The organism is Flavobacterium sp. (genome assembly GCF_027531705.1).
In the GTDB taxonomy this organism is placed as follows: domain Bacteria; phylum Bacteroidota; class Bacteroidia; order Flavobacteriales; family Flavobacteriaceae; genus Flavobacterium.
Genome location: NZ_JAPZSP010000021.1, coordinates 115,343 through 173,013 on the forward strand (window position 1 = coordinate 115,343; position 57,671 = coordinate 173,013).

Here is a 57,671-nt window from a genome sequence, read left to right on the forward strand (position 1 = left end):
TGATCCAAAATGGGTTGACGTTTCAAATAATATTGTAATTCATAAAGAAAATGGAATTACACAAAATTACAAAGGATATAAAGGTCAAATGATTAAACAAGGTGATGTTAATTTGTTAGCTTATCCATTGCACATTATTACTGATAAAACCCAAATAGAAAAAGACTTGGCCTACTATTCTGAAAAGATTGACAAAAAAGATGGCCCAGCTATGGCGCATGGAATCTTATCTGTTTTGTATGCGCGACTTGGAGACAAAGAAAAAGCGTATGATCATTTTGTAAAAGCGTATTTGCCTAATAGCCGTCCGCCATTTGGTGTTTTTTCAGAGTCGGCTAATAGCAATAATCCTTATTTTGCAACAGGTGCGGGTGCTATGTTGCAAGCTATCATTTATGGTTTCGGCGGAGTAGAGCAAACGGACAATGGATTAAAATACAACAAAGGTATTTTGCCAAAACAATGGAAGTCTTTAAAAATCATCGGATTAGGAACTGATAATAAAACGATTGAGGTGAAGTGAAAATAAATAAAATCTACATCGTTTTCGTAGTAATTTCAGCTCTAAACCCTTGTATTTACTGTTAATTTATCTTAAAATTATATAATTTCACAAAAAAAGTGATTTAAAAAAACAAGATGTGTTTTTTTAAATCACTTTTTTTATAGTATTCACAAGAATTGACCTAAAACTTTACCATATCGAAAACGTTTTCGATGTTACGAAAACGATATAGTGAGTTGATTTCTTAAAGTTTTCATAATATTAGAGTATGTTTGTTATTGCATATAAAACTTAAACAATTAACTAATTATTAACCAATTTATTTATTACGTATGAAAAATAGTCTACTTAAAAGCCTATTCATGTTTCTAACGGTACTATTCACTGGTTTTGCGTATTCGCAAGATGTATCAGGAACGGTTTCAGATAGCAGTGGTCCATTACCAGGAGCCTCTGTTGTTGTAAAAGGAACAAACAACACCGCATCGACAGATCTTAATGGTAAGTATGCCATTAAAAATGCAGGTGCAAACGCCGTATTAGTTTTTAGCTATATCGGTTTGACTACACAAGAAGTTGCCGTAGGTAGCAAAAGTGTAGTAAACGTGGTCTTAAAAGACGACCAAAAAGAATTAAAAGAAGTAGTAGTAATCGGTTACGGTTCTGTAAAAAAGAAAGACGCAACAGGTGCTGTTGATCAATTAAGTTCTAAAAAGTTTGATAATGTAGCTTCTGTTTCTCCAGCTCAAATTTTACAAGGAAAAGTAGCAGGTGTACAAGTTACCCAAGCTTCTGGCGAGCCAGGTTCATCAGTAACTCTTAGAGTTAGAGGTAGTGCTTCATTTAGGTCTGGAAGTAATCCTTTATATGTAGTAGATGGTGTGCCATTAGAGGGTGGTGACTTGTCATCCGGAGGTGCTGAAATCCAAGGTCTTGGTTCTTCTTCTGCAAGAAATCCATTAAACTTCATCAATCAAAATGATATTGAAAGTATAACAGTGCTTAAAGATGCTTCATCAACTGCTATTTATGGAGCAAGAGGTGCTAACGGTGTTATTATTATCACTACAAAAAAAGGTACGAAAGGTAGTAAACCAGAGGCAAATTATACTTCATCAGTTCAATTCAGTTCGTTATCTACAAAATTTAAAATGCTTTCAGCTGATGAGTATGTAGCTGGAGGAAAAACAGGTTTAGGTGGTAATTATAACTGGGAAGATGCTATATTAAGAAATGCAGTTTCTACAAATCATGATTTATCTGTGTCAACTTCTGGAGAAAATTCTTCTACCCGCTTTTCAGTTGGTTATTCTGATACTGAGGGTATTGTTAAAAATACAGGACTGGCTAAGTATACAGCTTCAATTGCTCATATAACTTCTTACTTTAACGATGCTTTAAAATTGGAAGGTAGAGTTAATTATACAAACTTAAACGACCAAACTACTCTGATAACAAATAATGCGGGTTTTATTGGAAGTATAATTGGAAATGCATTGTACTGGAATCCAACATATCCAATATATGATAATTCTCCAGATGGATATTTTAATCCAGGATATTCGGCTAATCCTACAAATCCATCTCAAGGTAGCGATACATATTTAAACCCAGTACAAATTTTAAATGGTTATTCTGATAGAACAAAAACCAATAAAATTTTAGGAAGTTTGACAACAAGTCTAAGATTAACTAAAAACTTAAAATATCAATTATTGTTGGGTGTTGAAAACTCAAGTTCAGAAAGAAAAAATCAATTATTACCTACTGTAAGAATTCAAGATATTTCTGTTGATGGTAATAGAGGTTTTGCTAGAATTGTTGACAGAAATGCTTTTAACAAGTCCTTAGAACATACCTTAACTTATGTTAAGAGTATAAATGATAACTTTAGTTTTGATTTGTTAGGTGGTTATTCATTTTACGAATACAATAACGACGGTAATAATATAAATGCAAGAGGTTTTAACGAAGGTCAAACTAATTTAATTGATAATATTAATGGAGCGACTGTAACAAACAATAATGCTGGTTCTTTCAGAAACAGAGTTGATTTTCAATCTTACTATGGTCGTTTTAATGCTACTATCTATAAAAATTTATTAGTAACAGCAACTATGAGGAGAGACGGTTCATCTAAATTTGGAGAAAACAAAAAATATGGTAATTTTCCGTCAGCAGCAATTGCATATAAATTGGTAAATGATAATGAAGGATTACTTAACAACATAAAACTTAGAACAAGTTATGGAGTTACTGGTAATTCAGATATACCTGTAAACGCTGCGGTTCAAAAGCTTAATTACAATAATGGTGCTCAAACTGTTGTAAATAATGGTAATCCAAATCTTCAATGGGAACAAACTTCAACAATTGGTGCCGGTATTGATTTTGAATTGTTAAAAAATAAACTAACAGGTTCTGTTGATTATTTTGTTAGAAGAACTGAAAATTTAATTTATGCTGTTCCTACTGCAGCTAGTCAACCTAGCGGTAATTTTTCATTATTTAGAAACTTTGACGAAGGTGTGTTAGAAGGAAAAGGTGTTGAATTAACACTTAATTACAATATTTTAAATAATGATGATTTTAGATGGGATGTTTCAGGAAATGTATCATTCTTAAAATCTGAAATAAAGGAGTTTCCTGATGTTTTCCAACAATTTACAGGTGAAATAAGTGGTCCAGGTCTTACTGGAGCTTTTGCTCAAGCCCTTGAAAATGGTCAACCTATTTATTCATATTATTTACAAGAATTTGCTGGTTACGATGCTAGTGGGAACTCTTTATATGTTAACGCAAATGGACAACCACAAACAGGTTCTGGTGAGCAAAAATTTGTTGGTAAACAAGCATTACCTAAGACTAACGTTGGTTTTAATACTAACTTTGGGTATAAAAACTGGGATTTAGGAGCCTCTTTTTATGGAGCTTTCGGTCACTACATATATAACAATACTGCAAATGCGTTGTTATTCAAAGGATCATATGTTGGTGCGGACAAAAATATTACACCAGAAGTTTTAGCATCTGCCCAATCTGGAGGAGACACTAATCCTGTGTCAACTAAATATCTAGAAAAAGGAGATTTTTTAAGATTAGGAAACTTAACTTTAGGTTATACCTTTGAAAATCAATTTCTTGAAAGATTAAACATTAAAGCAGCTAAATTTTTTGTAAATGGTTCTAATCTTTTTGTAATTACAAATTATTCTGGATTTGACCCAGAAGTAGATATCAGTAAACCAATTAATGGTGTTCCGTCATCAGGTATTGATTATTTATCATATCCAAGAGCTAAAACATATTCTTTTGGAATTAATGTAACTTTTTAAATCATAAAAAAATGAAAAAAATTAATTTATTTAAACCATTACTTTTTCTTTTTTCTTTTTCATTTCTAGTCGGTTGTACAGATTTAGAGGAAGAAGTATTAGATGGAGTAAATGCTGAATTAGATGTTGACCCTTCTTCACTTTTAGTATCAACATACAGAAACTTAAGAGGGTTTCAAGCACAAGGACAAATGTTTGCACTTGATGAAATGTCATCAGATGCATTAGTTGGACCAACAAGAGGAGGTGACTGGGATGATAATGGTGTTTGGCGTCAAATTCATACACATGAATGGACACCAACACACCCAGAGGTAACAAATGCATACAACACGTTACTTTCAACTGTTTATAATTGTAATATCATAATAGACCGTGGTACTACTTCTGATGCAACTGAAGCAAGATTTATAAAGGCTTTTTGTTATTATCACTTAGTTGATTTGTTTGGTAAGGTACCTTACAGAGAAATTGGTTCTTCTCAAAGTGATAATCCTAAGGTTTATACACGAGCAGAAGCAACTAATTACATCATAAGTGAGCTTGAAGCAATATTGCCTAATTTACCAGTAAGATCTGTTGGAAATGCTGGTGATGCAAATCAAGATGCTGCTCGTATGTTATTAGCTAAAACATATCTTAACAAAGGTGTTTTTGCTGCTGCTAATACTGCTGGACCATATACTTTTGCAGCTGCAGATATGACAAAAGTTGTTCAGTATGTTGATGCAATGACTAACACATTAGCTCCAGATTATTGGGATAATTTTTCAAAGTCAAACGATAATTCAAATGAGTTGGTATTTGTATCAGCTAATGAATTGGGTGACGGTGGTGATGTTAGATCAAGATGGCATATGGGAACTCATTACAATCAAACACCGTCTGGTTGGAATGGATTCTCTACTCTTGCGGAATATTATGACAGATACAATCCAGCGGATTTAAGAATCAATAACCCAAAACCTAGTGTAATTGCTGCTAATGGATATAATTTAGGTTACTTGGTTGGTCAGCAATATGCTCCAGGAGGGACAACTCCATTAAATGACAGAAATGGGAATCCATTAGTTTTTACTAAGGAGTTAACAATTATAACAGGAGGTGCAACCTTAGAAACTGCTGGTATTCGTGGTATAAAATATGAACCAACTATCGATTTAGTAAACAATTCACCTGACACTGATTATGTGTTGTTACGTTATTCTGATGCACTTTTAATGAAGGCAGAAGCTATAGCAAGAGGCGGTTCAGGTTCGTTAGGAACAATAGCTGCTGATTTAGCAGCTAGAACCGGTCAACCTGCAGTTGATTTAACGAGCCTTGATAATATCTATGCTGAAAGAGGTCGTGAATTATGGTGGGAAGGATGGAGAAGAAATGATATGATTCGCTTTGGAAAATTCCTAGACGCAAGAGCTTTAAAACCTAGTGCATCTAATCCTAAATATTTATTATTTCCAATTCCAATAGCGGCTTTGTATAATCCAAATATGACTCAAAACCCTGGATATTAATATCAATTATATTTTGTTTAGTTTTTTTATAAAGAGGGTAATTTATTGCCCTCTTTATTTTTTATAAAAGTTTTAAGAACCTCTTTTTTAACTGATTTTTTTACTTAAATTAGCTTCTTAAAATTCACTAATTTTCAATTAATTTATACCTCTAAATGCGACACTTTTATTTCTCTTTTCTTTGCATTTTTACCCTATTTATAACCAGTTGCTCTGATGAAAAAACAACCAATTCTAACGGTCTTTTTTCTCAACTAGATGCTTCCGAAACAGGTATAAATTTCACCAACGAAGTAAAAAACGGTGAGGACATGAATATTTTTAAATACCGAAATTTTTACAATGGCGGTGGTGTGGCAATTGGGGACATAAATAACGATGGATTATCAGATGTTTTTTTTACTTCTAACCAAGGGGAAAATAAATTATATCTCAATAAAGGCAATTTTAAATTTGAGGATATTTCAAAAAAAGCTGGAATAGTTTTACCTAAATCATGGTCAACGGGTGTGGTAATGGTCGATATCAATGCTGATGGCTTATTGGATATTTATGTTTGTAACGCAGGTAGTAACATCAATTCTATTAGAAAAAGTCAACTTTTTATCAATAACGGCAATCTAACTTTTACCGAAAAAGCCGAAGAATATAACCTAGCAGATACAGGAATTACAACCCATGCCGCTTTTTTTGACTATGATAAAGATGGCGATTTAGATTGTTATATTCTAAACAACAGTTTTATTCCAGTAAGTAGTTTGAATTATTCTAACAAACGCGAATTGCGAGATAAAGATTGGGATGTAAACCCAGTTTTGAAAGGTGGTGGCGATAAATTAATGCGAAATGATAATGGAAAATTTACCGATGTAAGTGAAAAAGCGGGCATTTTTGGTAGTTTAATTGGTTTTGGACTGGGTGTAACTATTGGTGATGTAAACAACGATTTGTATCCAGATATTTATATTTCAAATGATTTTTACGAAAGAGATTATCTCTACATTAATAACAAAAACGGTACTTTTTCTGAGCAAGTTCAATCTTGGACTTCGCACATAAGTCAATCGTCAATGGGTGCCGATTTGGCGGATATTAATAACGATGGAAAAGCCGATATTTTCACAACAGACATGTTACCAGAATCTGACGAAAGAACTAAAAACACTACTTCTTTTGATAACTACGATTTGTTGACACGCAAATTGAATCTCGATTTTTACAATCAATACATGCAAAATACTTTGCAGGTTAACAATGGAAATAACCAGTTTATGGAAATTGCTAATTATGCCAATGTAGCTAAAACTGATTGGAGCTGGGGCGCTTTGATGTTTGACATGGACAATGATGGTTATAAAGATATTTATGTTTGTAACGGAATTTACCATGACTTGACCAATCAAGATTTTATGGACTTTTTTGCCAATGAACTAATGCAAAAAATGGCAATTACTGGCAAAAAGGAAGAGATGGAAAACATTATCAACAAAATGCCAAGTACACCAATCTCTAATTACGCTTTTAGAAACAACAGAAATCTTTCGTTTACAAATGAAGCTCAAAATTGGGGGTTGGCAACGCCAAGTTTTTCAAATGGAGCTGCTTATGGCGATTTAGATAATGATGGCGATTTAGATTTGATTGTAAATAATGTAAATATGCCTTCATTTGTTTACAAAAATAATTCTGAAAAAAACAAAGAAAACCATTTTGTAAAAGTAAAATTGAAAGGTGATAACCAAAACAAATTTGCAGTTGGAAGTGCTGTTGAATTGTTTTCGGGTAACGAAATTCTGCGTCAAGAATTAATTCCATCTCGCGGATTTCAATCTTCAACCGATTATACATTGACTTTTGGAATCGGAACCAAAAAAATAGATTCACTTAGAGTGATTTGGCCCAATGATAAATTTCAAACCATTACCAATGTTGCTTCTAACAAAACGATTACTTTATCAATTACTGATGCTAAAGCAACTTTTTCTATTAAAAATAAAACAGAAAAAGCTTTGTTCTCGGAACAATCTTCAACACTTTTAACTCATAAGGAAAACGATTATATCGATTTTGATTACGAAGGATTAATTTCAAAAATGCTCTCACAAGAAGGGCCAACTATTTCAGTAGCCGATATCAATAACGATGGAAATGACGATTTGTATATTGGTGGTGCAAAAGGTGCTGACGGGAAAATATATCTAAACAACGGCAGTAATTCTTACAAAGCGACCACTCAATCTGCATTAGAAGCGGATGCTACTTATGAAGACACCGCTTCTGCCTTTTTTGATGCAGATGGTGATGGCGACCAAGATTTGTTAGTAGGAACTGGCGGAAATGAAAAAGCAGATCAAACCAATTATAAAAATCGATTGTATCTAAATAACGGAAAAGGAGTTTTTACCAAAAGCACTTTACTAATTCCGTCAACCAATAACAATGTTTCAGTAATTGCACCATATGATTTTGATAATGATGGTGATGTAGATGTTTTCATTGGTAGTCGAAGTGTTCCGGGCGTTTATGGAATTGACCCGAAACATCTTTTATTAGAAAACGATGGCAAAGGAAATTTTACCAATGTAACAGACAAAAAAGCTTTCAAACTTAACGAAATAGGAATGATTACAGATGCTGTTTGGGAAGATATTGACAATGACAACAAGAAAGATTTAATTATTGTTGGCGAATGGATGGCTCCAAAAATCTTCAAAAATACGGGAAGACGATTGGCAGAATTCAAAAATAATTTGACCGATAAATATGGTTTTTGGAATGCGGTTGCTTGCGTTGATTTAAATAACGATGGAAAAAAAGATTTTGTTTTTGGTAACAAAGGAACAAACACAACTTACAAATGCAATGCTGATAAACCAATGAAATTATTTGTTAACGACTTTGATACCAACGGAACAATTGAGCAAATAACCACACAAACTATCAATGGAAAAGATATGCCGTTAAACATGAAAGGCGAATTGGCAAAACAAATTCCTTCGATAAAAAAGAAAAATTTGAGCTATTTAGATTACTCCAAAAAGTCAGTTCAAGAAATTTTTGATGCCGAAGTAGTAACCAATTCTATTGTAAAAAAAGCAACTATTCAGGAAAGTGTTATTGCTATCAACAAAGGAAATGGTCAATTTGAAATCAAAGTTTTACCTAAAGAAGTGCAGTTTTCTGCCGTAAATGCTATTTGCGTTACCGATGTAAACAATGATGGAATACTAGACATTGTTTTGGGTGGAAATCAATACGAATTTAAGCCACAATTTTCAAGATTAGATGCCAATTTTGGAAGTGTGCTGATTGGAAATAAAAAAGGCGAATTCTCTTGGTTACCTTACAATCAATCTAGATTTATAGTAAAAGGTGAAATCAAAAACCTAAAAATGATTAAAAACAAAAGTAAATCAATGACGATAATAGCGGTATTGAATAATGATAAACCGAAAATTTTCAAACGCAATGACTAATTTTTTCAAAATCTTAGGCGTTACTCTTTTAGTAGCTAGCTGTTCGCAAAAAGAAGATAGATTGTTTGAAAAATTGGCTTCAAGCGATAGTAATATTACTTTTAAAAACGAATTAGATCCTACCAAAAACATATCAATTCTTGATTATTTATACTACTATAATGGTGGCGGTGTTGCGATTGGTGACATCAATAACGATGGTTTAGTTGATGTTTATTTCACTTCTAATCAAGGCAAAAACAAATTGTATCTTAACAAAGGCAACAATAAGTTTGAAGACATTTCGGTAAAAGCAGGTGTTGAAGGCGAAAGCGATTGGAACACCGGAACCGTAATGGCAGATGTTAATGGCGATGGATTTTTAGATATTTATGTTTGTGCAGTTGTCGGAATCAACGGTTTTGAAGGGCATAACGAGTTGTTCATTAATAACAAAAACAACACTTTTACTGAAAGTTCAGCCGAATATGGTTTGGATTTAGATAATTACAGTTCATCGGCAGCCTTTTTAGATTATGATTTAGATGGTGATTTGGATATGTATCTTCTCAATCACGCAGTTCACAACGAAGCTTCTTTTGGAAATGCGGACATTCGTAACAAAAGAAGTTATGAAACAGGTGACAAATTGTTCAAAAATGACAACAATAAATTTACAGATGTAAGCGAACAAGCTGGCATTTTTGGCGGTGCAAATGGTTACGGACTAGGAATAGCCGTTTCAGATTTTAACCTAGACGGTTATCCAGATATTTTTATAACTAATGATTTTCACGAAGATGATTATTATTATCTAAACAATGGCGATGGAACTTTTACAGAAAGTTTAAAAACCTATTTCGGTCATACAAGCCGTTTTTCAATGGGATTGGATGTAGCCGATATAAATCATGATGGTTTTCCTGATATTATGACGCTTGATATGTTGCCTGAAGATGAGAAAGTTTTAAAATCTTCACTTGGTGATGACAATGTTCAAATGTTAAAAATGCGAACAGAAAAACTAGGTTATCATTATCAATATACACGTAATATGTTGCAAATAAACCAAGCTGGTAAGCATTTTACAGAAACTGCTCTATTAAGTGGTGTAGCTGCAACCGACTGGAGTTGGAGTGCACTTTTTGCCGATTATGACCAAGATGGTGAGCAAGATATTTTTGTGTGTAACGGAATCCCAAAACGACCTAACGATTTGGATTATGTCAAATATTATTCTAATGATGAGGTAAAAACCAAACTCAATTCGACTAAATTATTAGATAAAGAAGCTTTGAAAAGAATGCCAAGTGGCAATGTAACCAACTATGTTTTTCAGGGAAATGCTGATTTGAATTTTAAAAATAAATCCTCTAATTGGATTGAAAATGATTCAATAACCTCCAACGGAAGCGGTTATGCCGATATTGATAACGATGGCGATTTAGATGTAATCACAAACAACTTGAATAGCGAAGCATCAGTTTACATTAATCAAACAAATTCTAAATCAAATTATCTCAAAGTAAAATTGCAATTTGTTGGCAAAAATACCTTTGGAATTGGCACAAAAGTGATTTCATATACTAAAGGTAAAAAACAGTTTAAAGAATTACATACAACGCGCGGATTCCAATCTTCATCTGAACCAATAGTGCATTTTGGTTACAAAGAAAAAACCAATTTGGATTCGTTAGTGGTAATCTGGCCAGATAAAACTTTTCAAACAATCAAGAATGTAAAGGTTAATCAAACGCTGGTTGTAAAAGCTAATTCAAGTAGAAAACCGTTTAATTACAATTCATTGCAACCAGTAATTCAACCAATTTTCAAAAAAGTTGAAGATAATCTAGGGATTAATTTTACCCATCAAGAAGACGATTTTATCGATTTTATGTATCAAAAATTGATGCCCTACAAACATTCCGATAGAGATCCTGCAACGGCAATTGGCGATTTGAATAACGACGGGAAAGAAGATGTTTACTTTGGTGGCTCAAAAGGATTTGCCTCACAAGTTTACCTTCAAACAGCTACTGGTTTTGCCAAAAAATCTTTTCCTGAATTAGAGAAAAATACTTTATTTAATGATGCATCGGCGGTTATTGGTGATTTTAATAATGATAAAATAAACGATCTTTTTGTAGCTTCTGGCGGTGGCGAATTTGCCGCCAATTTGCAAGACAGATTATATTTTGGAAGTAACGGCAATTTTACACAAACAACTTTGCCACAACTAATGCAAAATGCTTCTGTTGCAAAATCTTTTGATTATGATAACGATGGTGATTTGGATATTTTCATCGGAAATAATTCTAAAAACAATCGTTTCGGAAGCATGCCAAATTGTTATCTTTTAAATAATAACAAAGGCATTTTTACGATTACTCAAAACAAAACTTTTGAAGAAATCGGAATGGTAACCGATGCCGTTTTTTCTGATTTTAATAAAGATGGAAAAACCGATATAATTGTTGTTGGCGAATGGATGAAACCAACTTTTTTTGCTAATAAAAATGGACAATTTTCTAACGTAACCGAAACCGTTTTACCTGAAAAAAGCAATGGTTTATGGCAATCGATAATTCCATTTGACATTGATAATGATGGCGATTTAGATTATCTGGTTGGAAATTGGGGAATGAACTCAAAATTCAAAGCTACACAAGAGTTTCCAATGAAAATGTATTATGATGATTTTGACAAAAATGATACTTTTGAAACCATTGTTGCTATCGAAAAAGGCGGAAAATATTACACAACAATGGGATTAGACGAATTAGCAGAACAATTCAGCGGAACAATCAAAAAGAAATTCAATGCTTACAAAGATTTTGCAGGAAAAACAGTTGAAGAAATTTTTGATGCAAATTGGCTTTCAAATGCAAAATTGTTTAAAGTTCACAATCTAAAATCAGGTTATTTGAAAAATGAAAAAGGTAAATTTGTTTTTGTTCCGTTTTCTAACAATATGCAAGTTGCACCAATTACATCATTCGTAAAAAGTAAATTTGATGATAAAAACGAAAGTGTATTTGCTGCCGGAAATTATTTTGGTGTGACACCTTATCATAGTAGATTTGATGGTTTTTCGGGTGCATTAATAACAAATGAAAAATCTATTTTGCTAGGTCATCAAATAGGAATTGACTTAACGCAAAAAGCCGTTAGAAATCTAAATATCATAAATGTTAACGGAAAAAGTTATTTGTTGGTAACCATCAATAACAAGAAAGCCGAAGTTTACCAAATAAACTAGTTAAAATATAATGACTAAAATGAAACTAAAAATTTTATCTATTTCAGCACTGTTTCTTTTTATTTCTTGTAAAAAAGAAGAAGCAATTGTTGTAACACCAAACGATTACGAAGCATCAATTGAAAATGTAACTCAAATTTTGATTCACGATATTTTTTCGCCACCAGTTGCTTCTCGAATATACGCATATCCAAATATTGCTGCTTATGAAGTGATAGCGCAAAATAGTAAAACCTATAATAGTCTTCAAGGACAACTAAAAGGGTTAGATTCTATTCCGGTTTTAGATGTAAAAAGTAGTGTGAACAAAAATGTAGCTGCTTTGGTTGCGCATATGGAAGTAAGTAAATCATTAGTTTTCTCTGAAGAATTGGTCGAAAAATTCCGTGATAGTCTTTATGCAAAATGGACTAATGAAAATGAAAAAGAATTTGAAGTTTCAAAAGAATATGGGTTAAAAGTAGCCGAAAGAATCAAAAAATGGTATGGAAAAGACAACTATAAACAAACACGTACTTTTCCGAAATATACTGTAAATGCTAATGATAAATCGCGATGGCAACCAACACCGCCAGCCTACATGGATGGTGTAGAGCCACATTGGAGTAAAATTAGAACTATGGTTATCGATTCGTCTTCTCAGTTCAAACCTGCGCCAGCTATTCCTTTTTCAACCGATAAAAACTCAGCTTTTTTCAAACAAGTTCAGGAGGTTTACGATATAAGCCAAGAGATGATAAAAAAAGGTGACAGTTCAGAAGAAATGAAGATTGCTAAATTTTGGGATTGTAATCCGTATGTAACAGTAAATCAAGGTCACATGATGTTTGCTAAAAAGAAAATAACACCTGGCGGACATTGGATGGGTATTACCAAAATAGCTTGTGAAACTTCCAAAGCCGATTTTGAAAAAACAGTTTATGCCAATACAGCAACTTCTATCGGACTTTTTGAAGCATTCATAAGTTGTTGGGATGAAAAATATAGAAGCAATGTTATAAGACCAGAAACGGTTATTAATCAAAATATTGATGAAGATTGGAAACCATTGTTGCAAACACCACCATTTCCTGAATATACTAGCGGACATTCAGTTGCGTCCACTTGTTCATCGGTAGTTTTGACTTCTGTCTTTGGTGAAAATTTCGCTTATTTAGACACCACCGAATTGCCTTATGGATTGCCAAGTAGAAAATTTACATCGTTTAAGCAAGCCGCAAGTGAAGCTTCAATGAGTCGTTTTTATGGCGGAATTCACTACAAAGCCGCCATCGAAAACGGAATTGTACAAGGAAAAAATGTGGGTGATTATATTGTAAAGAAAATTAAATTTTTGAAGTAAAATGACAAGCAAGAAAAAGTATTTAGTTGGTTTTATAGTAGTTTTTAGTTTGTTCTCAATCTGGTATTTGTTTGTAAAAGAAAGTGATTATATCATCAATTTCAAAGCCCAAACTTCAACAGGAACTATTTTTCAAGGTATTCAAGAATGGTCTAAACAAAGAGCTGTCAAGGAAAATGAAGTTTACACAACTTTAGAAAAAAGAAACTTTGATTTTATTTTTCAAGAAGTAAAAAAAGGAAATGAAAGTTATCAATATTCATGGGAAATGACTTCTGTAAACGATTCAACAACGGCTGTTAGTGTTGCTATTAAAGATTTGAATAATAGTATTTATAACAAATTGACAGCACCATTTTTCCCAACAAAATTTAAGGAAGAACAAATAAAAAAAATTACTGAATTCAGAGATGGTTTGAAAGAACATCTAAGTGCTTTGAAAGTAAAAATTGAAGGCGAAGGAAGTTCAGAGGAAACATTTATTGCTTATATAAACTTGAAAAGTGTTTTACAAGAAAAAGCACAAACGATGATTACAAATGATGCAAAAATAACGGGTTATCTTCAAGAAAATAAAATAAAAATTATCGGTAAACCTTATTTAGAAGTCATAAACTGGGATTTAGATGCTGAAAAATTAGATTTCAACTACTGTTTTCCTATTGATAAAAACACCCAATATATTCCAGATGCAAATGTAAAATTCAAAATGTTACCAGCTGTAAAAGGTTTAAAAGCTACTTATTATGGTAATATGAGAACTTCTGATAGAGCATGGTTTGCTTTGCTAGATTATGCGAAAAAGAACAATCTGAAATTAAACAATAAACCTTTGGAACATTTTTTCGCAAATCCTTTTAATGGCGGAAATGAATTAGAATGGGAAACTCAAATTGTAATTCCGTTTGACAAAAAATAGCTCTATTTTAAACATAATTCATAAAATTTAACAACAACGATAACGTTTTCGGAACTTTTCAAGCTGGTTTTTTGCTAATTATTTAATTTTGAATAGTAATAAAACTATTTTTGAGTTGAGTTGGTAAGATGAATGGCTTCCTCTCAATAAAACTATTAAAAGTTTTCATGTTTGTTTAGAATAGTTTTCATTTCAATTGATTTGAAAACTATTTTTTTTGATTATAAATTTTTCATTTTTACTTAAAAAAATCAAATGAGTTCTAAAATAAAACTAAGTTTCTGGCAAATCATCAATATGAATGTTGGTTTCTTCGGAATTCAATATAGTTTCGGTTTGCAACAAAGTGCTGTAAATCCTATTTATGATTTTCTCGGAGCAAGTCCAGATGAACTTCCACTATTAAATCTTGCCGGACCATTAACAGGTTTGTTGGTACAACCCATAATTGGAGCATTAAGCGATAAAACATGGTCGCCAACTTTTCGAGGAAGAAGAAAACCGTATTTCTTTATAGGAGCATTAGTTTGTAGTATTGCTTTATTTCTTTTCCCATTTAGCAGTTCGTTATGGATGGCGGCTGGTTTACTATGGATCTTAGATGCTGGAAACAATACCGCAATGGAACCCTACCGTGCTTTTATTGCAGATAAATTAGATGACCAACAACAACCAACAGGTTTCTTAGCACAAAGTTTTTTTACTGGTTTCGGGCAAACCTTAGCCAATGTTTCGTTATTCATTTTTCCACTAATTTTTATTGGTACAACGGGTAAATTGCCAACATGGGTTTTTGCGTCGTTTTTTCTTGGAGCTGTTTGTTCTATAGCATCTGTTTGGTGGAGCGCAAGAACAACTGAAGAAATTCCACCAACTGAAGAGGAATTGCAAAAAATAAAATCTGAAAAACTAAACATTTTTACACCTTTCATTGATATTTTTGATGCTGTAAAAGAAATGCCAAAAGTAATGTGGCAACTTGCTTTAGTCTATCTTTTTCAATGGTATGCATTGTTTTGTTATTGGCAAAACTCATCCAAAAGTATCGCGCTTTCAGTTTGGAATACTTCGCCAGAAAAAGATATGAAGTTGTACGGTGAAGCTGTAAGTTGGACAGGTTTGGTAAACGGTTGGTATAACATTGTAACTTTTTTAGTAGCCTTTTTATTAGTTGGTTTTGCCAAAAAATATTCGCCTAAAATGGTGCATTTTGCGTGTTTACTTTTGGCAGCAATCGGATTTTTAGCTTTTCCACATATTGAAAATAAATATTTACTTTTCCCAGCTATAACTGGTTTCGGAATTGGTTGGGCAAGTATGATGGGAATTCCTTATTTAATGGTGGTTTCCAATATTCCTAAAGAACGTTATGGCGTTTATATGGGAATTATCAATATGATGATTGTGATTCCAATGTTTATTCAAACAATAACATTTGGTTATATAATGAAACATTTTCTTAACAACGATGCACGTTCAGCAATTACATTTGCTGGTGTTTTATTGATTGTAAGCGCTATTTGTACGTTGTTTATTACTACTAAAAAACAATCCGATTTACCACTTTCTTAAATATAAATAACTGATAAATTATAAAATTCAAACTTTAAACTTTTTACTTTAATTTGAAAAATATAGATATTATTTGCATCGGAGAAGTTCTTATAGATTTTATTGGTCATGAGATCAACACTTCTATTAATAGAACAAAAGACTATCATAGATTTTTGGGTGGTTCACCAACAAATGTCGCAGTTAACGCCTCTCGATTGGGTTTAAAATCTCTACTTGTAGCTTCCTGCGGACAAGACGGTTTGGGCGAGTATATAGTCAGAAAATTAAAAGATAATCATGTAAATACATCTCAAATTGCTAAATTAGAATCTGCACCAACTTCTGTTATTTTTGTATCAAAATCTACTGAAACACCCGATTTTATTGCTTACAGAGAAGCAGATTGTCAAATTTCTGAAGATCAATTACCTGATGAAATTATTGCTGATGCAGCTATTTTTCACACTACTTGTTTTGCGTTAAGTAAAAATCCAGCAAGACAAACTATTTTGAACCGTGCCAAAAAAGCAGCAGAATTAGGATTACAACTAAGTATCGATATTAATTTCTCAGAAAGAATTTGGCCCAATCGCGAAGAAGCCAAACAAGTTTTAGCAGAATATTTATCATTAAATCCATTAGTAAAACTAAGCGAAGATGATTGTTACCGACTTTTTGCAGAAGTAAAAACTGAGGATTTTATTTTTGACTATTTTCATAAATTAGGTGCATCCAGAATTTGTTTGACCAAAGGAAAAAATGGCGTTGTACTTTCAGATTCAGAGCAAGGATTGTTTTTTCAAGAAGCATTGCCAATTGAAGAAATTAAAGACACAACGGGTGCAGGTGATGCTTTTTGGACAGGATTTTTGTACGCTCAATTACACAAAAAAGAGCTAGAAGAAAGCATTTCAATTGCCCAAAGATTAGCTTCAATAAAATTGCAAAATGTTGGGCGATTACCAGATAATATTAATATTTTATCTAAACTTTTATAAAATAGTATGCATCAAAATAATTCAAAAATCGTAAATGGTGTAATGCTTAACGCGTATCCAGATAGTATTGGAACAAAGTTAAGCGATACAGTAAGCATGCTCAAAATGCCCGAATTTAAAGATGCTTTTTCATTATTTTATGTGTTACCAACTTTTTTTAATAGCGATTTAGATAGAGGATTTTCTGTAATTGATTACGATATAAATACCGATTTAGTTGCGTTAAAAGATTTACATGACATTGAAGAACTGAATATTAAATTAAAGTTTGACATAGTTTTAAATCACCTTTCAGTCGCATCGCCACAATTTAAAGATATTCTCAAAAACGGAAATCAATCTAAATTTAAAGATTTTTTTATCAATTGGAACGAGTTTTGGGAAGGAAATGGCATTAAAAACGAAGACGATATTATTGTTCCAAAAGCTGCATTTTTGGATAAATTATTCATGCGAAAATCTGGTTTGCCAATTTTAAAAGTGCGTTTTCCAGACGGAACAGAACATCCTTATTGGAATACTTTTTATCAGCAAATAACCTACAGTAAAATCGCTGTTTCCGATTTACAAAATATAAAAGATATTTCAGAAAATCAATGCCAGTTTATTTGTAAAAAAATAAATGATGCTATTGAAAATAATCATGATTTTAGTACAATTGATTTTGAAGATTGTGTTTCTTTCAAATCAGAAATTTTACAAATTGTAGAAAAAAATCGTTCCTATCTTGGACAAATGGATGTAAATGCAAATTCTCCATTAGTATGGGAGTTTTACGAAGAAACTTTAAAAAAAGTAAGCGATTATGGCGGAAACATTCTTCGTTTAGATGCATTTGCATATTTACACAAACAAGTTGGCGAGTCAAACTTTTTTAACAAACCCGGAACTTGGGATTATTTGGAACGAATTAAACAAATTGCACAAAAAAACAATCTACTGCTTTTGCCAGAAATTCACGCAGAATACGGATTGCATTTGCACGATGAAGTAGCTAATGAAGGTTATTATATTTATGATTTCTTTTTGCCAGGATTAACCATTCATACTATCGAAAATAAAACTTGTAAAGCATTGCTAACTTGGGCAAAAGAAATTATTGCTAAAGGTTACAAAACAGTAAACATGTTGGGTTGTCACGATGGAATTCCAGTTTTAGATTTGAAAGGAAAAGAAGTTAATGGTCAATATAACAAAGGTTTACTAGAAGATGAAGAAATAGATGCCATAATGACCAAAATTATGGATCGTGGCGGTCGTGTAAAAAACTTGTATGACGCAGCAGGAAAAAAAGTTTCGTATTATCAAGTAAATGCTACTTTTTTTAGTGCCTTGGGTGAAGACGAACAAAAGTTACTTTTGGCAAGAGCAATACAATTATTTATGCCAGGAATACCTCAAGTTTGGTATTTGGATATTTTTGCAGGAAAAAATAATTATGAAGCTGCCGATAATGGCGGTAGTGCCGGACATAAAGAAATTAACAGAACTACATTGTCATTGGAAGACATTGCCAATGGTCTAAAAACAGATGTTGTCAAAAAACAATTGGAGTTAATTCGTTTGCGAAATACTTCAAAAGCATTTTCAGGAATTGTAGAAATTAATGATAATCAGGCTGATATAATTGATATTAAATGGACAAATGACGATGAAGTAGCACATTTAATTGCAAACCTAACAACTCGTAGTTTTTCAATTCATCATACAGAAAATGGTAGTATTACTGAAATGAATTTTTAACTTGTGTTAAACAAAAAATCTCAAAGGGTTTAATCTTAAAATATATGAAAAACGCATCTATAAAAATAGCTTTATTTCTGAATTATTTTGTTTTTGCCATTTTACTAAATAGCGTTGGAACAGTAATTCTTCAAGTGCAAAGAAATTTCGATATTTCAAAAGCTGACGCTTCTATTTTAGAGGGTTTTAAAGATTTACCCATTGCCATAACTTCTTTTTTAATAGCTTCTTTTTTGCCTAAAATAGGATTAAAAAAATCAATGTTAATCAGTTTGGCTTTTGTTGCCATTATTTGTGCCGTCATGCCATTTTCTGATGCTTTTTGGTATTTCAAAATGTTGTTTTTAGTAATTGGAGTTTCTTTTGCAATGATAAAAGTTTCGGTTTTTGCTACTATTGGAATAATTACCAATAACCAAAAAGAACATGGAAGTTTTATGAATATTCTCGAAGCAATATTTATGGCTGGTGTTTTAATTGGAAATATTTTTATTAGTCAGTTTATAAATGACGGCAACCCAAAATCTAAGGAATGGCTAGTTGTATATTGGATATTATCAGCTATGTCAGTCGTGGCATTTATTCTTTTATTTTTTACAAAATTAGACGAATCGCGAGCCAAAGTCGAATCGAGATCATTAGCAAATGATTTTGCAGAAATGTTTGTTCTTGTTGTAAAACCGTTAAGTATTGTTTTTATCATTTCTATCTTTTTTTATGTAATGCTTGAACAAAGTTTTTCAACTTGGTTTCCTACTTTTTATAAAGAAATTTTGCATACACCATCTAGCATGGCTATTCAAGCTGGAGCCATTTTGGCTGGAGCCACTTTTATAGGGCGTTTGTTATCAGGATTTGTATTATTACGTGTAAAATGGATTTATTTTCTATCAATATGTTTAGCAATAATTGGTATAATTGTTTTACTTGTTTTGCCAATGGCTAAAGAAACAAAAATCGATTTGACTCAAACAACCACATGGTTTAATGCTCCACTAGTTGTGTATCTTTTACCTATTATGGGATTGTTTTTAGCGCCGATTTATCCAACCGTAAATTCCACAATTTTATCTTCTTTGCCTAAACATATGCATAGTTCAATGTCGGGCTTAATTGTTGTTTTCTCTGCTCTTGGTGGCACAACAGGTTCAATAATTACGGGTCATATTTTTGAAGCGTTTGATGGAACAACCGCATTTTATTTCTCATTAGTTCCAGTAGTTGTGATTTTTATTTCATTGTGGATTCTTTATAAAATTACTGATAAAAATGCATCAAATTAAGCTAGCTATTTCCGAAACAATTGCTCGTTTGTTAGATCAAGAAGACACAGACAACGACAAAAGAATTACCATCGAAGACAAAGGAATAAAGAAATTTAATCTTCAATCTGATAGAATGGAACTTGCTGTTGAAGGCACTTATTTTTTATCCAATTTATTGCAAGAGTTAATTTTGGCAAAAGAGAATAATTTAGATTTTATTGCTGCTGATAAGATTTTTGAACTTCCTGCCAATAGAATTAATCGAATGATTGCAGACTATTTTTGGGATGGTTTAACTCGAACTATGGACGAAAAAGGTTTAGAAAAAATCTTAACGGATTCAAAATCTAAAACTGAAAAATCGATTATTTATGTTCCTTTTACAGATAATTTTTCTTTAGAATATTATCAAAATATTGCTTCAAAATTTAATTTAAAAGTTGTGCAACTTCCGCAAAATGTAACGCCTGAGTATGTAAGTAGTATCAATGACGAAGGTGGCATTTTAGCATTAGCTTTGAAAGAAGAAAACGGCCAAATTGTTGGATTGCCTTTCGCTGTTCCAGGCGCACGTTTTAATGAAATGTATGGTTGGGATTCCTATTTTGAAAACATAGGTTTGCTTCTTGATGGAAAATTGGATTTGGCAAAAAGTATGGTCGAAAATTTTAGTTATCAAATAACGCATTACGGCAAAATTTTAAATGCCAATCGTTCCTATTATCTAACTCGAACACAACCACCATTTTTTTCAAGCATGATTAGAGAAGTTTATGAAGCAATGGCAACTAAAGATTTGGGTTGGTTAAAAACTAATCTCGAAATCGCCATAAAAGAGTACGAAACCGTTTGGATGGAAAACGGAAAACGACTTACAGAAAATGGATTGAATCGCTATTTTGCTCAAGGAATTGGCTTGCCACCTGAAACGGAACCTGGACATTATGACGAAATTTTAAAACCGTTTGCCGAAAAAGCTAATTTGACTATTCCTGAATATGAAAAACTATACTACCAACGAAAAATAGAAAATCTTGATTTAGATTCTTATTTTGTTCACGACAGAAGTGTACGCGAAAGTGGTCATGATACTAGTTACAGATTAGAAGGAATTTGTGCGTCACTAAATGCTGTTGAACTCAACGCTATGTTGTATAAATACGAAACCGATTTTGCAGAAATAATTAGAGATTATTTTGATTCTAATTTGTTTAATCATACTTCTGATAGTTGGTTTCTAAAAGCTGAGCAAAGAAAGCAACTTATAAATCAGTTTTTGTGGAACGACGAAGAAGGTTGTTTTTATGATTATAATATTGAAACCAAAAACCAAAACAAGTTTTTATCGGCAACTTCATTTTTTCCACTTTGGGCAAAAATTGCAACTCAAGAGCAAGCGGATAGAATGGTAAAAGAACATCTCCCAAAATTGGTTTGTTTAGGCGGAATTGCAGGCTGTTCAGAGGAAGCTTTGGCAGAAATTGAAGATAATCAAATGCAGCGACAATGGGATTTTCCTAATGGTTGGCCGCCGCATCAAATTATAATTTGGCAAGGTTTACAACATTACGGTTATCATGATAAAGCACAAGAATTAATCTACAGATGGCTTTGGATGATAACAAAAAACGCCTGCGATTACAATGGAACTGTTCCAGAGAAATACGATGTTGTTTTAGCTTCGCACAAGGTTTTTGCTGAGTATGGTAACCAAGGAACAGATTTCGAATATATCACCAGAGAAGGTTTTGGCTGGATGAATGCTTCTTTTCAATATGGTTTTTCTATTTTAAATGATGATTTGAAAGTAAAATTGAATGCGTTGGTTTCGCCAGCCGAGTTATTTATTGAATAATCACTTGTAATTATTTTTCTTCAAAAGAAAACTGCTAAAAGTTGTTCTTTTAACTTGATACTTTTACCTTTGTAAGTCTGAATGTAAAAAGACCACAATGAATAAATCAAGTAAGCGTAGAGAAGCTCTATTATATCACGCCAAACCAAAACCAGGTAAAATCGAAGTTGTTCCAACTAAAAAATATGCAACACAAAGAGATTTGTCGTTAGCTTATTCGCCAGGTGTTGCAGAACCTTGTTTAGAAATTGCAAAAGACGTAAATAACGTTTATAAATACACATCTAAAGGAAATCTTGTTGCAGTAATTTCTAATGGCACTGCTGTTCTAGGATTAGGTGACATTGGACCTGAAGCGTCAAAACCAGTAATGGAGGGAAAGGCGTTATTGTTTAAAATATTTGCAGACATTGATGTTTTTGACATAGAAGTCGATACTAAAAATATTGAAGAATTTATTGCTACTGTAAAAAATATTGCTCCAACTTTTGGCGGAATTAATCTAGAAGATATCAAAGCTCCAGAATCTTTCGAAATAGAAAGACGATTGGTAGAGGAATTAAATATTCCAGTAATGCATGATGATCAACACGGAACTGCAATTATATCATCGGCTGCATTATTAAATGCATTAGAATTGGCTGGGAAAAACATTGAAAATGTAAAATTAGTTGTTTCAGGTGCTGGTTCTGCAGCCTTGGCTTGTGCTAATTTGTATGTACTTCTTGGAGTAAAGCTAGAAAACATTATCATGTTTGATAGTCATGGAGTTTTATCTGATGACCGCAATGATTTATCCGATTTACAAAGAAAATACTGTAGAGGAGAAAAAGGAATCGATTTAAAACATGCACTCAAAGATGCTGATGTTTTTCTTGGACTTTCAGCAGGTAACATTCTAACTCCAGAAATGTTGTTGGAAATGGCAAATGACCCAATTGTTTTTGCAATGGCAAATCCAACTCCCGAAATTGATTATAATCTTGCTATTGCCACAAGAAAAGATATTATTATGGCAACAGGTCGCTCAGACCATCCTAATCAAGTCAATAATGTATTAGGTTTTCCATATATTTTTAGAGGTGCATTAGATGTTAGAGCTACCAAAATTAATGAAGCTATGAAGATGGCTGCAGTTAGAGCTTTAGCAGCATTAGCAAAAGAAATGGTGCCAGAGCAAGTAAATATTGCTTATGGTGAAACTAGATTAAATTTTGGTAAAGATTATATAATTCCAAAACCATTTGATCCAAGATTAATTACTATGGTTGCTCCAGCTGTTGCGAAAGCTGCAATGGAAAGCGGTGTGGCTCTAAATCCAATTACAGATTGGCAAAAATATGAAGAAGAATTATTAGAACGAATGGGTTCTGATAATAAAATGGTTCGTTTACTTACAAACAGAGCTAAAACCGATCCTAAAACAATTGTTTTTGCTGAAGCAGATCAATTAGATGTTCTAAAAGCTGCTCAAATTGTTTATGAAGAAGGAATCGGACATCCAATATTGTTAGGAAGAAAAGAAGATATTTTGGAACTTAAAGAAGAAATAGGTTTTGATGCCGATGTTCCAATTTTTGATCCAAAAACTAAAGAAGAAGATGAACGAAGACTAAGATATGCTGATATTTTCTGGAAAGATAGACAACGCAAAGGAATTTCTCTTTTAGATGCTCAAAAATGGATGCGAGAACGCAATTATTTCGCAGCTATGATGGTAAACGAAGGCGATGCAGATGCAATGGTTTCTGGTTTTTCGAGAAGTTATCCATCAGTTGTAAAACCATTAATTCAACTAATTGGAAAAGCACCCGGAATTTCTCTGATTGCTTCAACCAATATGATGATGACCAATCGTGGACCAATGTTTTTGTCTGATACCGCCATCAATCCTAATCCTTCGGCCGATGATTTGGCTAAAATTGCATTAATGACTGAAAAAACAGTTAGAATGTTTGGTGTTGAGCCTGTTATGGCGATGGTTTCGTTTTCTAATTTTGGTTCTTCAAACTATGAAAGCGCTAACAAAGTAAGAGAAGCAGTAGCTTATTTACATAAATATTATCCAGATTTAATTGTCGATGGTGAAATTCAAACCGATTTTGCTTTAAACCCTGAAATGCTTCAAAAGAAATTCCCGTTTTCTAAATTAGCTGGAAAAAAAGTAAATACCTTGATTTTCCCTAATTTGGAATCAGCAAATATCACATACAAATTATTGAAAGAGTTATACAAGGTTGATTCTATTGGTCCAATTGTTATGGGAATGGATAAACCGGTTCACATTTTCCAATTAGGAGCAAGTGTTGAAGAAATGGTAAATATGGCTGCTGTTGCTGTTGTAGATGCTCAAGAAAAACAAAAAAGAAGAAAGTAATGCTATGATTTTGAAGCAGTAAAATTGCCAATTCGACTTTTTTACTATATTTGAATCACATTTTAAAATAGTTATGATAGCACATATTCAAGGAAAATTGATTGAAAAAACACCAACTGATGTTGTAATTGATTGTAATGGTGTTGGTTATCATGTAAATATTTCTTTACACACCTATTCATTATTGCCAGCTACTGAAACAATTAAGTTGTTTACGTATCTTCAAATAAAAGAAGATGCACATACTTTATTTGGTTTTGTTGAAAAATCAGAAAGAGAAATTTTCAAAATGTTACTTTCCGTTTCCGGAATTGGAGCTAGTATTGCTAGAACAATGCTCTCTTCATTAGAACCGAAGCAAATTATTCAAGCATTAGCTGTTGGAGATATTGCAGCTATTCAATCGATAAAAGGAATTGGAAATAAAACAGCACAAAGAGCTATCTTAGATTTGAAGGATAAAGTGTTAAAAGTTTATGATTTAGACGAAGTTTCTATGTCATTAAACAATACAAATAAAGATGAAGCGTTATCTGCTTTGGAGGTTTTAGGTTTTAACAAAAAATTAGCTGAAAAGGTAATTGACAAAGTTGTTATGCAAGATCCTACCGCAACAGTAGAAACATTAATAAAACAAGCATTAAAAAATTTATAATACTTGAAAACAAATTATACAAAAAACTTCTCTATTCGATTGAAAATTAGTGCTTTTATGCTGATTTTCTTTTTTGGATTTTCTATGCAAGCACAAGTAGATGAAGAGGTTCAAGATACAGTAAAAGGGTATTCACAAGGAGCAATTCAATTAAACAATCCACCAAGTATTGTAGAAGCTTATACGTATGATCCTGTAACCGATCGTTATGTTTACACCAATTCTGTTGATGGATTTAACATCAATTATCCAATTATTTTAACACCAAAAGAATATCAGGAATTAGTAATGCGTGAATCAATGCGCGACTATTTCAAGAAAAAATCAGATGCTATTGATGGTAAAAAAGAAGGAAGTGAAGATGCCAAAAAGGATTTATTACCTAGATATTATATAAGATCAGGATTGTTTGAAACCATTTTCGGGAGTAATACAATTGATGTAAAACCAACAGGTTCTGTCGAAATTGACTTAGGAATGCGCCATACGAAACAAGACAATCCTGCTTTTTCTCCTCGAAATCGTTCTACCACAACATTCGATTTTGATCAAAGAATTAGTATGGGTTTACAAGGTAAAGTCGGTACGCGATTAAATGTAAATGCCAATTATGATACTGAGTCAACATTTGCATTTCAAAATCTTATCAAATTAGAATACGCTCCAACCGAAGATGATATTATCCAAAAAATTGAAGTCGGAAATGTGAGTTTGCCATTGAATAGTTCACTAATTCGTGGTGCTCAGAGTTTATTTGGTGTAAAGGCGCAATTGCAGTTTGGTAAAACAACTGTAACTGGGGTTTTCTCTGAACAAAAATCACAAACCAAAACGGTAACAGCACAAGGTGGCGGAACAGTTCAAGATTTTGAGATGTTCGCTTTAGATTATGATGCGGATAGACACTTTTTCTTATCGCAATATTTCAGAAATAAATATGATGGTGCTTTAAGACAGTATCCTTTTATTGATAGTAGAGTTCAAATTACCCGTGTTGAAGTATGGATAACCAATAGACAAAACCGCGTAACTACAACAAATAACAACGTTAGGAATATTGTAGCTTTACAAGATTTGGGTGAAGCACAAATAACGGGATTAAGTGATAGTGAGGTCATTTCAAATACTTCTAATGTTGTTTTCGCACCATCATCAATAGATAGCCCCGTTGATAACTCTAATAATAATTTTGATCCTAAAAAAATAGGAGAATCTGGTAGTTTGTTAAAACAAGAAGTGAGAGAGATTGCCACATTGTATAATGCTTTTAATTTTGCGGCAAATGAAGGACAGGATTATTCTAAACTTGAAAATGCTCGTAAACTTTTGCCAAATGAGTTTACATTTCATCCACAATTAGGTTATATTTCGTTACAGCAAAAGTTAGCAAACGATGAAGTTTTAGCAGTAGCTTATCAATATACGATTGGAGATGAAGTATATCAAGTAGGTGAATTTGGTAATGATGGAGTTTCGGCTACCGAAGTTGGTCCTATTGATACAACAACAGGTCAACCTTCATCAGTTACAAATCAGACTTTAATAGTTAAAATGCTTAAAAGTAGTTTGACAAATGTGAATGATCCTATATGGAACTTGATGATGAAAAATATTTATCAAATCCCTGGAGCTTATCAGCTAGAGCAAGAAGATTTTAGATTCAATATTCTTTATACTGATCCTTCACCGTTAAATTATATTACACCTGTAGTTGGTACCAATTTCCCAGCTAATCCTTCAGCTGATAATAAAGTTGCTGAAACACCATTGTTGAAAGTTTTTAATGTTGATAAATTGAATTATAATAATGATCCGCAAGCTGGTGGAGATGGGTTTTTCGATTTTCTTCAAGGATTAACTGTCGATACTCAAAATGGTAGATTAATATTTACAACAGTAGAACCTTTCGGAAAATTACTATTTGAAAAATTAAGATTAAGCGCTACAGAAGATTATAAGGAAGCAGGTGATTTAACTTCTACTTTCAATGATAATCAAAAGAAATATGTTTTTAGAAATCTATATAGAAAATCTCAAGCTGCTGCTTTACAAGAAAGTGATAAAAACAAGTTTCAACTAAGAGGAAAATTCAAATCATCTGGTGGTGACGGAATTCCAATTGGAGCTTTTAATGTTCCAAAAGGTTCTGTTGTGGTAACCGCAGGTGGAAGAGTTTTACAAGAAGGAATAGATTACAGTGTAAATTATCAAGCAGGACGAGTCCAAATTTTAGATCCTTCTTTGCAAGCATCAAATACTCCAATTCAAGTTTCTGTCGAAAACAATTCTGTTTTTGGACAACAAACGAGACGTTTTATGGGAGTTAATGTAGAACATAAATTTTCGGATAAATTTGTTTTAGGAGCAACTTATCTAAAAATGTCTGAAAGGCCATTGACACAAAAATCAAGTTACGGTCAAGAATCTGTAAATAATACCATTTTTGGAGTTAATACTAATTTTTCTACCGAAGTTCCTTTGTTAACAAGATTTGCAAATAAATTGCCAAATATTGATACTGATGTTCCTTCAAATGTTTCAGTTAGAGGTGAAGTAGCTTTCCTAAAACCAGGAACGCCAAAAGCCGATCAGTTTGAAGGAGAAGCAACTATTTATGTAGATGATTTTGAGGGCTCACAATCAACTATAGATTTGCGTTCACCACAATCATGGAATTTGTCTTCTACACCAAAGAAAGAACCAAATTCAATAAATAATACAAGTACATATCTTAATTTTGGAAGCGATGCAAGTGATATAAGTTACGGATTTAAACGTTCTAAATTAAGTTGGTACACAATCGACCCAACATTTTATGCGCAAAGACCAGGTGGTGTTTCTCCTGATGATTTATCAACCAATAGAACTAGAAGAATTTATAGTGATGAACTTTATCCAGTAACTGATATTGCAGTTGGGCAGTCACAAGTTATTAATACTTTAGATTTAACTTACTACCCAACTGAACGCGGCCCTTATAATAATAATCCAAATCCAATCGTTCCTCAACAAAATTTTGGAGGGATTACACGTTCATTAAATTCAACCAATTTTGAACAACAAAATGTAGAGTATATTCAATTTTGGATTCTTGATCCTTATACAGGAACAGGAGCGATACCAACAACCAATACTGGAAAAATTTATTTTAATCTTGGTGCAATTTCTGAAGATGTTCTTAGAGATGGTAGAAAACAATTTGAAAATGGGTTGCCTGAAGCTGGTACAAATCAACTAACGCATCCAACTATTTGGGGTAAAGTGCCTCAGTCACAATCACTAGTTTACGCATTTGATACCGAAGAGGCAAACAGAACTGTTCAAGATGTTGGTTTTGATGGTTTAACAGATGATGCCGAAGCAGCAGTTTATTCAAATTTTGCTGGAGATCCAGATCCAGCAGGAGATAATTATCAATACTTTTTATCGGCGCAAGGAAATGTTTTAGAGCGTTATAAAAACTATAATGGTACTCAAGGAAATTCACCAGTAAATGTGACCGATAATAATAGAGGTAATTCAACCGTTCCCGATGTAGAAGATCTTAACAGAGACAATACAATGGATGAAATCAATGCGTATTACGAATATAGTATTGATATTAGTGAAGGAATGGATGTTGGTGTAACTAAATATGTTACAGATGTTTTACCAGTAACTGTTACTGCTGACCGAGTGCCAAATGGTACGGCAACTACTGGAAGATGGATTCAGTTTAAAATTCCAGTTACCAATCCTGAAAGCATAATTGGAGGTATTTCTGATTTTAGATCTATCCGTTTCATGAGAATGTTCATGACTGGATTTAGTAGTGAGGTAACAGTTCGTTTTGGTTCACTTGATTTAGTAAGAGGTGAATGGAGAAGATATGACAATTCACTTGATACAAACCTAACGCCAGTTGATAACGATCCTAAAGATGACGGAACTGATTTTGATGTTCAAGCTGTAAATGTTCAAGAAAATAGTCAAAGAGCACCTATTCCTTATGTTTCGCCTCCAGGTGTTGTTAGAGAACAATTGTACAACAATAATACAGTTATTAATCAAAACGAACAATCATTAGCTTTAAGAGTTTCTGGAACAGGTTTAGAAAGTACAGATTCTAGAGCTGTTTTCAAAAACGTTAGTGTAGACATGCGTCAGTTTAAAAAACTTAAAATGTTTTTACATGCCGAATCTTTACCTGAAGAAATAGATTTGTTAGATGGTGAAATGGTTGGTTTTATCCGTTTTGGAAATGACTTTACCGAAAACTTCTATCAAGTCGAAATTCCGCTTAAAGTTTCAGATAAAAATGCCAAAACAGCAGAAGACATTTGGCCAGATGAAAATGAAATTGATCTTGAAACTGAATTGTTAACACAATTGAAAATATTATCGAAAGATCCTAGCGTGTCATTAGGACCAAACGAGATTTTTTATAAAACAAGTGCGGATGATAAATTTGCTAATTTGAAAAATCTAAGAATAGGAATTCGTGGTAATCCTAACTTTGGTTTGATAAGGACTTTAATGGTTGGTGTTAAAAATAAAACAGGCGACCCATTAGTGCCAGATAGCGGTAAAAAGTTGAAAGGGGAAGTGTGGTTTAATGAGCTTCGTCTTGCCGATCAAGATAATAAAGGAGGTATGGCTGCTGTTATGAATATTGATGCGAATATAGCCGATTTTGCAACGATTTCTGCAACAGGTAAAATGAGTACCATTGGTTTTGGAACCTTAGAGCAAGGTCCAAACGAAAGAAGTAGAGAAGATGTACAGCAATATAATATTGTATCTAATTTAAGTTTAGGTAAATTATTACCAAAAAAATGGGGTATAAATCTTCCATTTAATTATTCAATTGGTGAAGAAACGATTACTCCTCAATATGATCCTTATAATCAAGATATTAAGCTAGAACAACTAATTGATGTTACAGAAAGTCAAGCCGAAAAAGATAATATCAAAAACAGAGCTATTGATTATACTAAACGTCAAAGCATCAATTTTATAGGTGTTAAAAAAGAACGTGGAGAAAAACAAAAACAACATGTTTATGATCCTGAAAATTTGACCTTATCATATTCATATAATAAGGAAGAACGTCATAATTATGAAATTGAAAATTATATAGATCAAAAAGTAAACACTACAGTTGACTATGTATATAATTTCCAATCTAAAGCAGTTGAACCATTCAAAAAAACAAAATTTTTGAAGAAAAGTTCTTATTGGAAACTATTGAGTGATTTCAATTTTAACTATTTACCTTCTAATATTTCCTTTAGTTCTAATATTACAAGACAATATAACAAACAGCAGTTTCGACAAGTTGAGGTTGATGGAATTGGACTTGATGCTTTGTACAGAAGAAATTTCCTTTTCAATTATCAATATGGGTTTAACTATAATTTGACAAAATCTCTAAAAGTTAACTTCAATGCTTCTTCTAGCAATATTGTGCGAAATTATCTTAACGCTGCTAACGAACCTAATAATACAGTTGGAATTTGGGATGATTACTGGAATCCAGGAACTCCAAATCAGCATAATAAACAGATTGTTGTAAATTATGATTTGCCAATTAATAAAATTCCTTTCTTGAGTTTTGTAAAATCTAATTACACTTATACAGGAGATTATAGTTGGCAAAAAGCATCTCAAGCACTGTCAGAAGTTGTTGTTATTGATGATAGCAATGTAGAGAGAACATATAATTTAGGAAATACGATACAAAATGCAGGTTCACACAAACTGAATACAAGTTTTGCAATGGATAATTTTTATAAATATATTGGACTTACAAAATCGACTAAAAAAGGACCAGCTAAACAACCAACAAGCGCTCCAAAACCAGGTGAAAAAATTGTAAATAAAAATATACCAGCGCCCAATACTAATTCAATTTTCAAAGATGGACTAATTGGTCTTTTGACAAGCGTAAAAAATATACAAATTAATTATACCGAAAATAAATCAACTGTCTTACCTGGTTTTACACAAGGTTTAGGTTTCTTTGGTTCGACTAAACCAACTATCGGATTTGTTCTTGGTTCACAATCGGATATTCGTTTCGAAGCGGCAAAAATGGGCTATTTGACAAACTACCCTGATTTTAATCAAAATTTCACTCAAGTTTCTAGCAAAACGTTGAATTTTACCGCAAATGTAGATTTGTTTCCTGATTTCAAAATTGATTTTGCAGCAGACAGAACTTATGCTGATAATTTCTCTGAACAATTTGATGCTGTTGGTAATGAATACCATCCACATTCTCCTTTTACTACTGGAAACTTTGCCATTACTACAACAATGCTAAAAACTTCTTTCAAAACAAGTGACGACGTTAATTCTTCTCCTTTTGAGGATTTTAGAAATAATAGAATAATTATTGCACGTCGTTTAGCTGATAATTATTATGGTTCAACTTCTTATGCTCTTGATGCAGATGGTTATCCTTCTGGCTTTGGAAAAAATAGCCAAGCCGTTTTAATTCCCTCATTTTTGGCAGCGTATACAGGTCTTATTAGCGGAAAACAAGGGGAATCTGCCAATAAAATTTCACTAGGAACTTTTAGAGATATTCCTATTCCAAACTGGACAGTTAAGTATAGTGGTTTGATGAGATTGAAAGCATTTAAAGATAAATTCAAAAGATTTTCATTGCAAAGCGCTTATAAATCTTCTTATACTATCAACTCTTTTAGATCTAATCTTGAGTATGATAAAGCACCAGATGCAAGGGATACTGGTGGAAATTTTTTGAATAAAACAGTTATTGGAAATATCAATCTTGTTGAGCAATTTAGTCCACTAATGCGTGTTGATATGGAGTTGAAAAGCTCGGTTAAAATTTTGGCTGAAATGAAACGAGATAGAGCATTGTCGATGAGTTTTGACAATAATTTATTGACCGAAGTAAAAGGTGTTGATTATACAGTTGGGCTTGGATATAGAATAAAAGATGTGACTTTTTCAACAAAATTAGCTGATAATCCAACAGGAATTATAAAAAGTGACATTAACCTAAAAGCCGATTTTACCTATAGAAATAGTCAAACTATTGTTCGTAATTTAGACTATAATAACAACCAATTGTCAGGTGGTCAAAATATTTGGTCAGCTAAGTTCACAGCCGATTATTCATTTAGCAAGAACTTTACAGCTATTTTCTATTACGATCATTCTTTTTCTAAAGCCGTTATTTCAACTTCATTCCCAATCACTAATATTCGATCTGGATTTACTTTGAGATATAATTTTGGAAATTAAGATAAATCTATACCTTTGTCATAACATAAACACATAAAATAAAATGAACATACCAACTAATTTAAAATACACTAAAGACCACGAATGGATTTCGATTGAAGGCGATATTGCAACTGTAGGAATTACTGATTTTGCTCAAAGCGAATTGGGAGATATAGTATATGTTGAGGTTGAAACACTTGACCAAACACTTGATAAAGATGAAGTTTTTGGTACTGTTGAAGCCGTAAAAACCGTATCTGATTTATTCTTGCCACTTGCTGGTGAAATTATCGAATTTAATGACGATTTAGAAAGAAATCCGGAAGTTGTAAATTCTGATCCTTACGGAAAAGGATGGATGATAAAAGTGAAAATATCTGATGATTCTCAAATTTCTGAATTGTTAGATAGCGAAGCTTACAGCAGTTTAATAGGTGCTTAGTAAAAACAAATCATTTTTTGTTGCACTTCTATGGACGCTACTTGTAACCGTTTTAAGTCTTATAAGTATTAGAAGTTTATTAGGCTTAGGAAATAATATTCATATTGCCAATAAAGATAAAATTGTACATTTTATTTTCTATTTAGTTATGGTGATTCTTTGGATGTATTATTTCTCCAAAGTTCAAGTTGCTAATACAGGTCTAAAAATTGTTATAGGCGCTATTTTGTACGGAATAGTAATGGAGATTTGTCAAGATGTTTTTACGACTTACAGATCTGCAGATATTGTTGATGTAATTGCTAATTCTACTGGAGCTATATCAGGATTTTTTTTATACAAAATAATAAAAACTAAAAAGTAAACTATATAAAATCTCTCGTTTTGTCGAGGGATTTTTTTATTTTTACACTATCAAATACAAATGAGTATGAATGTCAAACATTATTTAGATTCAACGTATCTAAAAACAAACGAGCAAGCAGGATTATCTGAACAAGAAAACGAAAATGTAGCAAGAGATTTTATACAAGAAGCTATTGATGAAAATTTCAAGTTAATCATGATTCGTCCTGATAGAGTTGCTTTGGCAAAAAAAATGATTACCGAAGCCAATTCTAAAGTTACCATTGGAACCGTAATTGGCTTTCATCAAGGAACTGCAACCATTGAAGAAAAATTGGAAGAAGCAAATATAGCAATTCAAAATGGTGTCGATGATTTAGATTATGTTTGCAATTATACCGCTTTCAAAAATGGCGAAATTGATTTAGTGAAAAATGAAATCCTACTTGGAACAAAACTAGGATTAGACCATCATAAAATCGTAAAATGGATCATTGAAGTGGCGGCTCTGAATGATACACAAATCATCCAACTTTCAGCACTTGTCAAAAATGTGGTGATGGCTAATTTTAAAGAAGATAATTACCAAAATGTTTTCGTAAAATCGTCAACGGGTTTTTATAAAACTGATAATAATTTGCCAAATGGAGCTACAAAAGAATCTATTATACTGATGTTAGAAAACGCTTCTCCATTGCCTATAAAAGCGGCTGGTGGTGTTCGTAATTATGAAGAAGCTCTCGAAATGATAAGACTTGGTGTAAAACGTATTGGAACTTCGGCAGCAAAAGCAATTGCCAATGGTGAAGTTTCTAAAAGCGATTATTAATTTATTTCTGAACTAATTTTTTGATGAAAAAATATCTTTTATTGACTTTGCTTACTATACAGTTTGCTTTATTTGCTCAACAAAACAACAATGTAGAGCAATTTCCAGTTTTTTCTGAATGTGAAAACCTAAACGGAAATCAACTTGAGGCTTGTTTTTACTATCATGTGCAACAAAATGTGTATAGCAATTTTAAAGTTGCTGATAATTTGACGCAAAACAAGTATCAAGGCATTGTTATTGTTCTTTTTGAAGTAAATGAAAAAGGTGTTTTTAAAGTTCAATATGTTGATTCTAACGAAGCAGATTTGATTGAAGAAGCAAAACGTGTTTTTGGTTTGTTTCCAACTGTTCAACCACCAACATACAGCGGAAAACCAACGTATTCTAAATATACAGTTCGAATTGGAATTCCACTAAAAAATCCAGCCGAAATTGTAGCAGAAATTCCTGTTGAAAATCAAGCAAAAAATAATAGTTCCGAAAAAATAAAAGAAAAAGAATTCCCTGAATATGATCAAATTGTTTATAAAAAATTCAATAATCCCCAATTTGAAAGTCGCTTAAATATTCCGTTTTCACACAGTTATTATGCACAATTTGACGACGAAATGAATCAAGTTGGTACAAATAATCACACAGCTTCAAAACCATATTCGTATGCTGAAGTTTCAAAATACTACAATTTTGCAGAAAATAATAAAAAGATTTTGGTAGATGCTTCAGGCTGGTGGTCAAGAAAATTGTGGAACGAAAATACAGTCGAAATTCAAGGTGATGATTATTGGTTTACGCTTAATCCAATTCTAGATTTACAAGTTGGAAAAGCGACAGAAAAAAATGACAAAAGAACTTATGTAAATACAAGAGGAATTCAAGTGCAAGGTGGTTTAGGTAAAGAATTGAATTTTACTACAACCATTTACGAAAGTCAAGGAAGATTTGCCGATTATTTTAATCGTTATTCTCAATCCATAAAACCTTCAGGTGGAAGTCCAGCAGTAGTTCCAGGTATTGGAATTGCTAAAGAATTCAAAACAGATGCCTACGATATGCCATTGGCAGAAGCAAATTTGACATATACACCAAGTAAAATGATTAACCTTCAGTTGGGTTATGGCAGAAATTTTATTGGTGATGGATACCGTTCGCTTATTACAACAGATGGTGTTAGTCCGAATCCGTATTTCAAAATAAACACTAGTTTTTGGAAAATAAAATACACTAATACTTATACTTGGTTAAAAGATGTTCGTGCAGACGCAACAGTTGATGGAACTTATGCTAGAAAATTCATGGCAAATCATTATTTAAGTTGGAATGCAACTAAAAGATTAAATATCGGATTTTTTGAATCGGTTGTTTGGAGTAATCAAAACGATAGAGGATTTGATATGAGTTTTGTGAATCCAATTATCTTTTATCGTTCAGTTGAATTTGCATCTTCTTCAAAAAGTGGGAATGCTCTTTTAGGCGTTACTTCAAAATATAAATGGAATAATAAAATCAATTTATATGCACAGTTTTTGATTGATGAATTTGCACTTGGCGATGTCAAAGAACAAAATAAAAGTTGGAGAAACAAATTTGCCTATCAGTTAGGAGTAAAATATTATAATGCTTTTGGTGTTGAAAATTTATTGTTGCAGGCTGAATACAATCGTGTGCGTCCTTATGTGTATTCTCATAGTAATCCTTTGACAAATTATGCAAGTGTTAACCAAAGTTTAGGGCATCAATGGGGCGCAAATTTTAGCGAATTCATTGCCATAGCACGTTATCATAAAGGAAGAATTTTTGCTGATGCTAAATTAACAGCTGGAACAAGAGGCTTTGATTTTGCAAACTCTGGAGCAAATTCTAACTATGGAAGTGATATATACAGAGATTATGACCAAGATAGATTTGCAGACACAGGAGTTAAAATTGGTCAAGGAAACAAAACAACAATTTTTATTGCTGATGTTCAGGCGGGTTATCTCATCAATCCATCAACAAACTTGAAATTATTCGGAAGTCTGATTTATAGAAATTTTAATCCAACGGTTGAAACTGTTACTGTTTTTAAAGAAAACACCACTTGGTTTTCAGTAGGAATTAGAAGTGATATTTTTAATTGGTATTTTGATTATTAATAAAATTATTGGATAAATAAGTTATAGTCTAAAAGCAAGAATGATTATTCCATATAAAATTAAAAAAAATCTAAAAATCACTACTTAAAATCAATAATCTTATTTGTACTTTTGCACACCAAATAGAATACACTATTTATCAAAGTAAAAATTGGAACAAACCGCTAACTTTTCATTTAAGAATATTTTTAACGATTTTAAAGCAATCACTAAGGCTGGACTTGCCGTAAGTGTTTTGTTTTCTTCAATCGCTGGGTACTTGTTAGGTTTTGATGATGAACATCCTTTTAGTTGGTCTGTTTTAGTCATGTTAAGCATTGGTGGTTATTGCATGGTTGGAGCATCAAATGCTTTCAATCAAGTTATAGAAAAAGACCTCGATGCTTTAATGGACAGAACTAAAAATCGTCCAATTCCGGCTGGAAGAATGTCGTCAAATACAGCATTGATAATAGCAAGTTTGTTAACAATTATTGGAATAACACTATTATATGTAATCAATCCAAAATCAGCAATGTTTGGTGCGATTTCTATTTTTCTTTACACAAGTATTTATACACCTTTAAAGACAGTTACACCATTATCGGTTTTTGTTGGAGCATTTCCTGGCGCAATTCCATTTATGTTAGGTTGGGTTGCCGCTACTGGAGAATTTGGTATTGAAGCAGGAACATTGTTTTTAATTCAGTTTTTTTGGCAATTTCCTCATTTTTGGGCAATTGGATGGTTTTTATATGAAGACTATGAAAAAGCAGGTTTCTTTATGTTGCCATCAGGTAAAAAAGATAAATCTACTGCAACGCAAATAATTTTATATACATTTTGGTTATTAATAGCTTCACTTTTACCAGTTTTAGGTTATACAGGTAAATTACATATATCAATTATTTCGGCAGTTGTTGTATTTTTGCTGGGAATATGGATGCTTTTTTACGCAACTAAGCTATATCAAAACAGAACACCAAAAGCAGCAAGAACATTAATGTTAGTGAGTGTTTCCTATATAAGTTTATTACAAATAGTATATATAGTTGACAAATTTTTAAGATAATAAAAAGTTATTTATGGATACTAAAATGACCAAACAAGAGCACAAACAAAGAAGCGACAAGTCATACAAATTATTGCTTCTTTTTGCAATGTTAAGTATGACAATGATGTTCGCCGGACTAACAAGTGCATTTGTAGTAAGTAAATCAAGAACTGATTGGTTGAAGGATTTTCAAATGCCAAGCTCATTTCTTATTAGTACAATTGTGATTATTGCTTGTAGTGTTACATTTTATTTAGCTCAAAAAGCAATCAAAAAAAATAATCGAAACCTAACAACTCAGATGCTACTAGCTACTTTAGTATTGAGTATTTTCTTTATTTTCTTTCAGTTTAGAGGTTTTGATCAACTTATTCAAATGGGCTATTTTTTCACTGGAAGTCAAAGTAACATTACTACCACGTTTTTATATGTTGTAGCATTATTACACTTGGTTCATCTTTTTGGTGGCATAATTTCACTTTTAATTATAATTTATAATCATTTTAAACAAAAATACAATTCGAGTCAAACCCTTGGTATTGAGCTTGGTGCGATGTATTGGCACTTTCTCGATTTATTGTGGGTGTATTTGTTTTTGTTTTTATTTTTCTTTAAATAAGAAAAAAATGTAAATTTGGGAACTTTTTAACTAATAATTTATATGGGAGCGACAGTTACTACTGCAAACACTAACGAAAAAACTTGGGGCGGCGGAAATGAACCGATGGGAGCAAGTTATGGCAAATTGATGATGTGGTTTTTCATCTTATCAGATGCTTTAACCTTCTCAGGATTCTTGGCAGCTTATGGTTTTTCTAGATTTAAATTTATTGAAACTTGGCCTTTAGCAGATGAAGTATTTACACACTTTCCTTTTATGCATGGCGTTTCTGCACCAATGTACTATGTGGCATTGATGACTTTTATACTTATCTTTTCTTCTGTTACTATGGTACTTGCTGTTGATGCTGGTCATCAAATGAAAAAAGACAAAGTTGCTATTTACATGTTCTTAACTATTATCGGCGGATTAATCTTCGTTGGTTCGCAAGCTTGGGAATGGAAAAATTTCATCAAAGGTGAATACGGAGCAATCGAAACTAAAGGTGGAAGTTTACTTCAATTTGTTGACAAAACAGGAAAAAGAGTAGCACTATCTGAATTTGCTGCAACTTTACCAGAAGATAGAACACAACTCACAAGAAGTAGAGCGACTTGGTTTATGAATGAAGGTTCATTACCAACTTATTCTGTTGCCGAAGTTCAAGCTGGTTTTAAAGCGCATCCTGAACTTTTAGTAAGAACAGAAACCATCAGCAACGGTGACGAAGCGACTTTAAAAGATCCTAAAATTGATCAAACGCTTACTAAAAAGAAGCATAAAACTGTATTGACAAGAGCAGAATCTGAAGCTCGTTTAGCATCTGCTCATTATGTAGTTGAAGGTGCAAACCTTACTAGAAATGAATACGGAAGCAAATTATTTGCTGATTTCTTTTTCTTTATAACAGGTTTTCACGGTTTTCACGTATTTTCTGGTGTTATCATCAATATTATTATTTTCTTCAATGTTCTATTAGGAACGTATGAAAAAAGAAGAAGTTACGAAATGGTTGAAAAAGTTGGACTTTATTGGCACTTTGTCGATTTAGTATGGGTTTTCGTTTTCACATTCTTCTATTTAGTTTAATCATATAAAGTTTATTATTATGTCTCACGAACACGTTTCTAATACAAAAAGAATTTGGCAAGTATTTGGTTTGCTATCTATAATAACAATTGTTGAAGTAGCATTTGGTATTTTCAAACCAGAAGCATTATTTATGACCAATTTCTTAGGAATGAATTTACTTAACTGGTTATTCATCATTCTTACTTTAGTAAAAGCTTATTATATCGTTTGGGCTTTCATGCACATGGAAGGTGAAACTTCAAGTTTAAGATGGTCAGTAGTTGGAACAGTAATTTTTCTAGTAATCTATTTACTGTTCATACTTCTTACTGAAGCAGATTATATTTATGGTATTTTCAAAAATTCTACCATTAAATGGAATTTTTAACAAGATATTAATTGTTTTTAAAGGTACGTTTTGCGTACCTTTTTTTATTTTTGTACATTAAATAACATAAGCTACTTCTAATGAAAAAAAACATAGTCCTTTTTATCCTTTTTATCCTTCCTATTGTAGCGTATTTGTTTTTTGCAACTGGAGTAAACTCATTTATGACATTGCCTGTATTAACAAAAAATGTAAATGAACTTGGCAATTGGAAATCTCTAAATGATGAAAAAGTAGTTCTAAAAGATAAAATAACGATTCTGGGTTTTGGCGGAAATTCTATTTTGAATCAAAAAGGAACTTATTTTAATTTGAATCAAAAAATTTATGATAAAAACAAAGCCTTCAAAGATTTTCAATCTGTAACAATTATGCCTTTAGGCTCAGAAAAACAAGTTGAAGAATTGGTTTCAAAATTAAAAACATTGAATACAATTGATAATTGGCATTTTGTTTTTGCTACTCCTAGTGAAATTCAAAAACATTATTTATCTCTAAAAATTAAAGAGGCTATTCAGACAGATTTGAGTGCAAAAAAAGTTTTTATAATTGACAAAAAATTAAATCTAAGAGGAAGAAAAGCTAAAACGTTTGTTGGAAGTAATAAAGATGATTATAAAGAAGGTTATGATGCTGCTTCGCCATCTGATTTGTATAATGAAATGGCAGATGATGTAAAAGTCATCTTAGCTGAATACAGACTAGCATTGAAACGAAATAACTCAAAAAGACAAATTTAAATTATGCTGAAAAATAAATCATATATCTGGATTTCGTTTATCGTTTTAATTTTTGGGATTATTGTTGTTCCAGAAATAATCAATCGTTTTAAAAACAATCAAGTTGTTGAAGGCGATAGATTAGACGCTGTAGATAACAATGGTACTTCAAACACTAACTTGATTGAAATTGGTCCAGCACCAAAATTTGAATTAACCAATCAAGACAATAAGAAAATTTCAAACAAAGAATATTTAGGTAAAGTATACGTTTTGGAGTTTTTCTTTTCAACTTGCCCAACTATTTGTCCAAAAATGAATAAAAGCATGATGGAAATTCAAAATAAATTCTTTGGAAACCCAAACTTTGGCATTGCATCCATAACTATCAATCCTGAAACCGATACAGCCGAAGTCTTAAAAAAACACGCTGATGAATTAGGAGTAAAATCTACCAATTGGCATTTTCTAACTGGTGATAAAACGTATATTTTTGAATTGGCAAATAAAGGCTTTAATTTGTATGCAGGAGAAAACAGCAAAGTCAATGGCGGATTTGAACATTCAGGTTTGTTTGCATTAATAGACAAAAAAGGAAACATTCGTTGCCGAAATGATGCCTACGGAAATCCAATTTTATACTACGATGGATTAGACAAAAAAGGCGTACAAGCCATTCAACAAGATATAGCAATTTTACTAAGAGAATAAAAATGGAAGAAAATAAAAATTTAGAAAAAAAGTTTAGTTTACCAATTACAATTGTATCTATCTTAATTCCAATTGTGGTGGCAATATTGCTTACAGTTCGATTAAAAGATTTTGGAATCAATGTTGAGCCGCTTCCTTTTTTACCACCAATTTATGCAGTTATTAACGCAATTACAGCTGTTGTTTTAGTAGTTGGTGTTTGGGCTATCAAAAACGGTAAAAGAAAATTACACCAACAATTAATGACTACAGCAATTGCATTATCACTTGCTTTCTTAGTATTATATATTGCGTATCATTTAACAACGGATGCAACGAAATTTGGCGGAGAAGGAATGGTTAGATACGTTTATTTTTTCTTACTGTTAACGCATATTTTATTGTCAATTGCTGTTGTACCAATGGTTTTGATAACATATGTAAGAGCGTTGTCTGAGCAATTTGATAGACACAAAAAAATTGCTAAAATTACATTTCCAATTTGGTTATACGTGGCAATTTCGGGTGTTGTTGTATATTTAATGATTGCACCTTACTATGTACACTAAAATCCTGAATCCTGAATCCAAAATTTCAAATTTTCTAATTGGAATTTTTATTTTCTTAATTGGAGTTTCTTCCAATGCACAATGTGCCATGTGTAGAGCGTCTTTGCAAGGTGATCAAAATGTGGCAAAAGCTGAAGCTGTAAACGACGGAATTGTTTACCTAATGATTATTCCGTATGTGCTAGTTGGTGCTATTGGTTATTATATTTTTAGAATGTATAAGAAGAAAGAATGAGTAAAACTATCATCTAATTAAAACTTCAACACAAAAGTAGTACCTTGACCAATACTAGAATCTACACTAATCTCACAATCAATAGCTTTTGCTAAATCACGAATTAGGTGCAGCCCCAATCCCGACTTAATACCAACTACTTCTTTATCGTCGTATAATGCTTTGAATTGATCTGAATTCGCACCTGGACCATTATCTGTAATCGATAAATAGGAAATACCATTTTCTTTCCATGCTTTCCAAATTATAGTTGGATTTTGTGTTGTAGAAAAGACATTTATTGCATTACTAGTTAAATTTCTAACTATAGTCTTTAAGTAGTTTTCATCTGTAAAAATGGAAATTGCATCAAAATTATGGTATTCGAATTTAATTTTGTGATAACCAGAAAATACTTTTTTTGTATCTTCAAATAAATCATTGACTTCAAACATTTTAGCTTGTGGTTTGAAATTTTCCATTTGCCCTTTACTCCAAAGTAAAATATCTTCCATTGATGAAAGTAAGTTTTCGGCACCTGAAATGGTTTTGTTTTGCATTCTGTTTTTGGTTTCTTCATCAAGTAATTCTGGATTGTCTTTTTGAAGATGTAAAAAATGAATTAAGTTAGCAACTGGTCCACGCAAATCATGGTTTAAGATGCTAAAAAATCTTGTTTTGGTTTTGTTCGCTTGGTCTAATTCTATATTTAATTGTTGTAGTTTTTCGTTTGTTTTTTTACGATTTCTACTTTGATAAAATAATAAACCTCCAATTATAGCAAATAATCCAATTCCGAATATGTAAAACCATTTTTGTTTTTCTTTTGCTTGAAGTTCAAGTTGGTTAATTTTAAGTTGCTTTTCTTTTACTTCTATTGTTCTTTTATCTTCAATATTTTTGATGGTTTCTTTGTTATCTTGATTAAATACTGAATCATTGTAAGCTTTTGATAATTCTAATGCAGAAAGTGCTTCTTTAAAATTATTTTGGTTTTTTTCTAATTCATAAATTGAAGAATAATCCATGCTTAAATTCTGCAAATCGTTATTTTCTTTATTTAATGCAATGGATTTTGTATAGTATTCAAGTGCTTTTAAGTAAAACGCTTTTCTTTTACTTAAATCAGAATTTGTTATTGCTTTTATTTGATATACATCACCAATTCTACTGTATGATCCTGATATGTTGTGTGGATCGCCAAATTCGTTGTTTAACTCTAATTGTTTTAAGAATATTGATAATGCTTTGTCATACTCTTTTCTTTCAAAATAAACGCGACCTCTTACACCAATACAAGATATTTTATTCATCAAATTACCTAGTTTATCATCAAGTAATTCGGCTTTTTGTATGAATTTTAAACATTTGTCATAATTTTTTAATTCAAAATAACACAATCCTATATTATGTAGTCTTAAGTTATCGTCCTCTTTAAATCCATTTTTACCTGGAATGGCTAATGCTTTTTTCTGAAATTGTATAGATTTATTAAATTCGTTTGTATCATAATATACAGAACCAATATTGGAAAGTATTTTGGCTTGAATGATTTTATCATTACTATTTTCGGCAAACTTTAACCCTTTGAAATATAGTTTTAAGGCTTCTGGATAATTAGATTGTTTAGCTTCTATAACACCAAGTCCAGAATAAGAAACCCCTATCTTGGCATTGTCTTTTGAATTTTTTATTATAAAATTAAAATTATCTTGAGCTTGCTTATAATCGGAGGTAATTAAATAAAAATAACCTAAGTTTCTTTTGGCATTTATTATTCCATCGAGATAGTTTGTTTTTTTTGCAAATTCAAGTGCTTTTGTTGCATTATCGAGATTTTTTTTGGGGTCAATAAATTTATATTCGTAAGCAATCTGATTAAGAATATCTATCTTTTCTTTCTCGGTTTTAATTTTTGGTAATTTTTTTTCTAATGAATCAATTATAAATTCACTATTTACTTGACCATTTGACAAGAAAGAAATAAAAAAGACTAAAAAAACAAAATTTCTCATAAACTCAAATTCTCTTTATAACTTCTTCCAATTGGAATTAGCATTCCATTATTGAGCAAAAGTTCGTTGTTCATTTTTTTATCAATGTATTGTTTTTGAACTGCAAAACTTCGATGGATTCTAACAAATGATTGAAAATGAGGTTCTTTTAACAAATTACCAATACTTGTTAATACGCAATGTCTTTTGTTAGAAGTGACAATTTTGGTGTAATCTTTTAAAGCTTCAAGATACAAAATGTCATGAAGTTTCACTTTAGTTTCTGTATGTCCTTCTTTTATATAAATCACGTCGCCACCAATAGTCGATTCAAACAATTGTGCTTTCAATTTTAACTCCATATAATCTTCTATTTTACTCATAGTTTGAGTAAATCGATCCATTTTTATGGGTTTTACAATAAAATCTAAAGTATCCAATTCAAAACTTTCAACAGCATGCTCTGGATGGGCTGTTATGTAGATACAAACAGGTATTTCCATTGCTTTTTTGCGAAAATCCAACCCGTTAAGCGAGGGCATATCAATATCTAAAAAAAGAATATCAATTTTTTCTTTTTCAAGTAATGGTAGAGCATCTTCAGCATTTTCAAAGACGCCAATAATCTTCAAATTCGAAAATCTTTTGGCATAAGAAATAACCGTAAGTCGGTCTATTTCGTCGTCATCGATAATAATACAGTTGAAAGGATTCATTTGGCTCAAAAGTTTCCCAAATATAGAAATATTTTAATAAAAATGTTGTCTGTCTATTTAAAATGTTATTGGTCTATTTCCTTTTTACTGTTTTACTAAAAAAATAGAGTTTTACTAAAAAAAACTATGAATTTCAAAATTTTATTTCAAAAAAAATATACTGTAGTACTATTTTACTTTTCTATAATTGTTACGACATACTCACAATCTAAAACAGATTGTAATACCATTTTTGTTTGCATTTCAAAAGAAAATTATGAGCAGTTATTTCAAAACTCGTTTGTAAAAGACACACTTTTTCTTTGCAAAGAAAATTCAACGACGACCACAACGGATTCTTATACAGGAAAGTACTTATTAGGAGAATTTGGCACAATAGAATTTATTCAACCATCTGAAAATATAAACTTTGGAGATATGTTGAACGATATTGGGATTGAATTTAAAACTAGAAGGAAAGGTGATTTAATTCAATTAAAAAATAAAACAACTCCAAATAAATGCGTAATTAAAGGTATTAATATAAATGAGTCTGACAAGAATTATCTGTGGTATAGTGAGCTTAAATTAGTTAAGCACCCCACTAATTTTGAAATTTCAATATTAGAATACAGTCAAGATTATCTCGAAATGCTAGGGTTTACAAATGATGAAATAAATCAAGAAATTACTCCAACCTATTATAATAAAGTTGTTTATAACAACAAAAAATATCCTAGAAAATTCAAATCATTCAAATCCGTTTCCGTAGAAGTAAACTCAGAAGGTAAAAAGTATTTAAAACAAATAGCTAAAGAATTTAATTGTAAAAATTTGAAAAACGCAATAGTTTGGAATGGTTTTACAATTCATTATAAATTGAATAATAAACTACAAAAAATGATTTTAAAAAATATTGAAATCAATTTAACTGAAAAATTAGCTTCTAAAAACATTTTAATTTCTCCAGATATTTTATTATCAATAACAGATACTACTGCTAACTTAAAATTCAATTAATCATGAAAACAAAATTTCTATTATCGCTTTTATTTATTGTTCAAATTACAACAGCGCAAAAAAATTGGTTTACTACTTATTCTGATTCTATTAAGCTTGTTAAAGATGCTCAGATAATTACCAAATCATTTACCAACGACATCAAAAAAAATAAACCGGACCTTGCATTCAATATTAAAACAGTATTGCATACTACTCCTTATTTGATTTATTTTTATAAAGATGCAGCCAACATTCCGCTTTGGCAACAAGTTATTCCAGAACAAAAGAAATTCTTTGCTGAAATTGCTGGTAATGAAGAGGAAGGCAAAAGATTTTTCGGATTATTTTTTAATGGATTTTATCTGCCACACGAATTGGGACACGCCTATGAATTTGTACTAAAAGGCGAAACGATTGGTTCTTATGAAGGTGAATATTTTGCCAATACAGTAGCCATGCTATGGTGGAAAAAACACCATAGAACAAAAGAATTAAAACAATGTTATGAAGCAGCCAAAAAAATGTGGGCAAAACTACCAAATCCTGTCCCAGCAGGTACAACTATTGAAGCGTATTTCAGTAAAAATTATGAAGAAGCATCAGCAAATCCTTATATATATGGATATATGCAATTCAAACAGTTTATTGAAATTTATGAAGACCAGAACTTACCTGATTTTGATACGTTTATTAAAAAACAATAGCGGTCTGTCTATTTAAAAAGGCGTTCGTCTATTAGTCAATGTTTGGCTTGGATTTTAAAATGACATTTGCATTGTAATCTTAAAATCTAAGCAATCATGAAAAAAACACTACTCTACATTACCTCATTAATTGCATTTGTTGGAAATGCTCAACTAGTTAACAAAGCTCTTATTGTTCCAGAATTCAATAATGGAAAAATTAAAACCTATTTGCCATCATCAGCTACAACTATCGCTGCTAATACTAGCTATACAATAGATTTAGCCACACTACCTAATGGATTGAATACGGCAGCAAGTCCAAATTGTACCGCTATGTTTGGAAATGATTTGTTTGTAACTATTACTGGTGCTAATCAGCGTATTTATAAATTTCCAGAGTATGGAACAAATCCAACAAATGCCATTACCAATGTGTCTCAAGTTGCAAATTTTAGTAGTGACTATGTAGGATTAGCATTTGATGTCACAGGGAATTTATATGTTTCGGAAGGCACTTGGGGAAACACCACTATTTTTAAATATACAGTTGCATCTAATTATGCTACTCGAATTGATTTGGGAAATGGAGGCGTTACGTCATATTTTGCTAACATTGCTTTTGATGCAAGCGGTAATATGTGGGCTTCAGATTATTGGAACAACCGAATTATTGCCATTAATGTAGCCGATTTGAATACAGTATCTGCACCATTTCGTTCCTTTTATACCAATAGTATCTCATGGAATATTGGCGGACACAGCAATAATTTGAATGGCACTTTACAATCCAAAGTAATAACTACAGCATTTTCGCAACCCGAAGGATTAGCCTTTGATACCAACGGAAAATTGTGGGTAGCCAATAACAACGATTCTGCTGCTAATGCTGCACCAACACTGGTTTGTATTTCGGCACCACAACAAGCAGCAATTTTGGCACTAGCTCCAAACGGAAGTATGAATGCCGATCCTAATATGACCAATAGCATTAATGGTTTTCATATTTGGAACTTGCCAACAGCCAATCCAGTAGTTGTAGGTACAGGACAACTTGGTGGCTTACAAATAGACAAAGCTATCAATAGAATTTATGTAAATGATGAAAACAATGCAGCAGGAATGTGGTTTGATATTGCTTCTATAAGCTTAATTGCAGATAATTTTAACACCTATAAATTAAACATTACCTCAACCAATCCAGGTAATGGTGGGATATTTTTGGCAGCATCAAATCAAATGCAAATTTTAGGGAACGAGAATTTTGAAGCCAAAGCTAACATTGCTGTTTATCCTAATCCATCTGTTGGCAATTTTAGTATTACTAATTCTGAAAGCATAAAAACCGTAAGAGCTTTCGATTTATTAGGAAAAGAAGTTAATGTGAATTCTATTTCAAATAATCTGTTTTCTATTGAAAATAAAGGAATATATTTCTTAAAAGTTATATTCCAAAATGGAGAGGAAATTAGTAGCAAAATAAGTATAAACTAACTCAAAACATGAAAACAAGCAATCCCAAAATAATAGGATTAGTGATGTTGGTAGTTGGACTGGGAATCATTTGCTTTTGGGGTTATAGTTTATTCAAATTAACAACTTATCCTTTTACAGGAAATACAGCAGAAGCCAAAATTATTGGTTATAAAGTTAGTGCTAACGGTGCTAGGATGGTAAAAAATGATTCTTCATCTAATAAGCTATTCGCTGCAAGAAGTCCTTTTTTTGAGTTTACAACTAATAACAAAAACATAAAAACATACAGCAAATCTCCTCAGCTGATCACCTTTTTCAATTATATAATTGGAGATAACGTAACTGTGGCATTCCCAAATAACGAACCTGAAAAAGCAGTTATCGTTTCCTGGAAAGAAATCCCAGGATTACTACTTATGATTAGCATCGGTTTACTATGCGTTGTAGTAGGAAAAAGTTATTTATTTAACAAATAAGTTGTCTGTCTATTCAAAATGTTGTTGGTCTATTTGCTGTTTTACGACCATGGGTGTAACAATACCTTTGCTTCATAAACCATAAAATACATATAATATGAAAACATTTTTTTTAATCTTATTTACTTCGTTCGTTCTTATTTCTTGTTCGAAAGATAACGACGACCCAGTAGTAACTCCTAATCCAACCGATTTTAAATCAATTCTTACTAACGGAAATTCAAAAGAATGGATTGTAAACGATTGTATGACACCATACTTTTATCCATCACCATTAGCCGTAAGAACCATTTGGACTTTCAAAAATGATAATACTGGAAATATTGCTAGTTATGGTGGCCTTGTATATGCAAACTTTACTTGGACTTACAATGTAAACAGTAAAGTATTGACCTACATCGATAGTGAAGATAATGAAGTTACTAGTGTTTATGTTATCGATTTTAATGGTGATGCTATTAATGCGTCTAAAATTGAAACTTTTTCAGGAGCAAACTTTATATGGAGTTTTTCAACCGCTGAAATAGGCTGTGCAGTTGGATTTTCAAGAAAATAAATATCAAAACCTTTTAATATTAACATGAAAAAAACAATCTTATCATTCGCAATTATTTTCTCGCTTTTCTCTTGTAGTAAAGATGATGATGAAGTTGTACCTCAACCTCAAGCATTTACATATGGTTCAGTTACAGGGATGAGTACAGGAACTACATCTTCTGCAGGAACTACTTCACCTGCAGGATATACATGGAGTGAAGTGAAAACACCTCAAAGCTCTTGGGGAATTAATGGAGTAATGAATGACCGCATGCTTACAGATGATTTTCAGATTCCAGCAGGTGAAAAATGGAATATTCAAAACTTTTATTTTTACGCATATCAGACTAATTTTTCGGGAGCAACATTTCCTGTAAATGAGTTTTATTTTGAAATATATTCTTTTGACCCTGCTATTGCAGGAGCAACAAAAGTGTATGGTGATTTAACGACAAACCGATTCGTTTCTGCTGAAGAAACAAAGTGGTACAGAATTTTGCAAGCACAAACTGTTGATGCTACAAGAAAAATTTACAAAATGAAAATTCAGGCTACAGATCTTAATCTTAGTGCAGGAACATACTGGATAAAATGGGGATCAAAAACGTCTACAGGAACTCATTTTTACCCTCAGTTTCCTCATGATGCCTCCAAAGTAAACAATGCACAACAGTTTATAGTTGCTTCTTCTACATGGTTCGATTTAAATGATGGAGGACAAAGAGTAAGTTTCCCATTCGAAATTTCAGGAACTAAACTGCCCAATTAAATAAACCAAATCACAAAAACCATTCTGAATTTCAGGATGGTTTTTGGACCAACACCAACAGGAAATCCAAAATACGACCCTATTTGGGCAATTGATAAATATAATTATTTAACCAACTTAATTTTATGACCCAGGTAGCACTTATTTTTCAATTGCTCCAACTGGGAATGTTTCAATGACTAAAATGTATTACTAAAATTTAAAAATCATGAAAAAAACAATCTTCTTATTCGCAATTATTTTCTCGCTTTTCTCTTGTAGTAAAGATGATGAGCCAACACCAGTGCCAGTTGTACCCGAATTAACTTTTACTAAAACAGAAAAAATAGTAACAGCTCCAATTCGAAATATAAGTTCTTTTTGGTGGGCAATTATGGATAAAAATGGATCAACCGAAGAGCTTTTCTATATTCACAACCACGATAACACTGCAACAGTTACTGAAAAAGGAATGATGGAATATAATCTAGCAACCAATACTTTTACTGACAAAGCAAAATCTAGCAATGTTGTGGCTGCTGGTTATATGTCTAATTTTACCGATGGCAACGGTGGATTTTATTATATATCAAATGAATTTAATTTTTATAATAAAACAACTAACAGTTGGACAAGTTATGCAGCAGGTTCACCAGAATTTCCAAATAGTGTTTATGCAAATCACGGAGAATCGAAAGGATGTACTATCAGAAGCGTAGGAAAAGTTTTTTATATAGGTGGACGTACCGCATGCAAAACTGTAAAATACTTTAATTGGACAAACAATACTTGGAACTTTGCAGCCGATTATCCATTAACAATTTCAGGTGGACCAGCAGTAGCAACTGATACTAAAGATATTTATGCTTTGGGTGGATATTTAGGAAGTAGCGTTTCTAGTAAAAAATTCTACAAACTAGATGTTGCTACCAATACATGGATAACCCTGCCTGAAGCACCAGTAGCACCAATGTTAAATGATGAAAGAAACAGTATTATTTATTTAAAAAAGCGAATTATATTTTTAGGAGAAGATAAATTGCTTCATATTTTTAACACCGAAACTAATACTTGGCAAACCAATACCATCGACCCAGCAATACCTGTCAATGTGAGTGGTTGGGTAGATGCCCATTTAGATACCAATCCAAATGCGACTACTGGAAAATTTTATATTTTGTATAGAAAAGCCAATTCAACACTCGGTATTCAAGAATATCAATAACACAATAAACCTCAAAGGTTTATAAAAAAACCTTTGAGGTTTAAAATCTAAAAACAACTTAAAAATGAAAAAAACAATCTTCTTATTCGCAATTATTTTCTCGCTTTTCTCTTGTAGTAAAGACGATGAAACAACTAAAAATGAACCAACATTATCAGGAACCGTAACATACACCATAAACGGACAAAACTACACTTCAAACACTTTTAGTGCAGCACTTTTAGGTGGAAAATTTGCTGGCGCTACAGACGAGGGTACACAAGGCAGAAGTTTTGATGTTAAAATTGGAGACTCTGAAAATATTGAATTAACAGCAAATAATCAACAACCCATAACAGTGCTTTTTTATCCCAACGGCGTAAATTATGGCCGAGCAAGAAGCAATAGCGGCGTAAAGTTGACTATAATAAGCTGGGATGGAACAACTCTAAAAGGAAGTTTTTCAGGAAATGTATATAAAAATGGGGATTATACCAACGGACCAGTAAGCGTTTCAGGTAGTTTTGAAACCAACAGCATATTTAGATATTAATTAAACTTTCTAAAAGAATCAAAATGAAAACTCAACTTATAAAGCAAATACTATTTTTTGTAATAACTTTTCAATTAGGAAGTTGTCAAACTAAAAAAGCGACCGTAGATTCTACCATAACAGAAAAGAAAATAGAAAAAAAAGAATCAAAATATGCTGAAGGTAAAATGATCAACGGCACGTACTTTATTATTAATGCAAGCGAAAATTTAGCATTAGAGCCTTATCAAAGACAATACAACTCATTAACCGATTTGAACCTCGCAAAACTAGACAATTCGGCGATACAAAAATGGGTAGTAAAAGAAAATATAAATGCCAAAACTAAAAAACCAAATGGGACTTTTTCAATTTATTTATTTGTAGATGAAACCAATGCCATTGCCAATAAATACAACAATCCTAGACTAGGGAAAACAAAAGAATATCCCAAAGATAGTTTTGTTATAGAATATAATGAAGCTGAAAAATCTTATATAATCAAAAGCAGCTCTGCCAAAGGCGATTGTATGGGTAAAAAAGACGGACGATTTGCCAAATACATTCCAAACGATGGGAGCAAAGTAGTTTTATGGAAATTTTTAAAAACCGAATAATAGTATGAAAAATCAACTTTTACTTCTAATTACTATACTTTTTTTTTCTTGTTCAAAAAATGATGAGGAAATTAAACAAACACCTACAAACAATACATATAGGTTGATAAAAACTCAAGATACTTACGGAACGCTTTCTTACATTTATAATGCAGATGGTAATTTATCTAAAATAAATGCAGACGGATTATTTACTGCAGGAACATCAAAGGATTATAACTATTCCAACAAGCAATTAATTACTATGGAAAGTGCTACTTATAAAACTACTTATAGCTATCTATCAAATGGTAAAATAGATGAAATATTGGAAGAAAATAAAGTAATCCTTGGAAACTCTAACAAAACAAAATATGCTTACGATGCTCAAGGAGTTTTATATAGTGCTTCCTATTATTCAAAAAACACGTTAATAAGTCCGTGGGTGTTTAGCCATATTGCCTATTATACATTTTCTGCCAATAAAATTCAGGTGAACACTAATGCTTGGAACAATAATAATGAGTTTTATTATTTAGACACTAATGGAAATATTTCAAGAGTAGAAAGAATGACAGTCGGTGCAAGTGGAACAACAACTTATAAATCACGTGAAGAAATAAATATCTATGATGATAAGCACAACACCGAAGTCGTTTTACCTTATCCGCAAGAGGGTTTTGGCGAAAAATTACGCAGCAAAAATAATTTAAGCTATAAAATCATAAAAACGTATGATGAAAACGGAAATGTTTTGGACACTTCGGTTAATGAAAACACATTCGAATACAATAATGACGGTTATGTAACCAAGATAAATAATGTAATTTACACATTAGAAAAATATTAATATTATGAGACATTTTTTTACAAAAATATTTTCAGTACTAATCGTTGTAATGCTTTTTTCTTGTTCCAAAAATGAGGAAGAAAAAGATGCAAAGATACCCGAAAGCAATTCAGGCAGAATAACCTATACTATGCTTGGACAAACATTTACAACAACCGATTTTATAATTGTTGCAATCAGTAATTATAAATTCAAATGGATTTCCGATAAAAATTTTACAAACAAAATTGGAGATCGAACTCCAATCGATTTTGTAGTTGGAGCAACCGATAATAATCAAAATGCCACATTTACTCCAAACGGTGTAACTTACTCCTGTGAAAAAATAATGAAAGTAACCATAGATTATTATGATGGTAAAATAGTAAAAGGAAGTTTTACTGGAAACGTTTATTTAAACGGAGTAACAACTAATCCAGCAAATCCAGTTACTGGAACTTTTGAAAGTAATCTTTAATTTAAAAAAAAGTCATGAAAAAATCAATCTTATTATTAGTAATTATTTTCTCTTTCTTCTCTTGTAGTAAAAATGAGGAAACAGCCAACGGAACACCGGCACCACCAGCAATAACTAATAAAGTAGTAACTGCAGGAAATTACAATTTTAAATATAAAGTTTTTTATCAAGAAATACAAAACGCTACTAATAGAAAAGGACTAATAATACTTGCAGTGGGAGATGGCGGTAATGAAAATGATGCCACACTAAACGAGCAATGTGCAGCCTTGGCACAAGAGGGTTATGTTGCTGTAACAACCACATACAGAAGTTTAGACACAGGGTTAACTTGGGATCAACAAGGGGCACAATTTAAACAAGATATGCTATTTGTTGCTTCAAATACGCAAATTGAATATACAGGAATCAATCAGTCTAACACTATTCTTGGTGGGCTTTCTCGTGGAGGAAATATGACAATGGCACTTATCTTACCAAATCAATTTGCAGGAACAACACCATTTACTAGTATAAAAGGCGCAATTCTTCAATGTGCTGGCGGTGATACCTGGAAGGGTTCTGCAGTACAATTTCCAGTTGCTTACATGAGTAATAAAGTAGATAATATTATGGGAGTTGCAAATGCAAATGATTTTAAAACTGGCTTGGCTTCAAACCCGAATCCAAATATCAGTTCACAAAGCGAATGTTTAATTTATGATTCATCAGGTCATTGTGCAGACATAAGTGGCAATAAAGCTTTTATTATAAAGAAAGTAAAAGAATGGATACCTTAATTTTTCTATAAAACAATTTGCTTATATTTTAAAGTTAACATAAAAAAGGTTGATAGTAATGTCAAGCTTTTTTATGTTAACTTCAACACAAAAGTAGTCCCTTGACCAATCCTAGAATCCACACTAATCTCACAATCAATCGCTTTTGCTAAATCACGAATTAAGTGCAAACCCAATCCTGACTTAATTCCGACTACTTCTTTATCGTCGTACAATGCTTTAAATTGTTCATCTGACGCACCTTTTCCGTTATCTGAAATGGATAAATAAGATATTTCATTTTCTTGCCAAGCTTTCCAAATAATGGTTGGGTTTTCAATTTCATTTAAGGCTTTTATGGCATTTCCAGTTAAGTTTCTGATGATTGTTTTTAAATAATTTTCATCTGTATTTATTTGAATAGCATCTTTATTTTCAAAGGAAATTTGTACTTTTTCTTCACTAGAAAAATGACTTTTAGTATCTTCAAATAATGAATATATAGCAACTTTTTTTGGTTGAGGTTTAAAGTTTTCCATTTGGCTTTTGCTCCATTGCAAAATATCTTCCATTGAATTCAGCAAGTTTTCGGCTCCAGCCATAGTTTTATCTTGCATGCGTTTTGTACTTTCTTCATCAAGTAGTTCGGGACTTTCTTTTTGAAGTTGTAAAAAGAAAACCAAGTTTGCAACTGGACCACGCAAATCATGATTTAAAATACTAAAAAATCTAGTTTTGGCTTTGTTTGCCTCATCTAATTCGGTGTTTTTTAAATCTAAATTTTCATTTAAAAGTTGTAGTTTTTCATTGGTTATTCTTCTATTTCTACTTTGGTAAAAAAGTAAACTTCCAATAATTGCTAGTAGAAAAAGTCCTGCAATGAAGTAATATTTTTGTTTGTTAGCTGTATCTAGTTGAAGATTTTTAAACTTATTTTGTGTAGAAAGTGCTTTTATTTCTTGCTCTTTTTTTTCGGTTTGGTATTTGCGAAGCAAGTCTTCGGTATTCTCTAATGTTTTTATTTTAAAGATTGAATCTTTTGCACTTTCGGCATCAACTTTATAGGCAAAAGCTCTTTTATAATCGCCTTTTAGTTCATATAAATCGGCAAGTGATTGATTGGCTGAATAGGAAAACTCAGCATCTTCTAATTCTTTAGCAATTGCTAATGCTTCTTGATAATGTTTTTCGGCTAGTTCATATTTTTTCTGAGCAAAATATAAATCGCCTAAATTGGAACAAACTATTTTTATAGTCTGGTTGGCTTCTAAATCTCTACTATAGATTTCTGCTTTTTTTAGATATTTTTCAGCACTACTATAATCGTTTTCTTTTTGGTATAATCTTCCCAAATTAATTAATAAGTCGCTCTCCAATAATTTATAATTGGCTTTTTCAGCATAAAGCAATCCTTTTTTGAAATAATTAATTGCTTCTCTATTTTTATTCAAATATTCTTTTACATTACCAATTCGATTGTAACCAATAGCTATTCCTGAATTATCTTTAAGATCGGTTTCAATATCCAACGCTTTTTGGTAATAACGAAGTGATTCTTTATACTTTTTATAAAATTTTAAATTGTCTCCAACTTGCGCATAAGGTGCCGATTTTAATGGGTTTAAATTATTTTTTTCTTGAAAACTTATTAACTCAATTGCATATTTGGTCGCATTTTCTCTATCACCCATTTGATCGTAGATAAGTCCAATGTTATTTAATGAATTTTGGTATATTTTTTTTGGTAGTTTGTATTTTTTAATAATTTCGTTACACTTTTTAAAATACTCCATCGCTTTTTCTGGGTTTTGCTTTGAGTATTCTATAACACCTTTCATGTTGGTTGATTTATAAAAACCAGTTCCATAATTCAGTTTGGAAGACAAGACTTCCATTTGCCGAATTAGTTCGTTTACTTTTTCATAATTTCCTTCTTGAATAAGTAAAAATGCATAATCATTTAAGGCAAGTACATAAGTAGAGTCTTTAGGTTTGGTATTGAGAAAAGTCTTTAACGAATCTATTGATTGGGGAATTTGACCCATCAACAAATTAAATGAAAGCAGGAAAAAGAGTAGTCTGATTTTCATACTACAAAATTCAAGTTATCCTTAAAACTTCTACCAACTGGAATAGAAACATTGTTTTTCAATTCAATTTCTTGGCTTCCAATTTTTTGTATAAATTGTTTCTGAACTGCAAAACTTCTATGAATTCTAATAAAAGATTGAAATTTTTCTTCTAATAAAATTTCACCTAAGTTTGATAAAACACAATGTCTTTTTCCTTCGGTTACCAAAATGGTATAGTTTTTTAAAGCTTCTAGATATAGAATTTCATGAAGTTTAACTTTAATTTGATCGTGACCGGTTTTTACATAAACGGCATCGCCACCAATGGAAGACTCAAATAAATTGGCTTTCAAACGCACTTCCATAAACTCTTCAATACGTTTAACAGTTTGTTCAAATCTTGGAAACTTAAATGGTTTTACAATAAAATCAAGCGTTTGTAATTCAAACGTTTCTGCAGCACTTTCAGAATGAGATGAAATGAAAACGCAAACAGGAATTTCTAAAGCTTTTTTGCGTAATTCAATTCCGGAAGCACCTTTTAATTCAATATCTAAAAAAGCAACTTCAATAATATTCTTCTCTAAAAAAACAAGTGCTTTTTCTGCCGAATCAAAAACACCAACAATATTTAAAGTTGAAAACCTTTTGGCATAAGACACAACGGCAAGTTTGTCCATTTCGTCATCGTCAACAATAATGCAGTCAAAAGGTTTCATTATAAGCTGGTTTGATTTTCAAATATAAGATAATTTATCTAAAAATGAACATTCGTGTATTTATTCTGTCGTTCGTCCTTTTTAGGTTTCAAGAGATTTTAAACTACGGCATCTTTGTCGTGTAAAAAACTTTAATCCTTTAAAAACAAAAATTATGAAAACAATTAAAACAACATTAACCTTTTTATTTCTATTTATTGTTAGCATTTCTTGCAACAAGGATAATGAAGAAACTACTCCCACACCAACAACTCCAACTGCATTTAATCCTAATGATTATTCGGAATATGTAACGTGTAAAGTTGGCGATTTTAGCTTTAATACTGGAAATAATACTGGAAACACATCAAGTATTGTGGCTTTTAAAGCCGGGTCTACACTTTATTTAGATTCGTCAGACGGGAATTTTGTTTCAAGTTCAACAGCACCAATGGAAATTAATTTTCAATTAAAAAATTTCGACCTCATTACCCCAAAATCGTATGAAGTATCAGGTACGTTTCCAACAGAAATATTAAAACATAAACATGTTGATGGTGATAATTATGATACAAACAATGGAATAAATACTACTCCGCAAAATAATGCAATTACTATTACCAAAATTGAAGATGGATTTTATTTTGGTACATTCAATTTTACCACATATAAAATTGTCAATCGCGCAACAACGCTTCAAGTTACTCAAGGTCATTTTAAATTTAAATTATAATTATAAAATCATGAAATCACTAAAAATACTACTCATACTTACTTTTGTATCACTTTTTGCAATTTCTTGTAGCAAAGATAACGATGAGCAAGTTATAGAGCCAAAAGCGCCAGTTTATTTATTATCAAAAATAACCTATTCGGCAACGCAAAACACAAAATATTTTTATGACGAAAATAACAAATTGATAAATGAAGAATCGACTAATAACAACGGTTCTGTTTTTAGAAAAACATTTAAATATAATAACAGCGGAAAAATAACAGAAAATCTTCAAGTACCAATCACTGGCAATAGTACTGCTATAGAAAAACTAACCTATTTGTACGATTCACAAAATCGACTTATTGAAAGAAAACTGTTTACTGCAACAACAAGTGCGCCTGATGAATTTGCTCTTGATTATACTGAAATTTATAGTTACAATGCAACGAATATAGAATATAAATATAAAGACGGAAACAGCACATTTGCGACAAATCGTGTAATCTTTGATTTGGATCCAAGCGGTAATTTTATAACTGCAACTGGCTACAGAAACTTAACTGCTTTGGATCAAGTTGGTATTTTAGATTACAAAAGTACAAGTGAATATGACAATAAAAAAAATCCGCTACAAAACTTGCCCGACGAATATGTTTTTCTTGAAAAAACAAAAAACAATAGAATAAAAAGCACGACACCACAATTTAACCCATCGGTTGCAACAATAACCTATGAGTACAATCAAGACGGTTATCCAACAAAAAGTATTTCTGGAAATAGAACAACCACATTCGAATATAACATTAAATAAAAACTACTTAAATTATTATGAAAAAAATTATACTTCTATTAGGGATTTTCTTGATTTCATTTACAACAAATGCGCAATGTTACTCTCAAATTGAGTCTGGCGATAATTATATTGTTGCCATAAAAACTGACGGTACACTTTGGGCTTGGGGTCAAAACAATTCGGGGCAGCTTGGTGATGGTACCACTATCAATAAAAATGTTCCAACACAAATTGGTAGTACTAACGATTGGGACAGAATTTCGGTTGGAAGCGACCATACCATTGCCATAAAAACCAACGGAACTATCTGGGGTTGGGGCAATAACTC

Annotated in this window: 46 protein-coding genes (2 of these 46 running past the window's edge); 42 read left to right on the forward strand and 4 right to left on the reverse strand. The window is 31.8% G+C overall.

Going from position 1 to position 57,671, the window contains the following annotated elements; genetic code table 11:
* The 27 genes from O9267_RS09160 to O9267_RS09290 form a co-directional block, all read left to right on the forward strand.
* Positions 1-523, forward strand: partial view of a glycoside hydrolase family 65 protein gene (locus tag O9267_RS09160; RefSeq protein ID WP_298178405.1) — the end only. It extends 1,478 nt beyond the left edge of the window; the window shows 523 of its 2,001 coding nt (coding positions 1,479-2,001); its start codon lies beyond the left edge, outside the window; it ends in the stop codon at positions 521-523.
* A 344-nt stretch (positions 524-867) separates the two neighbouring features.
* A complete protein-coding gene (locus O9267_RS09165) occupies positions 868-3,840 on the forward strand; it encodes a SusC/RagA family TonB-linked outer membrane protein (protein WP_298178408.1) in 2,973 nt (990 codons plus the stop codon).
* An 11-nt stretch (positions 3,841-3,851) separates the two neighbouring features.
* Positions 3,852-5,357 carry a RagB/SusD family nutrient uptake outer membrane protein gene (locus tag O9267_RS09170; protein WP_298178410.1) on the forward strand — a complete coding sequence of 502 codons (1,506 nt, stop codon included), beginning with the start codon at positions 3,852-3,854 and terminating at the stop codon, positions 5,355-5,357.
* A 155-nt stretch (positions 5,358-5,512) separates the two neighbouring features.
* Positions 5,513-8,833, forward strand: coding sequence for a VCBS repeat-containing protein (locus tag O9267_RS09175; RefSeq protein ID WP_298178413.1), 3,321 nt, complete (start codon positions 5,513-5,515; stop codon positions 8,831-8,833).
* Positions 8,826-12,071 carry a VCBS repeat-containing protein gene (locus O9267_RS09180; RefSeq protein WP_298178415.1) on the forward strand — a complete coding sequence of 1,082 codons (3,246 nt, stop codon included), beginning with the start codon at positions 8,826-8,828 and terminating at the stop codon, positions 12,069-12,071. The genes O9267_RS09175 and O9267_RS09180 overlap by 8 nt, the downstream gene beginning before the upstream one ends.
* A gap of 10 nt (positions 12,072-12,081) precedes the next feature.
* Positions 12,082-13,413, forward strand: a complete 1,332-nt coding sequence (locus O9267_RS09185; RefSeq protein ID WP_298178418.1) for a vanadium-dependent haloperoxidase — start codon at positions 12,082-12,084, stop codon at positions 13,411-13,413.
* Between the two features lies 1 nt (position 13,414).
* Entirely contained in the window at positions 13,415-14,332 is a 918-nt protein-coding gene (locus tag O9267_RS09190) for a hypothetical protein (protein ID WP_298178421.1), read from the forward strand.
* A gap of 255 nt (positions 14,333-14,587) precedes the next feature.
* On the forward strand, positions 14,588-15,904 hold the full coding sequence (locus O9267_RS09195) for an MFS transporter (protein WP_298178424.1): 1,317 nt from the start codon (positions 14,588-14,590) through the stop codon (positions 15,902-15,904).
* A gap of 53 nt (positions 15,905-15,957) precedes the next feature.
* Entirely contained in the window at positions 15,958-16,884 is a 927-nt protein-coding gene (locus O9267_RS09200; protein ID WP_298178427.1) for a carbohydrate kinase family protein, read from the forward strand.
* Between the two features lie 6 nt (positions 16,885-16,890).
* Positions 16,891-18,627 (forward strand): glycosidase, encoded by a 1,737-nt coding sequence (locus O9267_RS09205; RefSeq protein ID WP_298178430.1) that lies wholly within the window; start codon positions 16,891-16,893, stop codon positions 18,625-18,627.
* A gap of 44 nt (positions 18,628-18,671) precedes the next feature.
* Complete coding sequence (locus O9267_RS09210; protein ID WP_298178434.1) at positions 18,672-19,910, forward strand: MFS transporter; 1,239 nt, start codon at positions 18,672-18,674, stop codon at positions 19,908-19,910.
* Positions 19,897-21,747: a trehalase family glycosidase gene (locus tag O9267_RS09215; RefSeq protein WP_298178437.1), complete on the forward strand. Its 1,851-nt coding sequence runs from the start codon at positions 19,897-19,899 to the stop codon at positions 21,745-21,747. The genes O9267_RS09210 and O9267_RS09215 overlap by 14 nt, the downstream gene beginning before the upstream one ends.
* Positions 21,748-21,844: 97 nt before the next feature.
* The gene (locus O9267_RS09220; RefSeq protein ID WP_298178440.1) at positions 21,845-24,124 is read left to right on the forward strand and encodes an NADP-dependent malic enzyme; all 2,280 of its coding nucleotides are present in this window, start codon (positions 21,845-21,847) and stop codon (positions 24,122-24,124) included.
* A gap of 73 nt (positions 24,125-24,197) precedes the next feature.
* Entirely contained in the window at positions 24,198-24,779 is a 582-nt protein-coding gene (gene ruvA / locus O9267_RS09225) for a Holliday junction branch migration protein RuvA (protein WP_298178443.1), read from the forward strand.
* A gap of 57 nt (positions 24,780-24,836) precedes the next feature.
* A complete protein-coding gene (sprA, locus tag O9267_RS09230) occupies positions 24,837-32,036 on the forward strand; it encodes a cell surface protein SprA (RefSeq protein ID WP_298178564.1) in 7,200 nt (2,399 codons plus the stop codon).
* A gap of 43 nt (positions 32,037-32,079) precedes the next feature.
* A complete protein-coding gene (gcvH, locus tag O9267_RS09235; protein WP_298178445.1) occupies positions 32,080-32,460 on the forward strand; it encodes a glycine cleavage system protein GcvH in 381 nt (126 codons plus the stop codon).
* On the forward strand, positions 32,453-32,824 hold the full coding sequence (locus O9267_RS09240) for a VanZ family protein (RefSeq protein WP_298178448.1): 372 nt from the start codon (positions 32,453-32,455) through the stop codon (positions 32,822-32,824). Before gcvH ends, O9267_RS09240 begins: the two co-directional genes overlap by 8 nt.
* A gap of 66 nt (positions 32,825-32,890) precedes the next feature.
* Positions 32,891-33,634 (forward strand): deoxyribose-phosphate aldolase, encoded by a 744-nt coding sequence (gene deoC, locus O9267_RS09245; protein ID WP_298178451.1) that lies wholly within the window; start codon positions 32,891-32,893, stop codon positions 33,632-33,634.
* Positions 33,635-33,657: 23 nt separating this feature from the next.
* The gene (locus O9267_RS09250) at positions 33,658-35,769 is read left to right on the forward strand and encodes a gliding motility protein RemB (protein WP_298178452.1); all 2,112 of its coding nucleotides are present in this window, start codon (positions 33,658-33,660) and stop codon (positions 35,767-35,769) included.
* Positions 35,770-35,920: 151 nt separating this feature from the next.
* A complete protein-coding gene (gene cyoE, locus O9267_RS09255) occupies positions 35,921-36,820 on the forward strand; it encodes a heme o synthase (protein WP_298178455.1) in 900 nt (299 codons plus the stop codon).
* 13 nt (positions 36,821-36,833) lie between these two features.
* A complete protein-coding gene (locus tag O9267_RS09260) occupies positions 36,834-37,421 on the forward strand; it encodes a cytochrome c oxidase subunit 3 (protein ID WP_298178457.1) in 588 nt (195 codons plus the stop codon).
* A 42-nt stretch (positions 37,422-37,463) separates the two neighbouring features.
* Positions 37,464-38,492, forward strand: a complete 1,029-nt coding sequence (locus O9267_RS09265; protein ID WP_298178460.1) for a cytochrome c oxidase subunit 3 — start codon at positions 37,464-37,466, stop codon at positions 38,490-38,492.
* Positions 38,493-38,511: 19 nt separating this feature from the next.
* Complete coding sequence (locus O9267_RS09270; protein WP_298178462.1) at positions 38,512-38,862, forward strand: cytochrome C oxidase subunit IV family protein; 351 nt, start codon at positions 38,512-38,514, stop codon at positions 38,860-38,862.
* Positions 38,863-38,942: 80 nt separating this feature from the next.
* Positions 38,943-39,602 (forward strand): hypothetical protein, encoded by a 660-nt coding sequence (locus O9267_RS09275; RefSeq protein ID WP_298178465.1) that lies wholly within the window; start codon positions 38,943-38,945, stop codon positions 39,600-39,602.
* Between the two features lie 3 nt (positions 39,603-39,605).
* Positions 39,606-40,292 carry an SCO family protein gene (locus O9267_RS09280; protein WP_298178467.1) on the forward strand — a complete coding sequence of 229 codons (687 nt, stop codon included), beginning with the start codon at positions 39,606-39,608 and terminating at the stop codon, positions 40,290-40,292.
* A 2-nt stretch (positions 40,293-40,294) separates the two neighbouring features.
* A complete protein-coding gene (locus O9267_RS09285) occupies positions 40,295-40,840 on the forward strand; it encodes a DUF420 domain-containing protein (protein WP_298178470.1) in 546 nt (181 codons plus the stop codon).
* Entirely contained in the window at positions 40,830-41,075 is a 246-nt protein-coding gene (locus O9267_RS09290; RefSeq protein ID WP_298178472.1) for a hypothetical protein, read from the forward strand. The genes O9267_RS09285 and O9267_RS09290 overlap by 11 nt, the downstream gene beginning before the upstream one ends.
* Before the next feature lie 17 nt (positions 41,076-41,092).
* Here O9267_RS09290 and O9267_RS09295 read toward each other — a convergent pair whose 3' ends face one another.
* Together O9267_RS09295 and O9267_RS09300 are read right to left on the reverse strand one after the other, a co-directional pair.
* Positions 41,093-43,069, reverse strand: a complete 1,977-nt coding sequence (locus tag O9267_RS09295; RefSeq protein ID WP_298178474.1) for a tetratricopeptide repeat-containing sensor histidine kinase — start codon at positions 43,067-43,069, stop codon at positions 41,093-41,095.
* The gene (locus O9267_RS09300) at positions 43,066-43,764 is read right to left on the reverse strand and encodes a LytTR family DNA-binding domain-containing protein (RefSeq protein ID WP_298178477.1); all 699 of its coding nucleotides are present in this window, start codon (positions 43,762-43,764) and stop codon (positions 43,066-43,068) included. The genes O9267_RS09295 and O9267_RS09300 overlap by 4 nt, the downstream gene beginning before the upstream one ends.
* A gap of 126 nt (positions 43,765-43,890) precedes the next feature.
* Between O9267_RS09300 and O9267_RS09305 the strand changes: the two genes are divergently transcribed.
* The 12 genes from O9267_RS09305 to O9267_RS09360 all read left to right on the forward strand — a co-directional run bounded on the left by O9267_RS09305 (position 43,891) and on the right by O9267_RS09360 (position 53,083).
* Positions 43,891-44,763 carry a DUF5829 family protein gene (locus O9267_RS09305; RefSeq protein ID WP_298178480.1) on the forward strand — a complete coding sequence of 291 codons (873 nt, stop codon included), beginning with the start codon at positions 43,891-43,893 and terminating at the stop codon, positions 44,761-44,763.
* Between the two features lie 2 nt (positions 44,764-44,765).
* Complete coding sequence (locus tag O9267_RS09310; RefSeq protein ID WP_298178483.1) at positions 44,766-45,449, forward strand: hypothetical protein; 684 nt, start codon at positions 44,766-44,768, stop codon at positions 45,447-45,449.
* Positions 45,450-45,545: 96 nt separating this feature from the next.
* Positions 45,546-46,922 (forward strand): T9SS type A sorting domain-containing protein, encoded by a 1,377-nt coding sequence (locus O9267_RS09315; RefSeq protein WP_298178486.1) that lies wholly within the window; start codon positions 45,546-45,548, stop codon positions 46,920-46,922.
* Between the two features lie 8 nt (positions 46,923-46,930).
* Positions 46,931-47,380 carry a DUF3592 domain-containing protein gene (locus O9267_RS09320; protein ID WP_298178489.1) on the forward strand — a complete coding sequence of 150 codons (450 nt, stop codon included), beginning with the start codon at positions 46,931-46,933 and terminating at the stop codon, positions 47,378-47,380.
* Between the two features lie 97 nt (positions 47,381-47,477).
* Positions 47,478-47,936: a hypothetical protein gene (locus O9267_RS09325; RefSeq protein WP_298178492.1), complete on the forward strand. Its 459-nt coding sequence runs from the start codon at positions 47,478-47,480 to the stop codon at positions 47,934-47,936.
* 24 nt (positions 47,937-47,960) lie between these two features.
* The gene (locus O9267_RS09330; RefSeq protein WP_298178497.1) at positions 47,961-48,686 is read left to right on the forward strand and encodes a hypothetical protein; all 726 of its coding nucleotides are present in this window, start codon (positions 47,961-47,963) and stop codon (positions 48,684-48,686) included.
* Positions 48,687-48,894: 208 nt separating this feature from the next.
* Positions 48,895-49,890: a kelch repeat-containing protein gene (locus tag O9267_RS09335; RefSeq protein ID WP_298178500.1), complete on the forward strand. Its 996-nt coding sequence runs from the start codon at positions 48,895-48,897 to the stop codon at positions 49,888-49,890.
* Positions 49,891-49,954: 64 nt separating this feature from the next.
* Positions 49,955-50,422: a hypothetical protein gene (locus O9267_RS09340; RefSeq protein WP_298178503.1), complete on the forward strand. Its 468-nt coding sequence runs from the start codon at positions 49,955-49,957 to the stop codon at positions 50,420-50,422.
* 23 nt (positions 50,423-50,445) lie between these two features.
* A complete protein-coding gene (locus O9267_RS09345) occupies positions 50,446-51,018 on the forward strand; it encodes a hypothetical protein (RefSeq protein ID WP_298178505.1) in 573 nt (190 codons plus the stop codon).
* Between the two features lie 4 nt (positions 51,019-51,022).
* Positions 51,023-51,847 carry a hypothetical protein gene (locus tag O9267_RS09350; protein ID WP_298178507.1) on the forward strand — a complete coding sequence of 275 codons (825 nt, stop codon included), beginning with the start codon at positions 51,023-51,025 and terminating at the stop codon, positions 51,845-51,847.
* A 4-nt stretch (positions 51,848-51,851) separates the two neighbouring features.
* Positions 51,852-52,304, forward strand: coding sequence for a hypothetical protein (locus tag O9267_RS09355; protein ID WP_298178510.1), 453 nt, complete (start codon positions 51,852-51,854; stop codon positions 52,302-52,304).
* 14 nt (positions 52,305-52,318) lie between these two features.
* Positions 52,319-53,083 (forward strand): hypothetical protein, encoded by a 765-nt coding sequence (locus O9267_RS09360; protein WP_298178512.1) that lies wholly within the window; start codon positions 52,319-52,321, stop codon positions 53,081-53,083.
* A 71-nt stretch (positions 53,084-53,154) separates the two neighbouring features.
* Here O9267_RS09360 and O9267_RS09365 read toward each other — a convergent pair whose 3' ends face one another.
* Both O9267_RS09365 and O9267_RS09370 read right to left on the reverse strand, forming a co-directional pair.
* Positions 53,155-55,152, reverse strand: a complete 1,998-nt coding sequence (locus O9267_RS09365; protein ID WP_298178515.1) for a tetratricopeptide repeat-containing sensor histidine kinase — start codon at positions 55,150-55,152, stop codon at positions 53,155-53,157.
* Positions 55,149-55,853 (reverse strand): LytTR family DNA-binding domain-containing protein, encoded by a 705-nt coding sequence (locus tag O9267_RS09370; protein ID WP_298178517.1) that lies wholly within the window; start codon positions 55,851-55,853, stop codon positions 55,149-55,151. The genes O9267_RS09365 and O9267_RS09370 overlap by 4 nt, the downstream gene beginning before the upstream one ends.
* A gap of 154 nt (positions 55,854-56,007) precedes the next feature.
* On the opposite strand from O9267_RS09370, the gene O9267_RS09375 reads away from it, so the two are divergent.
* The 3 genes in view from O9267_RS09375 to O9267_RS09385 are tightly spaced (at most 17 nt apart) and all read left to right on the forward strand, a layout consistent with a single transcriptional unit that may run on beyond the window.
* The gene (locus tag O9267_RS09375; RefSeq protein WP_298178523.1) at positions 56,008-56,565 is read left to right on the forward strand and encodes a hypothetical protein; all 558 of its coding nucleotides are present in this window, start codon (positions 56,008-56,010) and stop codon (positions 56,563-56,565) included.
* 10 nt (positions 56,566-56,575) lie between these two features.
* A complete protein-coding gene (locus O9267_RS09380) occupies positions 56,576-57,361 on the forward strand; it encodes a hypothetical protein (protein ID WP_298178526.1) in 786 nt (261 codons plus the stop codon).
* A gap of 17 nt (positions 57,362-57,378) precedes the next feature.
* Positions 57,379-57,671, forward strand: partial view of a T9SS type A sorting domain-containing protein gene (locus tag O9267_RS09385; RefSeq protein ID WP_298178529.1) — the beginning only. It continues 1,057 nt past the right edge of the window; only the first 293 of its 1,350 coding nucleotides appear in the window; its start codon is at positions 57,379-57,381; its stop codon lies off the right edge, out of view.

Bases quoted from the DNA above. Each gene is read 5' to 3' on its own strand.
- O9267_RS09330 (WP_298178497.1), top strand. From the start codon at position 47,961: ATGAAAAAAACAATCTTATCATTCGCAATTATTTTCTCGCTTTTCTCT.
- O9267_RS09310 (WP_298178483.1), top strand. From the start codon at position 44,766: ATGAAAACAAAATTTCTATTATCGCTTTTATTTATTGTTCAAATTACA.
- O9267_RS09315 (WP_298178486.1), top strand. From the start codon at position 45,546: ATGAAAAAAACACTACTCTACATTACCTCATTAATTGCATTTGTTGGA.
- O9267_RS09170 (WP_298178410.1), top strand. From the start codon at position 3,852: ATGAAAAAAATTAATTTATTTAAACCATTACTTTTTCTTTTTTCTTTT.
- sprA (WP_298178564.1), top strand. From the start codon at position 24,837: ATGCTGATTTTCTTTTTTGGATTTTCTATGCAAGCACAAGTAGATGAA.
- O9267_RS09305 (WP_298178480.1), top strand. From the start codon at position 43,891: ATGAATTTCAAAATTTTATTTCAAAAAAAATATACTGTAGTACTATTT.
- O9267_RS09380 (WP_298178526.1), top strand. From the start codon at position 56,576: ATGAAATCACTAAAAATACTACTCATACTTACTTTTGTATCACTTTTT.
- ruvA (WP_298178443.1), top strand. From the start codon at position 24,198: ATGATAGCACATATTCAAGGAAAATTGATTGAAAAAACACCAACTGAT.
- O9267_RS09270 (WP_298178462.1), top strand. From the start codon at position 38,512: ATGTCTCACGAACACGTTTCTAATACAAAAAGAATTTGGCAAGTATTT.
- O9267_RS09365 (WP_298178515.1), bottom strand. From the start codon at position 55,152: ATGAAAATCAGACTACTCTTTTTCCTGCTTTCATTTAATTTGTTGATG.
- O9267_RS09355 (WP_298178510.1), top strand. From the start codon at position 51,852: ATGAGACATTTTTTTACAAAAATATTTTCAGTACTAATCGTTGTAATG.
- O9267_RS09195 (WP_298178424.1), top strand. From the start codon at position 14,588: ATGAGTTCTAAAATAAAACTAAGTTTCTGGCAAATCATCAATATGAAT.
- O9267_RS09250 (WP_298178452.1), top strand. From the start codon at position 33,658: ATGAAAAAATATCTTTTATTGACTTTGCTTACTATACAGTTTGCTTTA.
- O9267_RS09265 (WP_298178460.1), top strand. From the start codon at position 37,464: ATGGGAGCGACAGTTACTACTGCAAACACTAACGAAAAAACTTGGGGC.
- O9267_RS09360 (WP_298178512.1), top strand. From the start codon at position 52,319: ATGAAAAAATCAATCTTATTATTAGTAATTATTTTCTCTTTCTTCTCT.
- O9267_RS09325 (WP_298178492.1), top strand. From the start codon at position 47,478: ATGAAAACATTTTTTTTAATCTTATTTACTTCGTTCGTTCTTATTTCT.
- O9267_RS09190 (WP_298178421.1), top strand. From the start codon at position 13,415: ATGACAAGCAAGAAAAAGTATTTAGTTGGTTTTATAGTAGTTTTTAGT.
- O9267_RS09350 (WP_298178507.1), top strand. From the start codon at position 51,023: ATGAAAAATCAACTTTTACTTCTAATTACTATACTTTTTTTTTCTTGT.
- O9267_RS09260 (WP_298178457.1), top strand. From the start codon at position 36,834: ATGGATACTAAAATGACCAAACAAGAGCACAAACAAAGAAGCGACAAG.
- O9267_RS09295 (WP_298178474.1), bottom strand. From the start codon at position 43,069: ATGAGAAATTTTGTTTTTTTAGTCTTTTTTATTTCTTTCTTGTCAAAT.
- O9267_RS09335 (WP_298178500.1), top strand. From the start codon at position 48,895: ATGAAAAAAACAATCTTCTTATTCGCAATTATTTTCTCGCTTTTCTCT.
- O9267_RS09180 (WP_298178415.1), top strand. From the start codon at position 8,826: ATGACTAATTTTTTCAAAATCTTAGGCGTTACTCTTTTAGTAGCTAGC.
- deoC (WP_298178451.1), top strand. From the start codon at position 32,891: ATGAATGTCAAACATTATTTAGATTCAACGTATCTAAAAACAAACGAG.
- O9267_RS09300 (WP_298178477.1), bottom strand. From the start codon at position 43,764: ATGAATCCTTTCAACTGTATTATTATCGATGACGACGAAATAGACCGA.
- O9267_RS09275 (WP_298178465.1), top strand. From the start codon at position 38,943: ATGAAAAAAAACATAGTCCTTTTTATCCTTTTTATCCTTCCTATTGTA.
- O9267_RS09220 (WP_298178440.1), top strand. From the start codon at position 21,845: ATGAATAAATCAAGTAAGCGTAGAGAAGCTCTATTATATCACGCCAAA.
- O9267_RS09290 (WP_298178472.1), top strand. From the start codon at position 40,830: ATGTACACTAAAATCCTGAATCCTGAATCCAAAATTTCAAATTTTCTA.
- O9267_RS09320 (WP_298178489.1), top strand. From the start codon at position 46,931: ATGAAAACAAGCAATCCCAAAATAATAGGATTAGTGATGTTGGTAGTT.
- O9267_RS09375 (WP_298178523.1), top strand. From the start codon at position 56,008: ATGAAAACAATTAAAACAACATTAACCTTTTTATTTCTATTTATTGTT.
- O9267_RS09210 (WP_298178434.1), top strand. From the start codon at position 18,672: ATGAAAAACGCATCTATAAAAATAGCTTTATTTCTGAATTATTTTGTT.
- O9267_RS09285 (WP_298178470.1), top strand. From the start codon at position 40,295: ATGGAAGAAAATAAAAATTTAGAAAAAAAGTTTAGTTTACCAATTACA.
- O9267_RS09205 (WP_298178430.1), top strand. From the start codon at position 16,891: ATGCATCAAAATAATTCAAAAATCGTAAATGGTGTAATGCTTAACGCG.
- gcvH (WP_298178445.1), top strand. From the start codon at position 32,080: ATGAACATACCAACTAATTTAAAATACACTAAAGACCACGAATGGATT.
- O9267_RS09175 (WP_298178413.1), top strand. From the start codon at position 5,513: ATGCGACACTTTTATTTCTCTTTTCTTTGCATTTTTACCCTATTTATA.
- O9267_RS09165 (WP_298178408.1), top strand. From the start codon at position 868: ATGTTTCTAACGGTACTATTCACTGGTTTTGCGTATTCGCAAGATGTA.
- O9267_RS09280 (WP_298178467.1), top strand. From the start codon at position 39,606: ATGCTGAAAAATAAATCATATATCTGGATTTCGTTTATCGTTTTAATT.
- O9267_RS09215 (WP_298178437.1), top strand. From the start codon at position 19,897: ATGCATCAAATTAAGCTAGCTATTTCCGAAACAATTGCTCGTTTGTTA.
- O9267_RS09345 (WP_298178505.1), top strand. From the start codon at position 50,446: ATGAAAACTCAACTTATAAAGCAAATACTATTTTTTGTAATAACTTTT.
- O9267_RS09340 (WP_298178503.1), top strand. From the start codon at position 49,955: ATGAAAAAAACAATCTTCTTATTCGCAATTATTTTCTCGCTTTTCTCT.
- O9267_RS09370 (WP_298178517.1), bottom strand. From the start codon at position 55,853: ATGAAACCTTTTGACTGCATTATTGTTGACGATGACGAAATGGACAAA.
- O9267_RS09185 (WP_298178418.1), top strand. From the start codon at position 12,082: ATGACTAAAATGAAACTAAAAATTTTATCTATTTCAGCACTGTTTCTT.